The sequence below is a fragment of the Catellatospora methionotrophica genome (genome assembly GCF_011297335.1).
Classification (GTDB): Bacteria; Actinomycetota; Actinomycetes; order Mycobacteriales; family Micromonosporaceae; genus Catellatospora; species Catellatospora methionotrophica.
The window spans coordinates 115,344-171,650 of record NZ_JAAOTJ010000004.1 but is presented as its reverse complement, the minus strand read 5'-3'; the positions used below and the strand labels follow the sequence as shown (position 1 = coordinate 171,650).

General features: G+C 70.9%; 58 protein-coding genes (2 of these 58 running past the window's edge). 35 read left to right on the top strand and 23 right to left on the bottom strand.

Annotation, left to right across the window (positions count from 1 at the left end; genetic code table 11):
* Window positions 1–250 carry the end of an acyl-CoA dehydrogenase family protein gene (locus tag HAV40_RS13420; protein ID WP_166381296.1) on the top strand. The gene continues 962 nt to the left of window position 1, outside the view, so only the last 250 of its 1,212 coding nucleotides appear in the window; the start codon falls outside the window, past its left edge; it ends in the stop codon at window positions 248–250.
* Between the two features lie 149 nt (window positions 251–399).
* On the top strand, window positions 400–1,965 hold the full coding sequence (locus HAV40_RS13415) for an AMP-binding protein (RefSeq protein WP_166381295.1): 1,566 nt from the start codon (window positions 400–402) through the stop codon (window positions 1,963–1,965).
* A 63-nt stretch (window positions 1,966–2,028) separates the two neighbouring features.
* Here HAV40_RS13415 and purD read toward each other — a convergent pair whose 3' ends face one another.
* Together purD and HAV40_RS13405 are read right to left on the bottom strand one after the other, a co-directional pair.
* On the bottom strand, window positions 2,029–3,276 hold the full coding sequence (gene purD / locus HAV40_RS13410; RefSeq protein WP_166381294.1) for a phosphoribosylamine--glycine ligase: 1,248 nt from the start codon (window positions 3,274–3,276) through the stop codon (window positions 2,029–2,031).
* A gap of 84 nt (window positions 3,277–3,360) precedes the next feature.
* Window positions 3,361–4,662 (bottom strand): adenylosuccinate synthase, encoded by a 1,302-nt coding sequence (locus tag HAV40_RS13405; protein WP_166381293.1) that lies wholly within the window; start codon window positions 4,660–4,662, stop codon window positions 3,361–3,363.
* 125 nt (window positions 4,663–4,787) lie between these two features.
* Between HAV40_RS13405 and HAV40_RS13400 the strand changes: the two genes are divergently transcribed.
* Together HAV40_RS13400 and HAV40_RS38415 are read left to right on the top strand one after the other, a co-directional pair.
* Complete coding sequence (locus HAV40_RS13400) at window positions 4,788–5,735, top strand: diacylglycerol kinase family protein (RefSeq protein ID WP_166381292.1); 948 nt, start codon at window positions 4,788–4,790, stop codon at window positions 5,733–5,735.
* A gap of 69 nt (window positions 5,736–5,804) precedes the next feature.
* A complete protein-coding gene (locus tag HAV40_RS38415; protein ID WP_239086062.1) occupies window positions 5,805–7,577 on the top strand; it encodes a MinD/ParA family ATP-binding protein in 1,773 nt (590 codons plus the stop codon).
* A 41-nt stretch (window positions 7,578–7,618) separates the two neighbouring features.
* On the opposite strand, the gene HAV40_RS13390 is transcribed toward HAV40_RS38415, so the two are convergent.
* Window positions 7,619–8,026 carry a DUF3151 domain-containing protein gene (locus tag HAV40_RS13390; RefSeq protein WP_166381291.1) on the bottom strand — a complete coding sequence of 136 codons (408 nt, stop codon included), beginning with the start codon at window positions 8,024–8,026 and terminating at the stop codon, window positions 7,619–7,621.
* 75 nt (window positions 8,027–8,101) lie between these two features.
* Between HAV40_RS13390 and HAV40_RS13385 the strand changes: the two genes are divergently transcribed.
* Window positions 8,102–9,205, top strand: a complete 1,104-nt coding sequence (locus tag HAV40_RS13385; protein WP_166381290.1) for an LOG family protein — start codon at window positions 8,102–8,104, stop codon at window positions 9,203–9,205.
* A gap of 81 nt (window positions 9,206–9,286) precedes the next feature.
* On the opposite strand, the gene HAV40_RS13380 is transcribed toward HAV40_RS13385, so the two are convergent.
* From HAV40_RS13380 to HAV40_RS13370, 3 genes are all read right to left on the bottom strand, one after another.
* On the bottom strand, window positions 9,287–9,805 hold the full coding sequence (locus HAV40_RS13380) for a hypothetical protein (protein WP_166381289.1): 519 nt from the start codon (window positions 9,803–9,805) through the stop codon (window positions 9,287–9,289).
* A 202-nt stretch (window positions 9,806–10,007) separates the two neighbouring features.
* Window positions 10,008–11,030, bottom strand: coding sequence for a class II fructose-bisphosphate aldolase (fbaA, locus tag HAV40_RS13375; RefSeq protein WP_166381288.1), 1,023 nt, complete (start codon window positions 11,028–11,030; stop codon window positions 10,008–10,010).
* 150 nt (window positions 11,031–11,180) lie between these two features.
* Complete coding sequence (locus HAV40_RS13370; protein ID WP_166381287.1) at window positions 11,181–11,561, bottom strand: phage holin family protein; 381 nt, start codon at window positions 11,559–11,561, stop codon at window positions 11,181–11,183.
* Between the two features lie 68 nt (window positions 11,562–11,629).
* Here HAV40_RS13370 and HAV40_RS13365 point away from each other — a divergent pair, with 68 nt between their 5' ends.
* Window positions 11,630–11,842: a hypothetical protein gene (locus HAV40_RS13365; protein ID WP_166381286.1), complete on the top strand. Its 213-nt coding sequence runs from the start codon at window positions 11,630–11,632 to the stop codon at window positions 11,840–11,842.
* Here the strand turns inward: HAV40_RS13365 and HAV40_RS13360 are convergent.
* Both HAV40_RS13360 and HAV40_RS13355 read right to left on the bottom strand, forming a co-directional pair.
* Window positions 11,833–12,861: an LCP family protein gene (locus tag HAV40_RS13360; protein WP_166381285.1), complete on the bottom strand. Its 1,029-nt coding sequence runs from the start codon at window positions 12,859–12,861 to the stop codon at window positions 11,833–11,835. The genes HAV40_RS13365 and HAV40_RS13360 overlap by 10 nt on opposite strands.
* Entirely contained in the window at window positions 12,858–13,355 is a 498-nt protein-coding gene (locus tag HAV40_RS13355; protein ID WP_166381284.1) for a SigE family RNA polymerase sigma factor, read from the bottom strand. The genes HAV40_RS13360 and HAV40_RS13355 overlap by 4 nt, the downstream gene beginning before the upstream one ends.
* Before the next feature lie 66 nt (window positions 13,356–13,421).
* On the opposite strand from HAV40_RS13355, the gene HAV40_RS13350 reads away from it, so the two are divergent.
* Window positions 13,422–14,180 carry a DedA family protein gene (locus HAV40_RS13350; protein WP_239086068.1) on the top strand — a complete coding sequence of 253 codons (759 nt, stop codon included), beginning with the start codon at window positions 13,422–13,424 and terminating at the stop codon, window positions 14,178–14,180.
* 102 nt (window positions 14,181–14,282) lie between these two features.
* Here HAV40_RS13350 and HAV40_RS13345 read toward each other — a convergent pair whose 3' ends face one another.
* From HAV40_RS13345 to HAV40_RS13310, 8 genes are all read right to left on the bottom strand, one after another.
* Window positions 14,283–16,007, bottom strand: a complete 1,725-nt coding sequence (locus tag HAV40_RS13345) for a VWA domain-containing protein (protein WP_166381283.1) — start codon at window positions 16,005–16,007, stop codon at window positions 14,283–14,285.
* 254 nt (window positions 16,008–16,261) lie between these two features.
* Window positions 16,262–16,657, bottom strand: coding sequence for an ArsR/SmtB family transcription factor (locus tag HAV40_RS13340; RefSeq protein WP_166381282.1), 396 nt, complete (start codon window positions 16,655–16,657; stop codon window positions 16,262–16,264).
* Window positions 16,658–16,697: 40 nt separating this feature from the next.
* Window positions 16,698–17,228: an orotate phosphoribosyltransferase gene (gene pyrE / locus HAV40_RS13335; protein ID WP_166381281.1), complete on the bottom strand. Its 531-nt coding sequence runs from the start codon at window positions 17,226–17,228 to the stop codon at window positions 16,698–16,700.
* A gap of 67 nt (window positions 17,229–17,295) precedes the next feature.
* Window positions 17,296–18,174: an SDR family NAD(P)-dependent oxidoreductase gene (locus HAV40_RS13330; protein WP_166381280.1), complete on the bottom strand. Its 879-nt coding sequence runs from the start codon at window positions 18,172–18,174 to the stop codon at window positions 17,296–17,298.
* A gap of 9 nt (window positions 18,175–18,183) precedes the next feature.
* Entirely contained in the window at window positions 18,184–18,843 is a 660-nt protein-coding gene (locus HAV40_RS13325; RefSeq protein ID WP_166381279.1) for a hypothetical protein, read from the bottom strand.
* 138 nt (window positions 18,844–18,981) lie between these two features.
* Window positions 18,982–19,617 carry a hypothetical protein gene (locus tag HAV40_RS13320; RefSeq protein WP_166381278.1) on the bottom strand — a complete coding sequence of 212 codons (636 nt, stop codon included), beginning with the start codon at window positions 19,615–19,617 and terminating at the stop codon, window positions 18,982–18,984.
* Between the two features lie 120 nt (window positions 19,618–19,737).
* Window positions 19,738–22,317 carry an ATP-dependent chaperone ClpB gene (gene clpB / locus HAV40_RS13315; RefSeq protein ID WP_166381277.1) on the bottom strand — a complete coding sequence of 860 codons (2,580 nt, stop codon included), beginning with the start codon at window positions 22,315–22,317 and terminating at the stop codon, window positions 19,738–19,740.
* Between the two features lie 88 nt (window positions 22,318–22,405).
* A complete protein-coding gene (locus tag HAV40_RS13310) occupies window positions 22,406–23,545 on the bottom strand; it encodes a beta propeller repeat protein (RefSeq protein WP_166381276.1) in 1,140 nt (379 codons plus the stop codon).
* Between the two features lie 269 nt (window positions 23,546–23,814).
* Here HAV40_RS13310 and HAV40_RS13305 point away from each other — a divergent pair, with 269 nt between their 5' ends.
* Window positions 23,815–24,246, top strand: a complete 432-nt coding sequence (locus HAV40_RS13305) for a hypothetical protein (protein WP_166381275.1) — start codon at window positions 23,815–23,817, stop codon at window positions 24,244–24,246.
* Between the two features lie 56 nt (window positions 24,247–24,302).
* Here the strand turns inward: HAV40_RS13305 and HAV40_RS13300 are convergent, their stop codons facing one another.
* The 5 genes from HAV40_RS13300 to dnaK form a co-directional block, all read right to left on the bottom strand.
* Entirely contained in the window at window positions 24,303–24,551 is a 249-nt protein-coding gene (locus HAV40_RS13300) for an antitoxin (RefSeq protein WP_166381274.1), read from the bottom strand.
* Window positions 24,552–24,626: 75 nt separating this feature from the next.
* Window positions 24,627–25,034, bottom strand: a complete 408-nt coding sequence (locus HAV40_RS13295) for a heat shock protein transcriptional repressor HspR (RefSeq protein WP_166381273.1) — start codon at window positions 25,032–25,034, stop codon at window positions 24,627–24,629.
* A 6-nt stretch (window positions 25,035–25,040) separates the two neighbouring features.
* Complete coding sequence (gene dnaJ / locus HAV40_RS13290) at window positions 25,041–26,198, bottom strand: molecular chaperone DnaJ (protein ID WP_166381272.1); 1,158 nt, start codon at window positions 26,196–26,198, stop codon at window positions 25,041–25,043.
* Between the two features lie 80 nt (window positions 26,199–26,278).
* Entirely contained in the window at window positions 26,279–27,109 is an 831-nt protein-coding gene (gene grpE / locus HAV40_RS13285; protein WP_239086071.1) for a nucleotide exchange factor GrpE, read from the bottom strand.
* Window positions 27,106–28,947 carry a molecular chaperone DnaK gene (gene dnaK, locus HAV40_RS13280; protein WP_166381271.1) on the bottom strand — a complete coding sequence of 614 codons (1,842 nt, stop codon included), beginning with the start codon at window positions 28,945–28,947 and terminating at the stop codon, window positions 27,106–27,108. Before dnaK ends, grpE begins: the two co-directional genes overlap by 4 nt.
* 162 nt (window positions 28,948–29,109) lie before the next feature.
* On the opposite strand from dnaK, the gene HAV40_RS13275 reads away from it, so the two are divergent.
* Both HAV40_RS13275 and HAV40_RS13270 read left to right on the top strand, forming a co-directional pair.
* A complete protein-coding gene (locus HAV40_RS13275; RefSeq protein WP_166381270.1) occupies window positions 29,110–29,733 on the top strand; it encodes a GTPase domain-containing protein in 624 nt (207 codons plus the stop codon).
* Between the two features lie 78 nt (window positions 29,734–29,811).
* Window positions 29,812–31,110 (top strand): P-loop NTPase family protein, encoded by a 1,299-nt coding sequence (locus tag HAV40_RS13270; protein ID WP_166381269.1) that lies wholly within the window; start codon window positions 29,812–29,814, stop codon window positions 31,108–31,110.
* 176 nt (window positions 31,111–31,286) lie between these two features.
* Here the strand turns inward: HAV40_RS13270 and HAV40_RS13265 are convergent, their stop codons facing one another.
* Window positions 31,287–32,489 carry a hypothetical protein gene (locus tag HAV40_RS13265; protein ID WP_166381268.1) on the bottom strand — a complete coding sequence of 401 codons (1,203 nt, stop codon included), beginning with the start codon at window positions 32,487–32,489 and terminating at the stop codon, window positions 31,287–31,289.
* A gap of 313 nt (window positions 32,490–32,802) precedes the next feature.
* Here HAV40_RS13265 and pdhA point away from each other — a divergent pair, with 313 nt between their 5' ends.
* The 22 genes from pdhA to HAV40_RS13155 all read left to right on the top strand — a co-directional run bounded on the left by pdhA (window position 32,803) and on the right by HAV40_RS13155 (window position 53,526).
* Window positions 32,803–33,945, top strand: coding sequence for a pyruvate dehydrogenase (acetyl-transferring) E1 component subunit alpha (gene pdhA, locus HAV40_RS13260; RefSeq protein WP_166381267.1), 1,143 nt, complete (start codon window positions 32,803–32,805; stop codon window positions 33,943–33,945).
* On the top strand, window positions 33,942–34,931 hold the full coding sequence (locus tag HAV40_RS13255; protein ID WP_166381483.1) for an alpha-ketoacid dehydrogenase subunit beta: 990 nt from the start codon (window positions 33,942–33,944) through the stop codon (window positions 34,929–34,931). The genes pdhA and HAV40_RS13255 overlap by 4 nt, the downstream gene beginning before the upstream one ends.
* Before the next feature lie 12 nt (window positions 34,932–34,943).
* A complete protein-coding gene (locus HAV40_RS13250) occupies window positions 34,944–36,380 on the top strand; it encodes a dihydrolipoamide acetyltransferase family protein (protein ID WP_166381266.1) in 1,437 nt (478 codons plus the stop codon).
* Window positions 36,381–36,505: 125 nt separating this feature from the next.
* Window positions 36,506–37,006 (top strand): flavin reductase family protein, encoded by a 501-nt coding sequence (locus tag HAV40_RS13245; RefSeq protein ID WP_239086072.1) that lies wholly within the window; start codon window positions 36,506–36,508, stop codon window positions 37,004–37,006.
* A 443-nt stretch (window positions 37,007–37,449) separates the two neighbouring features.
* Window positions 37,450–38,589, top strand: coding sequence for an LCP family protein (locus HAV40_RS13240; RefSeq protein ID WP_239086094.1), 1,140 nt, complete (start codon window positions 37,450–37,452; stop codon window positions 38,587–38,589).
* 162 nt (window positions 38,590–38,751) lie between these two features.
* Window positions 38,752–39,963 (top strand): LCP family protein, encoded by a 1,212-nt coding sequence (locus HAV40_RS13235; protein ID WP_239086074.1) that lies wholly within the window; start codon window positions 38,752–38,754, stop codon window positions 39,961–39,963.
* A gap of 50 nt (window positions 39,964–40,013) precedes the next feature.
* Window positions 40,014–41,243 (top strand): LCP family protein, encoded by a 1,230-nt coding sequence (locus tag HAV40_RS13230; RefSeq protein WP_166381264.1) that lies wholly within the window; start codon window positions 40,014–40,016, stop codon window positions 41,241–41,243.
* Window positions 41,244–41,319: 76 nt separating this feature from the next.
* Complete coding sequence (locus HAV40_RS13225; protein ID WP_166381263.1) at window positions 41,320–42,516, top strand: LCP family protein; 1,197 nt, start codon at window positions 41,320–41,322, stop codon at window positions 42,514–42,516.
* 102 nt (window positions 42,517–42,618) lie between these two features.
* Window positions 42,619–42,957, top strand: coding sequence for a rhodanese-like domain-containing protein (locus HAV40_RS13220; protein ID WP_166381262.1), 339 nt, complete (start codon window positions 42,619–42,621; stop codon window positions 42,955–42,957).
* A 28-nt stretch (window positions 42,958–42,985) separates the two neighbouring features.
* On the top strand, window positions 42,986–43,759 hold the full coding sequence (locus tag HAV40_RS13215) for a glycerophosphodiester phosphodiesterase (RefSeq protein WP_239086076.1): 774 nt from the start codon (window positions 42,986–42,988) through the stop codon (window positions 43,757–43,759).
* A 60-nt stretch (window positions 43,760–43,819) separates the two neighbouring features.
* Window positions 43,820–45,040 (top strand): sensor histidine kinase, encoded by a 1,221-nt coding sequence (locus tag HAV40_RS13210; protein ID WP_239086078.1) that lies wholly within the window; start codon window positions 43,820–43,822, stop codon window positions 45,038–45,040.
* Window positions 45,041–45,048: 8 nt separating this feature from the next.
* Complete coding sequence (locus HAV40_RS13205) at window positions 45,049–45,453, top strand: ATP-binding protein (protein ID WP_308441010.1); 405 nt, start codon at window positions 45,049–45,051, stop codon at window positions 45,451–45,453.
* A gap of 33 nt (window positions 45,454–45,486) precedes the next feature.
* Window positions 45,487–46,365, top strand: a complete 879-nt coding sequence (locus HAV40_RS13200) for a DUF5926 family protein (RefSeq protein ID WP_166381260.1) — start codon at window positions 45,487–45,489, stop codon at window positions 46,363–46,365.
* Between the two features lie 283 nt (window positions 46,366–46,648).
* The gene (locus HAV40_RS13195) at window positions 46,649–47,377 is read left to right on the top strand and encodes an NERD domain-containing protein (protein WP_239086079.1); all 729 of its coding nucleotides are present in this window, start codon (window positions 46,649–46,651) and stop codon (window positions 47,375–47,377) included.
* Between the two features lie 11 nt (window positions 47,378–47,388).
* A complete protein-coding gene (locus tag HAV40_RS13190) occupies window positions 47,389–47,817 on the top strand; it encodes a transcriptional regulator (RefSeq protein WP_166381259.1) in 429 nt (142 codons plus the stop codon).
* 37 nt (window positions 47,818–47,854) lie between these two features.
* Window positions 47,855–48,370, top strand: a complete 516-nt coding sequence (locus HAV40_RS13185) for a hypothetical protein (protein WP_239086081.1) — start codon at window positions 47,855–47,857, stop codon at window positions 48,368–48,370.
* A 42-nt stretch (window positions 48,371–48,412) separates the two neighbouring features.
* On the top strand, window positions 48,413–49,369 hold the full coding sequence (gene pheA / locus HAV40_RS13180; RefSeq protein ID WP_166381258.1) for a prephenate dehydratase: 957 nt from the start codon (window positions 48,413–48,415) through the stop codon (window positions 49,367–49,369).
* A 2-nt stretch (window positions 49,370–49,371) separates the two neighbouring features.
* Entirely contained in the window at window positions 49,372–49,725 is a 354-nt protein-coding gene (locus HAV40_RS13175; RefSeq protein ID WP_166381257.1) for a metallopeptidase family protein, read from the top strand.
* A 101-nt stretch (window positions 49,726–49,826) separates the two neighbouring features.
* Window positions 49,827–50,555: an AIM24 family protein gene (locus HAV40_RS13170; RefSeq protein ID WP_166381256.1), complete on the top strand. Its 729-nt coding sequence runs from the start codon at window positions 49,827–49,829 to the stop codon at window positions 50,553–50,555.
* A 79-nt stretch (window positions 50,556–50,634) separates the two neighbouring features.
* Entirely contained in the window at window positions 50,635–51,306 is a 672-nt protein-coding gene (locus tag HAV40_RS13165; RefSeq protein ID WP_166381255.1) for a hypothetical protein, read from the top strand.
* A 37-nt stretch (window positions 51,307–51,343) separates the two neighbouring features.
* The gene (serS, locus tag HAV40_RS13160; protein ID WP_166381254.1) at window positions 51,344–52,615 is read left to right on the top strand and encodes a serine--tRNA ligase; all 1,272 of its coding nucleotides are present in this window, start codon (window positions 51,344–51,346) and stop codon (window positions 52,613–52,615) included.
* Window positions 52,616–52,701: 86 nt separating this feature from the next.
* The gene (locus tag HAV40_RS13155; RefSeq protein ID WP_166381476.1) at window positions 52,702–53,526 is read left to right on the top strand and encodes an HAD family hydrolase; all 825 of its coding nucleotides are present in this window, start codon (window positions 52,702–52,704) and stop codon (window positions 53,524–53,526) included.
* A gap of 164 nt (window positions 53,527–53,690) precedes the next feature.
* Here the strand turns inward: HAV40_RS13155 and HAV40_RS13150 are convergent, their stop codons facing one another.
* A complete protein-coding gene (locus HAV40_RS13150) occupies window positions 53,691–54,251 on the bottom strand; it encodes a bacterial proteasome activator family protein (RefSeq protein WP_166381253.1) in 561 nt (186 codons plus the stop codon).
* Window positions 54,252–54,414: 163 nt separating this feature from the next.
* On the opposite strand from HAV40_RS13150, the gene HAV40_RS13145 reads away from it, so the two are divergent.
* The 3 genes in view from HAV40_RS13145 to HAV40_RS13135 are tightly spaced (at most 45 nt apart) and all read left to right on the top strand, a layout consistent with a single transcriptional unit that may run on beyond the window.
* Complete coding sequence (locus HAV40_RS13145) at window positions 54,415–55,611, top strand: ABC transporter substrate-binding protein (RefSeq protein WP_166381252.1); 1,197 nt, start codon at window positions 54,415–54,417, stop codon at window positions 55,609–55,611.
* The gene (locus HAV40_RS13140; RefSeq protein WP_166381251.1) at window positions 55,611–56,042 is read left to right on the top strand and encodes an Lrp/AsnC family transcriptional regulator; all 432 of its coding nucleotides are present in this window, start codon (window positions 55,611–55,613) and stop codon (window positions 56,040–56,042) included. Before HAV40_RS13145 ends, HAV40_RS13140 begins: the two co-directional genes overlap by 1 nt.
* A 45-nt stretch (window positions 56,043–56,087) precedes the next feature.
* Window positions 56,088–56,307, top strand: the beginning of a protein-coding gene (locus HAV40_RS13135; RefSeq protein WP_239086083.1) for a beta-propeller domain-containing protein. 1,595 nt of this gene lie beyond the right edge of the window; the window shows 220 of its 1,815 coding nt (coding positions 1–220); it begins with the start codon at window positions 56,088–56,090; the stop codon falls past the right edge of the window.

Below are 56,307 nucleotides of genomic sequence, written 5' to 3'. Positions count from 1 at the left end.
GGCCTGGATGGGCCGCAACAACCGGCCCTTCACCGCGGGCGAGGGCTCGATGTCCAAACTCAAGGCCGGCGAGGTAGCAGTCTCCGTAACCGAAAAAGCCGTCCAAATCCTCGGCGGTGCCGGCTACCTCCGCGAACACCCCGTAGAGCGCTGGTACCGCGACGCCAAGATCTACACCATCTTCGAAGGCACCAGCGAAATCCAGCGCCTGGTGATAGCCCGCGCCATAACCGGCGCCTCCCTCCGGTAACGGCGGACGGCCCCGGCCTCCGGGGGGCCGAACAGAAGCCGGAAGACATAGACGGCGGTCCGTATCACACGGGCCGCCGTCTTCTTTTTCTAGTTACCGGTCAGTAATATGCGGGTAACCCTGGCGATCGAACGAGAGGCTTCACCGTCGTGGACCTGCTCTTCATTGTCCGTACCCTGGCCCGCCGCGGGCTGCTCAGTCCCGGCAACCCGACCCGCGTCGCCGACCAGCTCAACACCCTGCGCCGGTGGGGTTTCACGCTCGCCGGAGAGCTGCGCGCCGCCGAGGCGCGCGACCCGCACCGCACCGCCGTCGTCGACGAGCAGCGTGGGGCGATCACCTACCGCCAGCTCCTGCACCGCGCCCAACGGCTGGCCGTCGCGCTCGGCGGCACCCGGGGTGTCGCGCCCGGCGTACGGGTCGGGCTGATGTGCCGCAACCACGTCGGCCTGATCGAGGCCATGGTCGCCTGCTCGCTGCTCGGCGCGGACGCCGTGCTGGTCAACACCGCGCTGTCCGCACCGCAGCTCACCGCCGTCGCCGAGCAGCAGCAACTGCGCCTGCTCCTGCACGACCGCGAGTTCGCGCCGATCGCCGCCGCCGCGCCGTGCGAGCGGCTCGACGAGTCCCGGATCGACGCGCTGATCACCGAGACCCCGCCGCAGGGCCGCTGGTCCGACGTCAGCCGCGCGGGCCGCACCATCGTGCTCACCTCCGGCACCACCGGCGCGCCCAAGGGCGCGCGGCGGCCCACCCCACCGGGCTTCGGCCCGCTGGTCTCCATCATCGACCGCATCCCGCTGAAGGTCGGCGAGCGCATCCTGATCTCCGCACCCCTGTTCCACACCTGGGGGTACGCCGCGCTGCAACTGTCCCTGGCCATGCGCGCCACCGTGGTGCTCCAGCGCCGCTTCGACCCCGTCGCCACCGCGCACGCCGTCGACGTGCACGGCTGCACCGCCCTGTTCGCCGTGCCGGTGATGCTGCAACGGCTGGTCGAGGCCGGTGCGGTGCCCGCGACGCCGCCGCGGATCGTGGCCGTCAGCGGCTCGGCCCTGCCCGGCGGCCTGGCCGCCCGGTTCATGGACACCTGGGGCGACAGCCTCTACAACCTGTACGGCTCCACCGAGGCGTCCTGGGCGTCCATCGCCACCCCCGCCGACCTGCGCCTGGACCCCGGCACCGCGGGCCGCCCGCCGCACGGCACCCGGATCGCGATCCTCGACCCGACCGGCCTGCCCGTGCCGCGCGGCCGGATCGGCGAGATCCACGTCGGCAACGAGATGCTGTTCGAGGGATACACCCGGGGTCCCGGGGTTCCGCCGCCGCCCGGTGACCGCCCCGACGGCATGCTGGCCACCGGCGACCTGGGCCACCTGGACGCCGAGGGCCTGCTGTACGTCGACGGTCGGGCCGACGACATGGTCGTCTCCGGCGGCGAGAACGTCTTCCCGCGACCCGTCGAGGAACTGCTCACCCAGCTACCGCAGGTGCGCGAGGCGGCCGTGATCGGTGTCCCCGACCCCGAGTACGGCCAGCGCCTGGCCGCCTACCTGGTCCTGCACCCCGGCCAGCACCTCGACTCGACCGAGGTCCGCGAGTACGTCCGCCACTACCTGGCCCGCTTCAGCGTCCCGCGCGACGTGCACTTCGTCCCCGAGCTGCCGCGCACCGCCACCGGCAAGGTCATCCCCCGCCTGCTGCGCATGATGTGAAGGAAGGGCACCTGCCCAACGCTCCGCGTCGCAGCAGGTGCCCTTCCCCACGTCTTCGCAGTGTCAGCGCCAGGGGGAGACGACGCGGCCCTCCTCGGCCGCCAGCGCGATGTCGGTGCGGTACTGGCCGCCCGGCAGGTCCACGTGCGACAGCAGCTCGTACGCCGCCGCGCGGGCCGCGTGCAGGTCGTGCCCCGTCGCCGTCGCGCACAGCACCCGGCCGCCCGCCGAGCGCAGCACCCCGTCGGCGTCGCGCCTGGTGCCCGCGTGGATCAGCCCGTCCGCGCCCGTGATCTCGTCACCGGTGCGCGCGCTCGCCGGATACCCGGCGCTGGCCAGCACCACGGTCACCGAGAAGGCGTCCTTCCACTGCAGCTCGGGGTGGCCCGCCAGCTCGCCGGTGGCCGCCGCGTACAGCAGGCCGCCCAGCGGGGTGTCGAGCAGGGCCAGCACGGACTGCGTCTCCGGGTCGCCGAAGCGCGCGTTGAACTCGATCACCTTCGGGCCGCCCACGGTGATCGCCAGACCGATGTAGAGCAGGCCGGAGAACGGCGTGCCCGCTTCGCGCATCTGCTGCAGCGTCGGGTGCGCCACGGTCGCCATCACGTGCTCGACCAGGTTCGGCGGGGTCCACGGCAGCGGCGCGTACGCGCCCATGCCGCCGGTGTTCGGGCCCTCGTCGCCGTCGAAGATGCGCTTGAAGTCCTGCGCGGGCAGCAGCGGCACCGCGGACACCCCGTCGGTCACCACGAACAGCGACACCTCGGGCCCGTCGAGGTACTCCTCGATCACGACCCGCCCGCACTCGGCGGCGTGCGCCAGCGCGGCAGCCCGGTCGTCGGTGACGACGACACCCTTACCCGCCGCCAGCCCGTCGTTCTTCACCACGTACGGCGCACCGAACGTGTCCAACGCCCGCGCCGCCTCCGCAGGGGTGGAGCAGGTGAAGGCACGCGCCGTCGGCACCTTCGCGGCGGTCATGACCTGCTTGGCGAAGTCCTTCGACCCCTCCAGGCGAGCGGCGCTGCCGGACGGGCCGAAACACGGGATGCCCTTGGCCCGCACCGCGTCGGCCACCCCGGCGACCAGCGGCGCCTCCGGCCCGACGACGACCAGGTCTGCTTCGACCTCCACCGCGAGCCCCGCCACCGCGTCGGGCGACAGGATGTCCACATCCCGCTGCTCCGTCGCCGCTTCCGCGATCCCCGGGCTGCCCGGGGCAGCGATGACAGCCGTCACCGCCGGGTCCCGCATGAGGCCGAGCACCAGGGCGTGTTCCCGCCCGCCACCACCGATCACCAGTACCCGCACACCCTCAGCCTACCGTCCGGGTTGATCATGAAAATGTGGCACGGCCCCGTGCTCGGGCCGTGCCACATTTCAGGATCGATCCGGTCAGCCGGCGACGGCGGCCAGCATGTCGTGGCGGACGACGTTCTCTTCCCGCCCCGGCCCCACGCCGATCATGGAGATGCGGGTGCCGCAGAGCTCTTCGAGGCGTTCGATGTAGCGCTGGGCGTTGTGCGGGAGTTCGGCGAAGTCGCGGGCCTTGGAGATGTCCTCGAACCAGCCGGGAAGGTACTCGTAGACGGGCTTCGCGTGGTGGAAGGCGGTCTGCGTCATCGGCATCTCGTCGAAGTGCTCACCGTCGACCTCGTAGCCTACGCAGACAGGGACCTGGTCCAGGCCGGACAGGATGTCGAGCTTGGTGACGACGAGGTCGGTGATGCCGTTGACGCGGACGGCGTAGCGGGCGATCACGGCGTCGAACCAGCCGCAGCGGCGCGGGCGGCCGGTGGTCGTGCCGTACTCACCGCCGGTCTTGCGCAGGTGCTCGCCCATGTCGTCGTGCAACTCGGTCGGGAACGGGCCCGCGCCGACGCGTGTGGTGTACGCCTTGATGACGCCGATCACGGAACTGATCCGGGTCGGGGCGATGCCCGCGCCGACGCACGCGCCGCCCGCGGTCGGGTTCGACGAGGTGACGAACGGGTACGTGCCGTGGTCGAGGTCGAGCAGGGTGGCCTGCGCGCCCTCCATGAACACGGTCTTGCCCTCTTCGAGCGCCTTGTTCAGGATCAGGCGGGTGTCGGCGATGAACGGCTTGAGCCGCTCCGCGTAGGTGAGGTACTCCTCGACCACCGCGTCGACGTCGAAGCCCTTGCGGTTGTAGACCTTGAACAGGATCTGGTTCTTCTCCCGCAGCACCAGCTCCAGCTTCTGCCGGAGGATGCCCGGGTCGAGCAGGTCCTGCACCCGGATGCCCATGCGGGCGACCTTGTCGCCGTAGGCGGGGCCGATGCCGCGGCCCGTGGTGCCGATGCGGGCGGTGCCCAGGTAACGCTCGACGACCCGGTCCAGTGCCCGGTGGTGGGGCATGACCAGGTGCGCGTCGGCGGAGATCAGCAGGCGGGACACGTCCACGCCGCGCTCGGCGAGACCGTCGATCTCGGCCAGCAGCACCTTCGGATCGATCACGACACCGTTGCCGAGGACGATCTCCGCGTTGGGGTGCAGCGCGCCGCTCGGCATCAGGTGGAGGGCGAACTTCTGGCCGTCCGGAGTGACCACGGTATGGCCGGCGTTGTTGCCCCCGGAGAAGCGGACGACGTAGTCCACTCGTGATCCGAGCAGGTCGGTAACCTTGCCTTTGCCCTCGTCGCCCCACTGGGCACCGAGAAGCACGATCGCTGGCATCTTTCCTTCGCCTCCTAGGCGAGCCGCGGGCCGCCCACGGCTGTGGTGACCCCGGGGTGCCAGGCTAACAGCTTGATCGGGCGCGCATGCCCGGGCAAGGCCGGAACCCCGAGAGGACGACCACCGTGTATGACGTGGTGCTGCTGAGCATGGCTGAGCCGGATGGCGGCTGCTGTGGCTCCGACAGCTGCGGCGACGGTCACAGCGACGCGCCGCGGCCCCGTGTGCCGGTGCTGCACTGCGCGGACGCGCTGCGGGCCGCCGGGGCCCGGGTCGAGACCGTGGTGGCCTGCGCCGACAGCGAGATCGACCAGGTGCTCGCGCGGCTCGACGGCCCGCCCCGCGAGGACGGCCTGACCTGGCCGGATGCGGACGGCAAGACCCGCCTGGTGATCGCGGTCACCGACGACGGCCAGCTGCGCCACGTGCTGCGCCGGCTGGTACGCCGGTATGCCCCGGCTCCGTCGAAGCGCCCCGCCGAGCTGCCTGCGGGGCGTACCGTGCCGGATCTGCCCGCCCTGGCGGTGCTGCCGATCGACGCGGCCGCGACGGACCTCGCCGCGCAGCTGGGGCTGCCCCGGGAACCGGCCGCGGTGGCCGCGGCGGTGCTCGGCGACCGGGCCCGGCGGCTGGACCTGCTGCGCCACGACGGCGGCTCGGTGACCCTCGACGGGGTGCTGCTGGCCGGGTCGACCGAGGGCGGCCAGCCCGTGCAGTGGGCGGGCCGGGTGGAGGTCGACGACGCGGTGCTGACCGACGGCGCGGAGCCGCTGCTCGCGGTCGCGGTCGCCAACGGCTCCGGGGCCACCCTGCTGGACGGGCTGCCCCTGCTCACGAACGCCGACCCGGCCGACGGCGTGATCGATGTCGCGGTGGCGGTGCCGGTGCGGCACAAGCCCCTGTTCGGTACGCCCCGGCTGCGGATCGAGGTGCGCCGGGCACGCGGCCGGGCCGTGTCGGTGACCCCCCGCGATGCCGAGGTTCCGTTCGCCGACGACGGGGTATCGGGCGAGCTGACCCGCAAGCGCTCCTGGTGGGTGGAGCCCTCAGCGTGGGCCGTCTATACCGGCTGACGGGACCTCCTGCGGGGTGTGCGCACTGACTAGGCTGCAGGGGCAGACGGCACTGGGGAGTGATGCGCGATGACGGAGTGGGAGTGGCCGCCGGACGAGATCAGCGGCCCCGCTGAGGACAGCAAGCCGATCGTGCGTGGCCAGGGTGCCCGCGCGTCGGCCGCGGTGCCGCGCCCGGCCGACCCGACGTCGGGCCCGCCCATGGCGGGGGTGCCGATGGCCGTGCCCGCCCCGCAGGCGGGCATCCCGATCCCTGCACCGCAGCCGGTGGCCGGGCCCGCCGACCCGACCCGGACCATGCAGGTGCCACTGCCGCCCCTGCCGCAGCGCGAGCGCCCCGCGGTGCCGCTGCCGCCGACCGCGGTGCCGGTGCAGCCGCACAGCGCCCCGATCCCGCTGCCCCCGCAGCAGGCGGCCCCGCCGCTGCCCCCACCGCCGGTCCCGGCCCCGCCGACGGCGCAGGCATCGCCGCAGTCCGGCCCGCCCGTGCCCGCGCCGCCGACCGACACCCGCGTGCCGACGCCGACCCCGGCCGCCGAGGCCCGCGCCGCAGCCCCCGTCGAGGCCCGCGCGACCGTGCCGGTCCCGCCCGCCACCACGCCGTTCCCGCCCGCCGAGGCGCGGGCGGCGGTGCCGTTCCCGCCCGTTGAGGCCCGCGCGGCGGTGCCACTGCCGCCCCGTGAGCCGGGTGCGGACACGCCGGGTGTGGACTCCGGGGCCCGGCCCGCGTCCGCTGCGGTGCCGCCGCGTCCGCCCGTCACGGCGGTGCCTCCGCCGCAGACCGCGCCGGGCGTATGGCCCGTGTCGGCGCAGCCCGGTCCGCACATCCCGCCGCTGCCCACCACGCCCGCTCCCACGCCGCCGCAGTTCGGCGGCCCGCAGCAGCCCGGCCCCGGTGGTGGTGAGGTCTACCTGCCGACGGCCGAGGAGTTCGCGCGGCGGCGGGCGACCCGGCCCGCCGATCCGGTGGCGCACATGGGCATCCAGGCGGCGCTGCGCAAGTCCACGTTCGGCCTGCTCAACCTGAGCCCGGGACAGCGCGAGCAGGAGATCCGCCGCGCGACCGACCTGGTCCGGCGCAACTTCGGCGGGCTGCGGCAGATCACCGTGGTCAACCCGAAGGGCGGCGCGGGCAAGACCGTGGCCGTGCTGCTGCTGGCGATGACCTTCGGCCGCAAGCGCGGCGGGTACGTGCTGGCCTGGGACAACAACGAGACCCAGGGCACCCTGGGCATGCGTTCCCAGCAGGACTTCCACTCGCGTACGGTGCGCGACCTGATGCGTGACCTGCACCAGTTCCAGGGTTCGCAGAGCCGGGTCGGCGACCTGTCGCAGTACGTGCGCTCGCAGGGCGACGGCATGTTCGAAGTGCTCGCCTCAGACGAGTCCGCGACGGCGGGCGAGATGCTCACCGCGCACGCCTTCGCCGAGATCCGCGAGGTGGTCAGCCGCTTCTACAAGCTGATCATGGTGGACACCGGCAACAACGTACGGGCCGAGAACTGGCAGGCCGCCATCGACGCGACCGACCAGCTCGTGGTCACCATGTCGGCCCGCAACGACTCGGCGGAGACCGCCGCCCGGATGCTCGACCACCTGGAACAGACCGGCCGCAGCCGCCTGGTCCGGCAGGCCGTCACCATCGTCTCGCTCCCGCCGAGCCGCCGCGAGCTCGACATCCCCGCCATCGAACGGCACTTCGCCGCGCGCACCCGCGCCGTGCTCATCGCGCCGTACGAACGCATGCTCGACTCCGGTGAGCCGATCGACTACGGACGGCTCACCGAGGAGTCCCAGGACGCCTGGCTGCGGATCGCCGCGTCCGTCGCGGAAGGGCTGTAGCCAGCCGGGGGCGGGCCGACCGGCCCGCCCCCGGTCACGTACTACGAGTTCAGGGCGTCGAACGCGGCCGGGTCGCAGTCGCGCAGGAACTGGGCGCAGCGCGCCGCCTCGTCGGCCTCGCCGATCTCCGCGGCGGCCACCGACAGCGCGTGCAGGCAGCGCAGGAAGCCCTGGTTCGGCTCGTGCTTCCACGGGACGGGGCCGTGGCCCTTCCACCCCGCGCGGCGCAGCTGGTCCAGGCCACGGTGGTATCCGGTGCGGGCGAACGCGTACGCCGGAACGGGCTGCCCCGCGGTGAGCGCGAGCTGCGCCAGCGCCGCCCACGCGGCGCTGTACGTCGGGTAGGCCGCGGCGACGGAGGTCGGGTCCTCGGCGGCGGCCAGCGCGGCGGCGGCCGCCTCGTCGTCGGTCAGCAGCGTGGCAGGAGGTTCGGGCATCAGGTTCTGCATACGGACATTCAACCCGGTGGGGCTGCCGATGTCCCCGCGCTGCGCTGAGGGTTTCGTCACGGGCATACTCGCCTGATGTCTGCTGCTACCCCGCTGGAGATCGAGTCCCTGGAAGAGCTGGCCGAACGGCTGGCCGAGAAGAGCCTGGCCGGGCTCACCGTGCAGGGGCTGACGATCGCCGCCGACCTCTCCCGGGTCAAGGTGAAGGACGCGGTCTTCATCGGCTGCACGTTCCCGAGCCTGGCCGCCGAGGCGGCGCTGGTGCGCCGGGGCGCGCACGTGGTGCCGGTGGCCGACTGGGTTCCGTACCCGACGCACCCGTCGCGCCTGTACACCGCCGCCGACCTGACCGCCGGCTTCGCCGAGGGCGGCTTCGCGGGCATGTACGACAGCGTGGTGTACCGGCACTTCGTCGCCGAGGGCGGCCCGAACGCCGGGGTCCGGGAGGCGCTGGCGCAGCGGCTGCACGACCACGGCATCGACAACGCCCTGCACGACGCCCTGGCCGCGATCTCGCCCCGGCGGCGCATCGGCATCATGGGCGGCCACGCGGAAGCCCGCGGCAGCAGCGCGTACCGGATGGCGGCGGCGATCGGGCGCGGGCTGGCCGACCGGGGGCGGCTGGTGATCACCGGTGGCGGACCCGGTGTGATGGAGGCCGCGAATCTGGGCTCCTACCTGGCGTCCTACCCCGTGGCAGTGCTGGACGAGGCGATCGGGCGGCTGGCCGCGGAGCCGGACTTCCACGCGCACGACCCGTACACCACGGTCGCCCTGCACCTGCTGGCCGAGTTCCCGACCGCGAACCTGTGGGCGGGCGGCCTGTCCGTGCCGACCTGGCTCTACGGCCACGAACCGGCGAACGTGTTCGCGGGGCAGATCGCGAAGTACTTCTCGAACGCGATCCGCGAGGACGTGATCCTGAAGGCGGCGCGGGGCGGCATCGTGTTCGCGCCGGGGCGGGCGGGCACCGTGCAGGAGGTCTTCCAGGCCGCGACCAAGACCTACTACGCGACCGACGGCGAGAGCGGCCCGTTCGTCTTCCTGGGCCGTGACTTCTGGACCGAGACCCTGCCGGTGACCGAGCTGCTGCGCACCCTGCTCGGCGGCGCGGCCCTGTCCGGCCTGGTCCACGTCACCGACGACGTCGACGAGGCCCTGGCCATCCTCTGCCCCTGACCAGCCCCGCCGCTACGCGACCGGACCGAGCCTATGCATCCCAGCCGCTACGCGACCGGACAGAGCTAATGCATCCGGCCGCTACGCGACCGGGATGCGGCGCCAGAAGCCGACGGGGAGGTTGACCTCGGGTTCGCCGGTGAGGCCGTTCTCGTCCATGGCGTTGAACAGGGCGATGCGCAGGTCGCCGAAGAAGAACTCCAGCGCGTGCAGCACGTGCGGGCGCCAGGCGGTGGGGCTGATCCGTTCGATGATGTTGACGCGGGTCAGCGGGCGGCCGCGCGCGGCGAGGATGGCGGGGTGGGTGTCGGCCCACCAGTCCAGGCGCAGGCCGGGCCAGTCGAGCTGGGCCTGCAGGTCGATGGTGTCCCAGCTGACCGCGCACTCGTCGAACTTGCGGTGCGTGATCTCCAGATTGGCGTCGGGGAAGCCGAACACCACGGGGCCACCGGTGAACCAGGCCTCGGAGTCGAGGTCCCACACCAGCCACGAGCCGACCAGCGGCTGTCCGATGATCCGGGCGAAGCGGTTGCGGGTCGCCGCAGCCAGCGCACCGGCGTCGTGGTGCCAGACCGGGTCGTACCCGTCGATGCCCAGCACGTGCGGACCTCCTGCCCTGAGACGCGGATTCGGACGATCGTACCGATTCCCGTCGGCTTAGGCGGGGACGCGGGACGACACGCGCGCAACAAACACGCCGTGATCGCGAAATGCGGTCACGATCTGAGGTCTAACCGCAGATCATGACCGCATTCAGCGATCTTGCCAACAATCCGCGGACCGAGCGGCCCGCGTGGCGGATTTACTTGAGGCGCGTGCCGGTGGAGCGGAGGTCCTGGCAGGCCTGGGCGACACGGGCGGCCATACCGGCCTCGGCGGCCTTGCCCCACGCGCGCGGGTCGTACTGCTTCTTGTTGCCGACCTCGCCGTCGACCTTCAGCACGCCCTCGTAGTTGCGCAGCATGTGGTCGGCCACCGGGCGGGTGAACGCGTACTGGGTGTCGGTGTCGACGTTCATCTTGACCACGCCGAAGTCGAGCGAGTCGCGGATCTCCGACAGCAGCGAGCCCGAACCACCGTGGAAGACCAGGTCGAACGGCTTGTCCTTGCCGTACTTCGCGCCGACCTGCTCCTGGATCTCCTTGAGGATCTCCGGGCGGAGCTTGACGTTGCCCGGCTTGTAGACGCCGTGCACGTTGCCGAAGGTCAGGGCGGTCATGTAGCGGCCCTTCTCGCCCAGGCCCAGCGCGGCGGCCGTGGCCAGCGCGTCGCCGACGGTCGAGTACAGCTTCTCGTCGATCGCGCCGACGACACCGTCCTCCTCGCCGCCCACGACGCCGACCTCGATCTCGAGGACGATCTTCGCGGCGTGGGTGAGGGCCAGCAGCTCCTCGGCGATCTGCAGGTTCTCGTCCAGCGGCACGGCCGAGCCGTCCCACATGTGCGACTGGAACAGCGGCTCCTCGCCCCGCGCGACGCGCTCGGCGGAGATCGCCAGCAGCGGGCGGACGAAACCGTCCAGCTTGTTCTTCGGGCAGTGGTCGGTGTGCAGCGCGACGTTCACCGAGTACTTCTTGGCGACCTCGTGCGCGAACGCCGCGAAGGCGACCGAACCGCTGACCATGTCCTTGATGGTCGGACCGGACAGGTACTCGGCGCCGCCGGTCGAGACCTGGATGATCCCGTCGCTCTCGGCCTCCGCGAAGCCCTGCAGCGCGGCATGCAGCGTCTGCGAGGAGGAGACGTTGATCGCGGGGTAGGCGAACGCGCCGGCCTTGGCGCGGTCGAGCATCTCGGCGTAGACCTCAGGGGATGCGATAGGCATCTGTGAACGCTCCTAGCGTGCGTGCAGTGACGCGGATGGCCGCGGCGGTGCGCGTCGCCGCGCCCGATGGCTGCGGGAAGACCGCGATGTCCTCGTTACAGGAGTATTGCCTACGTCACTTGACCTGGAAAATCGGCCCCTCCCGCACGCTCAGCCCTCGTCGCCGTCCGGCACCAGCAGGCTGAGTGCCCAGCTCACGATGCCCATGACGATGGCGCCCCAGAACGCGGGCCAGAACCCGTCGATCTCGAACGGCAGCTTGAACACGGTCGCCAGCCAGTCCACGAGCAGGAACAGGCCCGCGTTGACGAACAGCGCGAACAGCCCCAGCGTCAGCACGTAGAAGACGCAGCCGAGCAGATGTATGACGGGCTTCAGGATCGCGTTGACCAGGCCGAAGATCAGCGCGACCACGATGAGGGTCAGGATGCTGCGGGTGGTGGTGGCCGCGGTGATCTCGATGCCCGAGACGACCAGTGTGGTGACCCAGAGCGCTACCGCGTTGATCACCCAGCGGATCAGAAAGCCCATACGGCCATCTTCTACGCCGAAACCCACATCTGCTGGCGAATATCGCAGGCGAGTCATACGGTGAAACGATGACCGAGAACGTGGCAGGGAACACGTACGACGTGCCCGAAGCCGACGCGCTCGAGCAGTCGACCCCGGCGGATCCCCTGGCGGACGCCGAGACCAACGCCCTGCCCGAGGAGCCGCTCGGAGGGCCGGACGAGCCGGTGCCGCCGGCCTCCGAGTGGGACAGGATCGAGCAGAACGTGGTGGTCGTGCCCGCCGACGAGGACTACTCCTGAAGCACCCAGGCCGGGTGGGCCTGCGCGAACGCGCTCATGGTGTCGTCGCGCAGCGCCCGGAACAGCCCAGGCGCGACGGCCGGATCGAGTTGTTCGTAGAAGACCCCGTCGATCTTCGTGACATAGAAGGTCGGCTGGCTGATGCCGACGATGTCGGCAGCCTCCACCCGGTCCAGCCGCATCGCCAGGCCGAGCAGGCTCAGGTCGCCGGTGTGCAAGGTGATCCCCGGAGTGCGGGCCAGCTGGCTCACCACCCAGAAGTCGCTCAGCAGCGACCGGTCTCCGGCCTTCTTGGCCAGACCGAGCAGCACCCGCTGGCCGACCCGGTCCCGGTCGTAGCCCCCGTGGAGCAGAATCTTGCGCTGCCGCATCAGGTCCTGCACCTGGTCTCCGGTGTAGTCCCGGCAGCCCGCCGGAAAGAGCGCGCCGGTGTGCTGCGACCGCATCGGCTCCGGCAGGCACACCGGCAGGCCGCCCAGGGTGTCGGTGACGGAGCGCAGCGCGGAGAACTCCACCTCCGCCACGGCGTCGGCACGTATCCCGGTGAGCCGCTGCACGGCATCGCGGGCGGCCTCGACGCCGCCGCGGCTGTACACACCATTGATCTTCGTGGTGCCCACCCCGGGCATGTCCGTGGCCAGGTCCCGCTCGATGGAAACCAGGTAGGCCTGGCTGCCGTCGGCGGGCAGGTGGACCAGCATGATCGTGTCGGTCCGGGCGTTACGCACCGAGCCGCTCCCGTCGAGGCCGAGCAGCAGCAGATTCAGCGGCCCCGACGGCGCGGCCGTCGTGCTCGCCCCGACGCCGAGCGGCAGCGGCACCTCGAGCCCGCCCCGCCACAGCTGGACCGGCAGGGCCAGCGCGAGCGCCACGGCCACCGCGGCGGCCCCGGTCCGGGTCACCGTGCGGCGGCGGCGTCGCCGGGCGGCCAGGCCGTCGATGGCCCGGCGCAGCGGGTCCAGCGGGGGCGCCTGCGCCTCGTGGCGGGCGAACGCCTCGCGCAGCTCGTCTTCGATCATCGAACTCCTCCCAGGCTCAACCGCTCCGCCGACTCCCGCAACCGGGTCAGCGCCTTCGAGATGTAACCGCGGGCCGTGCCGACCGTGCAGCCGAGCATCTCGGCGATCTCCACGTCGGGCAGGTCCTCGTAGTAGCGCAGCACCAGCGCCGCCCGCTGCTGGCGCGGCAGCGTGGCCAGCACGGACCAGATCTGGTCCCGGTCCGCGGTGCGCTGCGCGTGATCGACGGGTACGGCGACCGCCTGGTCGGCGTCGGGCCGCAGGAACACCCGGCGCAGCCATGATCCGCGCCGCCAGTCCGTGTACTGGTTGATCATCATGCGCTTGACGTAGCGCTCCGGCACGTCCGCGCGGGCCACCCTGCGCCAGTTGAGCTGGACGCGGACCATCGTCTCCTGGACGAGATCCTGGGCCGTGTGCTGGTCACCGGTGAGCATCACCGCATAGCGCGCGAGCGCGCCCAGTCGCGAGTTGACGAATTCCTCGTACGTCACAGCCACCTCCTCGACTCACAGGACGTGTCCGGGTGTCGGGAACATTGCCCGGTACTGTTGTGCGGCGTGACCGTAGTCGACACTCTCCAGGCCCTGGCCGCGCCCCCGCTGGCCGCCGCCGACTTCAATCCCCTGAATCCGACGGACTGGTTGAACCTGTTCGGCCCGGCCGCGTTGTTCGGCGTCTGCTTCATCCTGTTCGCCGAGACCGGCCTGATGGTCGGCTTCTTCCTGCCCGGCGACTCGCTGCTGTTCATCGCGGGTGTGTTCGCCTCCGGATTCCTGGAGTCGAAGGGCGTTCAGCTGCCGATCGGCTGGCTGCTGCTGCTCGGCCCGATCTGTGCCATCGTCGGTGCGCAGCTCGGGCACTGGCTGGGCGCGAAGTACGGCCCCAAGATGTTCAGCAAGCCTGACTCCCGTCTGTTCAAGCAGGAGTACGTGCGCAAGGCCGAGCACTACTTCGCGAAGTTCGGTCCGCGCCGCGCCATCGTGCTGGCCCGGTTCATCCCGATCGTGCGTACGTTCATGAACCCGGTCGCGGGCGTGCTCGGCATGCCGGCCAAGCAGTTCTTCATCTGGAACGTGATCGGCGCGATCCTGTGGGTCGACGGCTTCCTGCTGGCCGGCTACCTGCTCGCCGAGCAGATCATCAAGGCCATCGGCGGCCCCGAGCACATCGACAAGTACATCCTGCCGATGGTGTTCCTCATCGTGTTCCTGTCGCTCATCCCGGTGTTCATCGAGATGATCCGCGAGCGCCAGGCCAAGAAGCGCGCCCTCCACGGCGACGAGACCGTCGTCATGAGCAAGGTCGACATCGGCTGAGCCCGCACTCGCGAGCATGATCGCTGTTTGCGGTCAGAACCTGGGGTCCGGCCACAGGTTCTGACCGCAAACAGTGATCTTTGCGCCAGGACGGTCCGAGGCTCAGGCGAGCAGCGCCTTGAGGAAGATGGCTTCCATCTGGCTCGGGTCGGTGACCTGGAACGCGGCGCCGCCGGTGGTGTCGGCGATGGCCTGCAGGTCGGCCAGCCTGACGTCCGGGCCGAGGCCCAGCAGCACCACCCGGACGGGCTTGGTCACGTCGGCCAGTTTCTCCAGCTCACGCTGCATCGCCCGGAGCTGCATGCCCGAGCTGTCCCGGCCGTCGGTGAAGACCACCAGCGTGTTGCTCCGGCTCGGGTCGTATCCCTTGAGCAGTTCCCGGAAGCCGTCGATGATCGAGGCGTAGAGCGGGCAGACGTCGGTCGGCGAGGGCGCGGCGCGCTGCACGGCCGTGTTCAGCTTGCTGCGCTGCGACCTGGTCAGCTCACCGAGCGGCACCAGCGGCTGGTGGCCCTTGCCCGCGAAGCCCCACAGGCCGACCTCGCTGTCGTCGGTGAACAGCTTCAGGCCCTTCTCGGCGGCGCTGCGCAGCACCTGCATCCGCACGGCCGTGTTGCCGCCGCCGGTCATCGTGCGGCCCATCGACGAGGTCGCGTCGACCAGCGCGATCACCCGGGACGGGGTCTTGGCGGCGACCCAGACCGTCATCGCGCCACGGACCTTGTTCATGTCGCTGAGCGGCTGCACGAAGACGTTGTTGGAGGTGACACCGTGGCCGGTGGGGAAGCCCGTGGAGGCCTCGCCCTCCGGCGAGCGCAGCCCCTTCTCGGCGAAGACCGACTTGTAGTCGCCGCTGCGCAGCGCCTGCGAGAACAGGGCGGCCGCGGCGGCCAGCGGGCGCGGCTGGCGGGCGCGCACGGCGTACGGGAAGTCGAGCGTCGGCACCTCCGCCAGGTTGATCGCGGCCATCGGGGCCTTGGGAGTTGCCGCGTTGTAGGCGATCACGGCCTGCTCGCTGACGGGCGCGCCGGTCATGCCCGCGGCGTACGCCTTCCACAGCGCCCCGGTGTCGGCGACCGGGCCGCCGATGCCGCGGTACACGGCGACGAGCGTGGGCAGGTCGGCCTCGGAGGCGACGACGGCGTCGGACAGCATCATCGCGCCGACCATGCCCGCCGTGTCGCGCCGCGGCTCGACCACGCCGAGCTTGAGCGCGGGCGTCTTGCTGAACAGCAGGCTCTTGAGCATCGCCGCGTCGATGCCCGCGCCGAACTTCTCCGGCAGGTTGCGGGCCACGGTCTCCGGCACGGCGAGCACCACCGGGCTGGCCGCCACGGACGGGGCGGCGGCGTCGAACATGTCCCGGTCGAGCGCGCGCACCCGGCCCAGCCAGTACGACGAGTCGGGCACCCAGACCACGGGCAGGTCGGAGTCGGCCGGGGTGGGCGCGGCCTTGCCGGCCACGTCGACCACGCCGCCCGCCCAGGTCGCCAGGGAGTTGGCCAGCTCGTACGACGGCTTCTCGATGACCGCCACGCGGACGCAGTCCTCGCCGACCATCGGGCTGGTGGCGCTCCAGCGCGCGCCGATCTCGGTGAGCGCGGGCGCGACCGCCGGGTCGGCGGCCACGGTGAGGGTGATCCCGGCGCTGCCGCAGCCGTCGGCGTCCGCGCTGACCGAGCGGAGCACGACGGTGGCCAGGCCGCACACGGACAGGGCACTGATGATGATGACGGGAATCCGCACGGCGCGGCGACCGAACAGGCCGGTCCGGCGGGCGGGTGCCTCGGGGGCGTCCCAGCCTTGCCGAATGTGGCGTCCAGACATGGGTGACTCCCAGTGAAGGGGGCGGCGGCGCCTGGCCCTGCGGCGGGGGTTACCGAGGGCGGCTGCACGCCTGACTGGGCGACAGCTTAGATGCCTGTCAGCGTCCTGCCACCAGGTATGGAGAAAATTCACTCACGGTCGCCGGGTCATCCGATTGTGTGATCGTCATGGCCGTCCATGGTTACGAAAAGCGCCGTGGGGCGCACACTCGGCGACGAGTGTGCGCCCCACGGCGCTTCAGGGCCTTGCCAGGGTCAGCGAGTCTTCTTGGTCGCGCGCTTGCGCGGCGGCGTCAGCAGCTCGGCGACGGTGGCGATAGCGGACGGCACCAGGCTGTAGTAGGCCCACACGCCGCGCTTGTCGCGGTTGAGCAGACCCGCCTCGGTGAGGATGCGCAGGTGGTGGCTGACGGTCGGCTGGGAAAGACCCAGCGGAGCGGTCAGGTCACAAACGCACGCCTCGCCCTCGGGGGCAGACTGGATAAGGCTGAGCAGCCGGAGACGGGCCGGGTCGGCGAGCGCCTTCAGCACGCCCGCGAGGCGCTGCGCGTCGGCAGGCTCGATCGGCTCACCAGCGAGGGGCGAGATTTGAGGCAGCGGGGTTTCCACCAGAGCTGTTCCCACGTGATTTCTTCCTTCCAACAACAGCATCGATCCACCTACATATTAGCAGGTACGGATCGGAGTTCCGTTAGGCCGACAGGCCAAGGTCCGCCAACGTATAGGCGGCTCGGTACGACAGTCCGGCAGCACGCACCGTATCGCCCGCGCCTCGATCGACAATAACCGCAACACCGATGACCTCGGCACCCGCCTCCCGCAGTGCATCAATAGCGGCAAGAACACTACCGCCAGTAGTCGAGGTGTCCTCGACAGCGAGCACGCGGCGGCCGGCCACGTCGGGTCCTTCGATGCGACGCTGGAGGCCGTGCGCCTTGCCCTCCTTGCGCACCACGAACGCGTCCAGCGGGCGCGGCGAGGTGTGCAGCATGGCGGCGGCGACCGGATCGGCGCCGAGCGTGAGACCGCCGACGGCGTCGAAGTCCCAGTCTGCGGTCAGCTCGTTCAGCACACGCCCGACCAGGGGCGCAGCAGCGTGGTGCAGGGTGATCCGGCGGAGATCAACATAGTATTCCGCCTCCTGTCCGGAGGACAGGATCACCTTTCCCCGAACCACCGCGAGGTCAGTGATGAATTTACGCAGGTCGTCGCGGTCGGACATGGCAGGGACACTACCCGCCGATCCTGAGAGCTCGATCTAGGGGGGTGCGTTGACCTCCCCACACTTCTCAGCTGTCGGATTCGGTGTCGCGTCCGGTGCGCACCCGGGCCCCGCGCGCCAAGCGCCGCAACAGGCGTGTCGGGGTGTGCCGCATGAATCCGACGAGCACTTTGTATTTCCAGCTCGGCACACTCACCGTGCGGCCCCGCCGCAGGTCACGCAGGCTGTCGGAGACCACCTGGGGGGCCTGCAGCCACAGCCATCCGGGGGTCTTGGTCATGTTGATTCCGGCCCGGTCGTGGAACTCCGTACGGGTGAATCCGGGGCACAGCGCCATCACCCGCACCCCGCGGTGCGCCACCGAAAGAGCCACCGACTCGCTGAAGTTGGTGACCCACGCTTTACTCGCCGGGTACGTGCTACCAGGCATCGCCGCGCCGAATCCGGCCACCGATGAGACATTGATGACATCTCCCCGGCCACGCGCCGCCATCACCGGCAGCGCCGCGTGCGTCAGCCGCATGACCGCCTGAACGTTCACGGCCAGCAGATGCAACTCCTGATCCACAGTGGATTTCAGGAACGGCGTGTTGAGTGACAGCCCCGCGTTGTTCACCAGCAGATCCACCGGGTGGGCGGTGTCGCGCAGCCGCGCCTCCACCAGCTCGCAACCCGCCGTGGTGGCCAGATCCGCCGAGATGACACTCGCCTGCACGCCGTAGGTGCTGCTCAGTGCCTCGGAGAAGTCGGCCAGCCGACCCGCGTCCCGGGCCACCAGCACCACGTCCCAGCCGTCGGTGGCCAGGCGCACCGCGAACGCGCGCCCGATGCCCGCGGTCGCTCCGGTCACCAGGGCCGTACGCCGCTCACCCGCCGGTTGCGGGCTGGTCCCAGGGGCTGCGGCGGCGTCGGGCACGGCGGTGCCGGTGGGGGAGACAGTGGACATCGGTGCACCTCAGACGGTCGTCGGCGGGGGCACCGCGGGGGTGTCGGGGCCCGGCGGCAGCGGCCGCGTCCGGTTGAAGAAGAGGTTCGCAGCCGGGAGCGCGAGCAGCACCGCAGTGGCAATGTAGCCGAGAACCTGGCCGACCGAGGAGAGCCCGGTGAGCCCGGCCCACCATCCCGGGAAGGAGTCCACGAGGGCCTGCGCGCCACGGGTCACCGCCGGATCGCCGCCACCCTGCACGGTCACGTTGCCCGAGCCCAGGCTGGCCGCGCCGGAGATCCCACAGCACGCCAGCAGCACACCGAGACCGCACACGATCCAGGCCAGCACGCGGGCCACCCGGTTGCCCTGCCAGACACCCCAGGCCACGGCCAGCAGGATGATCGCGGCGAGCACCAGGATCAGGGCGCTGACCACGAGCGCGACCTTGAGGCTGTTCTCCAGGGTGGTCATGTCCGCTGGATTCACGCCCTCCAGCACGGCCCGCACCCGGAAGCGGTTGAGCACGCTGCTGATCGCGGCAAGGTGCAGGATCGCGTTGACCAGGTTCAGCAGGGCGAGCAGGGCGAGGATCGCGGCCGCCGCGGCGACCACCGCCGGTCGGCCGGACAGCGCTCGGGGCCCGGCCGGGGAGACCGGCTCCACCGGTGACGAGGTGGAAAACGACATTGCGTACCCCCGATGCGGCCGAAGACTGCTCCAGATCGGAAGTTACCCGCACGACCAGGGCTTATGTGCCTGATTGTGGATATCACCGACAGCACGCGGGGCCGGCGCGCGTCGCGCCGGCCCCGCGAGAACAGCAGGTCAGACCGTCGGGTACGCGGGTGGCGTCCACTCCGGCGCGGGCTTGCGGAAGAACGCGTTCGACGCCGGCAGCGCCAGCAGGATGATCGCGGCCAGCATCGACAGCAGCATGACCACGCTCAGCAGCAGGCCCACCGGGGTGGACCAGGACGGCATCGCCTCGGTCAGGCGCTCGGCCGCCCGTTCCTGGTCGATGCCCGCGCCGGAGCCCGAGGTGCCGAAGCTGCCCCCGGCCGACTGGGACAGCAGGCCGAAGCCGACGCAGCACAGGCCGAGGCCGGCGAACACCCAGGTGGTGATCCGGGCCCACTGCTTGCCGCGGCCCACGAACATGCCGAGCACGACGAAGAACGCGGCGAGCAGCACGTAGACGCCCGCCACGACATAGGTGGTGATCACCACGATGCTGGCGGTGGTGCTCGCGAGGTCGGCGGCCATGCCCGCCTCGCGGTAGATGTCCTCGACGAGGCCCTCGGGCAGGGACGAGAACGCGTAGACCGAGATCGCCGCACTGAGCACCAGCGCGACGGAGACGACGTAGAGCAGCAGGGCGGACACGGTGACCGCGCCCGGACGCGGGACGGAGCCCGGCGCGGCGGGCACGAGGTAACCGCTGGGAGGTGGCGTGTACGACATGCAGCACACCGTAATCGCCGACCGCCAGGCGCGCCTGCGACCTTTGATCGAGCGGCGCTCAGCCCTCAGGAGGAGACGCGGGGCGGTGCCGCGACCGGCCGCACCGCCCCGCACCGCCGGTCAGGCGAGTGTGAGCGCGTCCCCGTCCCGGTCGATGAGCACCGTGTCGCCGTCCCGGATCTCCCCGGCGAGCAGCGCCTTGGCCAGCTTGTCACCGATCGCCGACTGCACGAGCCGCCGCAGCGGCCGCGCGCCGTACACCGGGTCGTAGCCGTGGCTGGCCAGCCACTTACGGGCCACGTCGGAGACCTCCAGGGTGAGCCTGCGGTCGGCCAGCCGCCGCCGCAGCCGCCCCAGCTGGATGTCGACGATGTGGGTCAGCTCGTCCTGGGTGAGGGCGTGGAAGACCACGATGTCGTCGAGCCGGTTCAGGAACTCCGGCTTGAAGTGCGAGCGCACCATGGCCATCACCGCGTCGGAGCGCTGCTGCTCGTTCAGCGTCGGGTCGGTCAGTGCGTGCGAGCCGAGGTTCGAGGTGAGGATCAGGATCGCGTTGCGGAAGTCGACCGTGCGGCCCTGGCCGTCGGTCAGCCGGCCGTCGTCGAGCACCTGCAGCAGCACGTCGAACACGTCCGGGTGGGCCTTCTCCACCTCGTCGAGCAGCACCACCGAGTACGGGCGGCGGCGCACCGCCTCGGTGAGCTGGCCGCCCTCCTCGTACCCGACGTAGCCGGGCGGGGCGCCGACCAGCCGGGCCACCGAGTGCTTCTCGGCGTACTCGCTCATGTCGATGCGGACCATGGCCCGCTCGTCGTCGAACAGGAACTCGGCCAGCGCCTTGCCCAGCTCGGTCTTGCCGACGCCGGTCGGGCCGAGGAACAGGAACGAGCCGGTGGGCCGGTCCGGGTCGGCGACCCCGGTCCGCGCCCGGCGCACCGCGTCGGAGACCGCTCCGACGGCTTCGACCTGGCCGATGACGCGCGAGCCGAGCGACTGCTCCATGCGCAGCAGCTTCTCGGTCTCGCCCTCCATGAGGCGTCCGGCGGGGATGCCGGTCCACGCGGCGACGACCTCGGCGATGTCGTTCGCGCCGACCTCCTCCTTGAGCATCGCGCCGTTGGTCTGCAGGGCGGCCAGTTCGGCCTCGGCACGGGCCTGCTCGCGCTCCAGTGCCGGGATGCGGCCGTAGCGCAGCTCCGAGGCGCGGCCCAGGTCGAGGTCGCGCTCGGCCCGGTCGGCCTGGTCGCGCACCTCCTCCAGCTGCTCCTTGGCCGCCGAGATGGCCTGGATGTGCTGCTTCTCGTTGCGCCACCGGTCGGACAGCGCCGCCATGTGCTCGCGTTTGTCGGCCAGCTCGGCGCGCAGCTTGGTCAGCCGCTCCGCCGAGGCCGGGTCGGGCTCCTTGGCCAGCGCCATCTCCTCGATCTCCAGGCGGCGCACCTGGCGCTCGATCTCGTCGACCTCGACGGGCCGGGAGTCGATCTCCATGCGCAGCCGGGAGGCGGCCTCGTCCACCAGGTCGATGGCCTTGTCCGGCAGGAAGCGGTCGGCGATGTAGCGGTCGGACAGCCCCGCCGCGGCGACCAGCGCGCCGTCGGTGATACGCACCCCGTGGTGCACCTCGTAGCGCTCCTTGAGCCCGCGCAGGATGCCGATGGTGTCCTCGACGGTGGGCTCGCCGACGACCACCGGCTGGAAGCGCCGCTCCAGCGCCGGGTCCTTCTCGATGTTGTCGCGGTACTCGTCCAGCGTGGTCGCGCCGACCATGCGCAGCTCACCACGGGCCAGCATGGGCTTGAGCATGTTGCCCGCGTCCATCGAGCCCTCGCCCTTGCCCGCGCCGACGACCGTGTGCAGCTCGTCCAGGAACGTGATGACCTGGCCGTCGCTGCCCTTGATCTCCTCCAGCACGCTCTTGAGGCGCTCCTCGAACTGGCCGCGATACTGCGCCCCGGCGACCATCGCGCCCAGGTCGAGGCTGACCAGCTTCTTGTCCCGCAGCGACTCCGGCACGTCACCGGCCACGATGCGCTGGGCCAGGCCCTCGACGATCGCGGTCTTGCCGACGCCGGGCTCTCCGATCAGGACGGGATTGTTCTTGGTACGCCGGGAGAGCACCTGGATCACGCGGCGGATCTCGGCGTCGCGGCCGATGACCGGGTCGACCTTGCCGTCACGTGCCCGCGCGGTCAGGTCCACGCCGTACTTCTCCAGCGCCTGGTACTGCTGCTCGGGGTCGGGGCTGGTCACCCGGCGGTCACCGCCGCGGATCTGCGGGAACGCCGCGACCAGCGCCTCCTCGGTGGCACCGGCCTGCTTGAGCGCCTTGCCGACCGCGCCGCCGACCCGGGCCAGCCCGGCCAGCAGGTGCTCGGTCGACACGTACTCGTCGCCGATCGGTCGGGCGATCTGCTCGGCGGCGTTGATCGCGTTGACCAGTTCCCGGGACAGGCTCGGCTCGGCCACGCTCGATCCCCGGGCGGTGGGCAGCTGCTCGACGGCGCGCGCGGCGGCCCGGCGTACGTCCGCGGGGTTCGCGCCGACAGCGCGCAGCAGCCCGGCGGCGGTGGACCCGCCTGTGTCGAGCAGCGTCAGCAGCAGGTGCCACGTCTCGACCGTGGCGTGGCCCCGCTGCTGCGCTGTCGCCGCCGCTTCCGTGATGACCTCGCGGCTCTTGGTGGTCAGACGCTGCGTGTCCATACGCTCCCTCGGCTGGTGGTCTCCGAACCAGAGTTGAGCCTACTGCACTCAACTTGTCGGAGCCAGTCCGGAGGGACCCCGCTGCGGGCTAGCGCAGTGTGACCTTCACCCATGCGCGCTGCCAGCCGCGGCCGCTGCCCAGATAGAACTCGCCGTACTGATCCTGGCGGGCGAACAGCGTGCCGTCGGGCAGCTCGGTCACCCAGTCCAGACGCGGCGTGCCGGGGATCTCGACGTAGCGGTCGGCCAGATAGCCGACGGCGTCCGGACCGGCGACGGCCAGCAGCCCGGCCCCGGCCGGGGCGACCGTGTACTGCTGGTTGGGCTTCTCGCGCAGGCCCTCGATCGGCCGGGGCCGCCAGGCGCCGTCCACGAGCTGCCAGATCAGCGGCAGGCCGGTGGCCTTGAGCACCGAACCGCGCAGCAGCGACGTGCCGCCGCCGGCGGACATCATGTCCTGCTCGCCGACCAGCCAGGCGTCGCCGGTGGGGGAGACCCGCACGGACAGCATCCACAGCTTGCGGCCGGGCTGGTCCGGCACGGGCAGCCGCTGCCAGGTGCGCCCGCCGTCGACGCTGCGGGCGGTCTCCTTCCTCGGCTCCAGCGTGGTCAGCCAGATCGCGCCGTCCGGCGTGGCGACCGCGCCCGCACCCTGGTAGCCGTCGGGCAGCGGCACCGGCTCGCCGGTCTGCCAGTCGCGCAGCACCGGCTCGGTCGCGGTGTAGTCCACGCCGTACCGCACGCCGGTGGCGGCGTGGTAGTCGGCCGGGATGGTGCGGCTGAAGGCGAAGGTCAGGCCGCCGTCGCGGGACAGGTGGTAGCCGTCGGCCTGCTCGCCCCAGATCATCATCTGCTTCGGACCCACCACGTACAGCTGGATGCTCTTGTCCTCGGCCAGTGGCATCGGCCGGGCCTGCCAGGTCTTTCCCGCGTCCTCGGTGGCGAACAGGCGGCCCCGGCACGGCCCGCTGCCGCCGCAGTCGGTGAAGACGGCGTAGCCGTGGCGGGCGTCGGCGAACTCGACGAACGGGTGGTAGTCCGGGGGCACACCGACGTCGGCGGTGCGCTCGGTGACGGTGGCCCGAGCGGGCGGCGACGCGGTCGCGGAGGGGGCCGCCGCGCCGGACGGCCCGGCAGGCGTCTCGCCACGCGGTGTGCAGGCCGCGGCCAGCGCGAGCCCGAGCGTCAGGACGAGCAGCGGGCGCGCCCGGCCCGCGAACCTATTCACGCTGGTGGAAGTCATACCCGGTCGAGCCGCGAGCGGCCGGGTAGGTTCCCCGCGCCGCCGTGTCGTGATGGTCGATCCGCGCGCGCAAGGCCTCCCGCCGACGCTCAGCGGCCGTGCAGGGTTGGTCGCAATGCGTAACAGGTTGATGAAAGTACTTGCCGCGACCTTCCGCTGACCTGCGCGGGCGCGCTAGCGTGTCGCGGCAGCAGCGCCGCTGAATTTGGCCGCGTCTTCCACAATCCCGCGTCTTCACAGCGGAGGAGATAACGATGAGCGCTCCCCCGGCGGTGTTCCGAGGATTCGCCAACCCGGTCGACCCCACCCCCCACGAGTTGCGCACCTGGGCGTACGCGCCGGACTCCGTGCCGCTCACCGCCATGCCGCCGGACTGGGACCTGCTCGTCTCCGGTGACCGGCTCATCGCGACCCTGTTCGACCTGGCGATGGACACCAGTTGCCCCGCCCGCCGCTTCGCCATGCACTGCCTCTACATCTACGCCGCCGACGCGATCCGCACCGGCTTCAAGGCCCACCCTCGGCGCAAGCTGCGCAAGCTGGTCGAGGAGGCCGAGGAGGAGGGCGACGAGCAGATGGCGATCTGGGCCCACAACACCCGCGTGCTGCTGGCCCGGCCCGGCCTGTTCGACTACCACGAGTGGTGCGAGGGCGGCCTGGTCCGGCACTCGCGGAGACTGCAATAACTCGCAACACGGCTCCCCGCGGCACCTGACCGCGGGGAGCCGTGGCGCGATACGACTTATTTCTTGTTCATCTTGTCGATCGCGTCTTTGGACATGTCCTGGGCCTTGTCGACGTGACCCGCGTACTTGCCGCCGGTCTTGTCGTCGGCCATGTCGCCGCCTTTGTCGACCATGTCCTTGGCCTTGTCGGTCATGCCCGAGGTCTTGCCTTTGGCCTGGTCCGACATCTGCTTGGCCTTGTCCGAGGCCTGGTCCGCCTTGTCGTCGATGCCCAGGGCGTCCTTGGCCTTGTCCAACATGCCCATTTCATCCCCCTCTGAGACAGTCCGACAATTCGGACTTGTCCCTTATCGAGGATACCGGCCGGAGCTGAGCCCTACTCAGCCTTCGGCCGAACGGGGACGCCACACCACCAGCGCCGTCGACGTGCGCGTGCTCGGCAGCAGATCGGTGCGCGGGAACGCCGAGATGGTCTCCAGCTGCGCAAGCCGCCGCTCGGCGTACACGAGCTGCTGGTGCGCGTGCTCCAGCCGCTCGCGCAACTCCAGCACCATCCGCTCCAGGTCGATGATCCGCTTGACCCCGGCCAGGCTGACGCCCTCCTCCTGGCTCAGCCGCTGGATCTCGCGCAGCAGCTCGACATCGCGCAGGCTGTAGCGGCGTCCACCGCCCGCGGAGCGGCCCGGCTCGACCAGACCCATCCGGTCGTACTGCCGCAGCGTCTGCGGGTGCATGCCGGCCAGCTGCGCGGCCACCGAGATGAGCAGCACCTTCGCGTGTTCATCCACTGTGGATCACCTCCGTTCCAGGTGGTCCCGCCGCACCGGCGGGGCCAGCTCGGTGAAGCGCAGCAGCGCCTCCCGGGCCTCCTCGGAGAGCTGCTGCGGCACCACGATCTCCACGGTAACCAGCAGATCCCCGCTGTGGCCATCACGTTTGGGCACACCCTTGCCCCGCACCCGCAGCAGCCGCCCGCTGGGCGTGCCGGCGGGCACCTTGACCTTCATCATGCCGTCCAAAGTGGGCACCCGGACCTCCGCGCCCAGCACCGACTCGGCGTACGTGACCGGGACCGTCACGGTCAGGTCGTCGCCGTTGCGGCCGAACATCGCGTCCGGGCGCACGATCGCGCGGATGTAGAGGTCACCGGGGGCGCCCCCGCGCTCGCCCGGCTCGCCGCGCCCGGCCAGCCGGATGCGCTGGCCGTCGGAGACACCGGACGGGATGCGTACGGTCAGCGTGCGGGTCTTGGTCACCCCGCCGGAGCCGTGGCACTCCGGGCACTTGGAGTCCACCACCGTGCCCACGCCCTGGCAGTCGCGGCAGGCCTCGGAGAAGCCGAACGCGCCCTGGTTGCGGTTGACCACACCGGTGCCCTGGCAGTGCGGGCAGGCCCGCGGGCGGGTGCCCGGCTTGGCCCCGTCGCCGTGGCAGGTGTCGCAGACGCCCAGCGTGCGCAGCGTCAGCGGCTGGGTGGTGCCCTGCACCGCGTCGGCGAAGTCCAGGAAGATCTCGGCCTCGACGTCACGCCCACGGGCCGGGCCGCGCGGGGGAGCCCCGGTGCCCGCGCCGCCGGAGAAGATCGAGCCGAACAGGTCGGAGAAGCTCGCGCCGCCGAACCGCTGGTCCGGGCCTTGGCGTCCGCCGCCCTGGGCGAACAGGTCGTTCACGTCGAACTGCTGGCCGCCGCGGGCGCCGCGCCGGAACGCGCCGGCCTCGAACAGCGAGCGCATCTCGTCGTACTCACGCCGCCTGCCCTCGTCCGACAGCACGTCGTACGCCTCGGACACCGCCTTGAACCGTTCCTCGGCGGCGGCGTTGCCGGGATTGTGGTCAGGATGCAGCTCGCGAGCGAGCCTGCGGTACGCCTTCTTGATCTCGCTGGAAGTGGCGTCCTTGGCCACTCCGAGCACGGCGTAGAAGTCCTTCTCCAGCCAGTCTTTCGAGCTCATCCGTCCCCCTCCCCCTGTCAGGATCGAAGCTCCCTCCCCGCACCCGGAATCGGGGCGGGGAGAGAGCCCCGGTCATGGTGTCACTCTGGCGCGGCTACGGCCACCATCGCCGGGCGCAGCAGGCGCTCGCCCAGCAGGTAGCCCCGGCGCATCACGTCGATGCACGTCGGCTCGGTCACGTCGGCGGACGGCAGGTGCGCAACCGCCTCGTGCCGGTTCGGGTCGAAGGCGTCGCCCTTCTCGCCGAACGCGGTCAGGCCGAACTTCGCCGCGACCGCCGCGATCTGGTCGGCCACCGCGCCGAACGGCCCGGTCAGGTCGCCGTGCTCGCGCGCCCGGTCAAGGTCGTCCAGCACCGGCAGCAGTGCCGACAGCACCTGGCCGGTGGCGAGTTCGGCGGAGACCGTACGGTCGCGCTCCACCCGCTTGCGGTAGTTGGCGTACTCGGCGGTCACCCGCTGGAGGTCCGCGGTGCGCTCCCCCAGGGCTGAACGGAGCTGCGCTAGCTCCGCGCCCAGCTTCGCCGGGGCGGGCTGCTCCGCCGCGGGTGCGGCGGTGACGACGGGCTCGGCCTCGACGACCTCGCCCTCGACCGGCTCGGCTTCGGCCTGCTCGGCTTCGGCCGCCGCCTCAGGCTGCGGGGAGACCGGCACCTCGACGGTGTCCTGCTCCCCGATGACCTGGTCGGTGACGTCCGGGGTCGGGTTCTGCTCGGTGCTGCTTTCCGGGGCAGGGGTCTCCTGCGCCGGAGCGGGCTGCTCGGTGTCGGCCGCCGGGGCGGCCGGCGTCGCCGGCTGCTCGGACATGGTCGCTCCGCTCGGGCTGATCTTGCGCTTGTTCTTGATCACGATGCGCTCGCCGGCGGGAGGCTGCTCCTCCGCCGGCGAGGCACCCTGTGCTGCTCCGGTCACTTCTTGCCCTCGTCGTCGATGATCTCCGCATCCACGACGTCGTCATCGGCACGGCCGCCGGCCGCGTCCTGCTGCTGGCCCGCACCGGCCGCGGCCGGGTTGTCGCCCTGGTTGTACAGGGCCGAGCCGGCCGCCTGGGAGACCTGCGCGAGCTTCTCGTGCGCCGACTTGATCTTCTCCAGGTCGGTGCCCGCCAGCGCGCTGCGCAGCTCGCTCAGCGCCTCGTTGATGCTCTCCTTGGCGTCGGCGGGCAGCTTGTCGCCGCTCTCGGCCAGGAACTTCTCGGTCTGCCACTGCAGCGCCTCGGCCACGTTGCGGGTCTCGGCCTCCTCGCGGCGGCGGCGGTCCTCGTCGGCGTGCTCCTCGGCGTCGCGGCGCATGCGCTCGATGTCGTCCTTCGGCAGCGACGAGCCGCCGGTGATCGTCATCGACTGCTCCTTGCCGGTGCCGAGGTCCTTGGCCGACACGTGCACGATGCCGTTGGCGTCGATGTCGAAGGTGACCTCGATCTTCGGCACACCCCGCGGCGCGGGCGCGATGCCGGTCAGCTCGAAGGTGCCGAGCTTCTTGTTGTACGCCGCCATCTCGCGCTCGCCCTGGAAGACCTGGATGAGAACGGAGGGCTGGTTGTCGTCCGCGGTGGTGTAGACCTCGGAGCGCTTGGTCGGGATGGTGGTGTTGCGCTCCACCAGGCGGTGCATGATGCCGCCCTTGGTCTCGATGCCCAGGCTGAGCGGGGTCACGTCCAGCAGGAGGACGTCCTTGACCTCACCCTTGAGCACACCGGCCTGCAGCGCCGCGCCGACGGCGACGACCTCGTCCGGGTTGACGCCCTTGTTGGGCTCCTTGCCGGTGAGCTGCTTGACCAGGTCGGTCACCGCGGGCATGCGGGTGGAGCCGCCGACCAGGATGACGTGCTCGACGTCGGACAGCTTCACGCCCGCGTCCTTGATCGCCTGCTCGAACGGCGCCCTGCAGCGGTCCAGCAGGTCCTGGGTCATGCGCTGGAACTCGGCCCGGGTGAGCGTGACGTCCAGGTGCAGCGGGCCCTCGGCCCCGGCCGTGATGTACGGCAGGTTGATGCCGGTGGTGTTGGCCGCCGACAGCTCGATCTTGGCCTTCTCCGCGGCCTCCTTGAGGCGCTGCATGGCCATCTTGTCCGCGCCCAGGTCCACGCCGTACTGGCCACGGAAGGTCTTCACCAGGTGCTCGATGATGCGCTCGTCCCAGTCGTCGCCACCGAGGTGGTTGTCGCCGGAGGTCGACTTGACCTCGACGACGCCCTCGGCCAGCTCCAGCAGCGAGACGTCGAACGTGCCGCCGCCGAGGTCGAAGACCAGGACGGTCTGCTCCTTGGAGCCCTTGTCGAGCCCGTACGCCAGCGCGGCGGCGGTGGGCTCGTTGACGATGCGCAGCACGTTGAAGCCGGCGATCTCACCGGCCTCCTTCGTCGCGGTGCGCTGCGCGTCGTTGAAGTACGCCGGGACGGTGATCACGACGTCGGTGACGGTCTCGCCGAGGTAGGCCTCGGCGTCGCGCTTGAGCTTCTGCAGCACACGCGCGGAGATCTCCTGCGGCGTGTACTTCTTGCCGTCGATGTCGACGGTCCAGTTGGTGCCGACCTCACGCTTCACGGAACGGATGGTCCGGTCCGGGTTGGTGACGGCCTGGCGCTTGGCCACCTCGCCGACGAGCACCTCACCGTTCTTGGCGAACGCCACGATGGAGGGCGTCGTGCGGGAGCCCTCGGCGTTCGCGATGACGGTGGGTTCGCCACCCTCCAGCACGGCCATACAGGAGTTGGTCGTACCAAGGTCGATGCCGACCGCACGTGCCATTGTCGTGTTCCTCCAAGATCAAGGTTGCCGCAGATTCAAGTTGAGTCCGGACGGCTCAATACTGACATGAGACAGGGAAGTGTCAAGCGGAAGGTTGAGTCGATCACACTCAAGTTTGACGGTGTCCTAGTGAGTTGTCCCATTTCCGCTTACGCTTCCCCTGTGTATGACCAACGAGTAACCGACGAGGGCGCGGTGCGGACCGGCCCTCTGCTCGCGGTGGTCGGCGGGCCGACCGGAGCGGGCAAGTCCACGCTGGTGAACAGCCTGGTCCGGTCACCCGTCAGCGCCACCGGCATCCTGCGCCCCACCACCCGCAAGCCCGTGCTGACCTGCCACCCGCGCAGCGTCGCGGCGACCCACGTGGCCGGGCTGCACCCGATCGCCGCCCCCGCCCTGCCCTCGCACGTCGCCATCGTCGACGCGCCGGACCTCAACGCCATCGACCAGAAGAACCGGTCGGTCACCGACGCCGTGTTCGAACAGGCAGACCTCTGGATCTTCGTGACCACCGCGAGCCGTTACGCTGACGCCGAGGCGTGGCGGCACCTGAGGGCCGCGCAGCAACGCCGGGTCGACCTCGCGGTGATCCTCAACCGGCTGCCCACCGAGGCCGCGGACGAGATCCTGCCGCACCTGACCCAGCTGCTCGGCGAACCGGTGCCGCTGTTCGTGGTGGCCGAATCGGCGCTCGACCGGCAGGGCATGCTCTCGGACCGAGTGGTCACCCCGATCTGGGAGTTCCTCGACAAGACCGCGAGTGCGAAACTTGCCGAGTCAAGATGACACCGGACGGCCGCTCCCGCGGGCGACGAGGGTTCAGGTCGGCACCGCGTCGGCTGAGGAGAGCGTGAGGAGGGACCAGTGACCCACTCCACCCCCGGCAGTGAGTCCGTCACCACCAAGCTCGACATGGTCCAGCAGTTCGTCGACCTGGCGGGCGAGCACCTCGCCGGCGAGCCGGCGATGGAGAACGCGCGCACGGTGGCGGAGCGCTCCGCCGACCGGCTGCGGCTGGCCAGGGGGTTCACCACCATCGCGCTGGCCGGGACGACCGGCAGCGGCAAGTCGAGCATGTTCAACGCGTTCACCACGATCGACCGGTCGCCAGCGGGCATCCTGCGCCCGACCACCTCCGAGCCGTACGCCTGCGTCTGGGGCAGCCTCACCTACGCCGACGAGCTGCTGGACTGGCTCGGCGTGTCCTCCCGCCGCCGGTTCACCCGGGAGTCGGCGCTGGACGCCAACGACGAGGTCGGCCTGCGCGGCATGATCCTGCTCGACCTGCCCGACGTCGACTCCGTCGAGCCGCGCCACCGCGCCGAGGTCGACCGGCTGCTGCACCTCGTCGACGTGGTCATCTGGATCTGCGACCCGCAGAAGTACGGCGACCAGCTCGTGCACGAGGGCTACCTGCGCCAGCTCGCCAGCTCGCGGGAAGGCCTGATCGTCGCGCTCAACCAGACCGACCGGCTGCAGCCCGCGCAGCTGCCCAAGGTCGGCGCCGACCTGCGCCAGCTGCTCGACGACGGCGGCCTGTCGAAGGTCCCGCTCGTGCCGACGTCGGCCACCGGCGAGGTCCCGGCCCTGCCCGCGGCCAAGCGCGGCCCGATCAAGCCGAAGCCCGGCCCGTTCATCGCCGAGCGCTCCCCGCGCGGCCACTCCGGCGTCTCCGCGCTGCGCTCCCTGCTCGAACCGATGATCCTGCGCGGCACACTCGCCGAGGAGTCCGTCGACCGCGACCTCACCGCGAGCATCGCCGACCTGTCCAAGCTGGTCGGCGGCCCGGTCAGCCCGCCGTCGATCAACCCGCTGGTACGCGGGCTGTCCTCGGCCGGCACCGACGCGGCCCGCATCCAGCAGACCATCCAGGCGTACGCCGCCAGCGCCTCCGTCGGCCTGCCCGGCCCCTGGGCCAGCGCCGTCGAGCAGGCCGCCCGGTCCCGCCTGAACGAACTGCCCGCCGCCCTGGGCCAGGCGGTCGCGTTCGCCGACGCCCAGCGCCCGCGCCGGATGTGGCTGCCCGGCGGCAAGAAGCGCGCCGACCAGAAGACCGAGGTCGTGCTCCGCGCCGAGATCGACAAGGTCGCCCTGCGCTACATCGTCGAGCCGGTCCGCCGCGCCCTCGCCGCCTACGAACGCTCCCGCACGACCCTGTCCTGAGTCTCTCCATCGGGGAGGTCTGTGGTCGCTGAGCGACTACAGACCTCCCCGATCTTTGCCGCCGCGAACGCTAAGCCGCACTTTCCCGCAAATCGCGGTGATCTCGCGGCGAGCCGTCAGCAAGATCTGTTTTTGTGGACGCCGGCGGTGGCTGTGGCAACGTCCACAAGAACGGATCAGCCTCGTCGATGCCCTCGGCCAGCCTTGATCTTGGCTGCCCGCTTTTTAGCGGCGGCCTTTTTGCTGTGACCATCTACCTTGCCGTGAGCTGCGGCGTTGCTGTGACCGTCGGATTTGCTGTGGCTGGCGCCCTTGTTCCGGATCCCGATCTTGCTGCGGCCGGTCAGCTTGCCGTGACCTGCGGTCTTAAGACGTCCAGACTTGCCGTGAACTGCGGCCTTGCCGTCCGCGGCGGGCTGGTGTGCGGCGGGTTGCCGCGAGGTCGGGTCCGCGGTGGCACGGGTTTTCAGTGAGCCTCGGGCGGCGGCCAGCGGAAGGCGGCTGGTGGCGGGTCGGCGCACCGCCGGACCGGCGGGTCGCACGGGCGCGGTCTGCACCGAGCCAGGACGCCAGCGCGGACCAGGCCGCTCACACGGTTCGCCGCCCGACCCGCCCGGCCAGCCGGAACCTCCCGAACCGCCCCCTGGCCAGCCCGGCCGGCCCGGGGTGGTCGGCCCGTCGGGAGTGCCCGGCCAGCCGTGGCCGCCCGGTCGTCCCGGCCCGTGCGAACCCGGCGGGCGGCCGGGATGGTCGTGTCCGCCAGGGGAACCCGGACCACCGGGGTGCGACGGCCCCGGCCACCACGGTCCGCCAGGAACAGGAGGAATGCCTGGTGGCCGGGGGTTGCCGGGCGTGGACGGGGCGGATGGGCCGCCCGCGGGCGGCTGCGGGCGGGCCGGGACCGGCCTGGCCGGGCGCCAGATCGGCCGGATCGGCAGCGTGACGGCCGGGCGGCGGCGTTCGAGGACGGGGACCGCGACGTCGTCGGGGCGGTCGTCGTCGTCCTCGGTGTGCGCACCGGGCGCTCCGGCGGGCTGGGCCAGGCCGGGGTCGGTCTGCGGGGCGGGCCGCAGCGGGCGCTCGGGCAGCCGGAACGGGGCCTGGGCGCGGTGGTCGCCGGGGATGACGAACGGCTCGACCGGTCCGGCCAGGCGCGCGCCGAAGTCGGGGTCGACGCCCTCGACACCGGCCCGCAGCACGATCCAGCTGGGGATGGCGGTGATTCCGACCAGCAGCGTGACCAGCAGGCCGTAACGGCGGGGCGGGACGCGGCGCGGCGAGGCCGGAGGCGGCGTCCAGAACGCCGCCGGGACCGCGGGGGGCGGGGGCGGCGAGGGCGGGGAACCGAACAGGGTTTCCAGGAAGTTGTCGTCGGGCATAGGAGTACTCCTAGGGCGCGGGGGAATTCGCCCAGAATGCCCCAACCAGATCCATGATCCGGGTATTTGGGCGATTCTTGGGTGCCCTTTTTTCGGCCCTCGGTTGCCAATATCACCTGCCCGGCCTGTGACTAGGGCCACCGATACGGCAGTATGGGGGCCAGGCGGCAGCGTGGCCGTGGTCACCGCGTACCCCGGTCTCACCTTCTGCCGCAGCCAGGCGTCTTTCGCCCCACGAGGGACACGACGTGGCGCCACCGATGCGCGGCAGACACACCCCGTCGCCGACGCACCACTGACAGGGAGAACACGGATGACCAAAGTCGAGCGCGCGGCCTCCCGCCGCGGCGGCAAGCGCTCGGGACCCCCCGAGCCGGAGTTCGTACAGCTTCTTACCCCTGAGGGCGAGCGAGTCTCACACCCCGACTACTCCGTCGACTTCACCGATGACGAGCTGCGCGGGCTGTACCGCGACCTGGTCACGGTGCGCAAGCTCGACGCCGAGGCGACCGCCCTGCAGCGACAGGGCGAGCTGGGCATCTGGGCCAGCCTGCTGGGTCAGGAGGCGGCGCAGGTCGGTTCCGGCCGGGCGCTGCGCAAGCAGGACATGGCCTTCCCGACATACCGGGAGCACGGCGTCCTGTACTGCCGCAACATCGACCCGATCATGCCGCTGGGCCTGTTCCGCGGCGTGGACCAGGGCGGCTGGGACCCGGTGGCGCACCGGTTCAACATGTACACGATCGTCATCGGCGCGCAGACGCTGCACGCGACCGGCTACGCCATGGGCATCGTCAAGGACGGCAAGGTCGGCGACGACGACGAGACCAGCGAGGCCGTCATCGCCTACTTCGGCGACGGCGCGACCAGCCAGGGCGACGTCAACGAGGCGTTCATCTTCGGCAGCGTGTACAACGCGCCGATCGTGTTCTTCTGCCAGAACAACCAGTACGCGATCTCCGAGCCGCTGGAGCGCCAGACCCGCATCCCGCTGTACCAGCGCGCGGCCGGTTTCGGCTTCCCCGGCATCCGGGTCGACGGCAACGACGTGCTGGCGACGTACGCGGTGACCCGCGCGGCGCTGGACAACGCCCGCCACGGGCAGGGCCCGACGCTGGTCGAGGCGTACACCTACCGGATGGGCGCGCACACCACCTCCGACGACCCGACCCGCTACCGGGTGGCCAGCGAGGTCGAGGCGTGGCAGGCCAAGGACCCGATCGTGCGGATGCGCAAGCTGCTGGAGAAGCAGGGCATTGCCGACGAGGCGTTCTTCGCCGCGGTCGACGAGCAGGCCAAGGTCGAGGCGGTGGCGCTGCGCGAGCGGGTGCTGTCGATGCCCGACCCGGACCCGGCGACCATGTTCGACCACGTCTACCCCACCGGCTCGCCGCTGATCGACAAGCAGCGCGCCGAGTTCGCGACCTACCACGCCTCGTTCGAGGGGAGCCACTGATCATGGAGACGCTTACCCTCGGCAAGTCGCTCAACCTGGGCCTGCGCCGCGCGATGGAGGACGACCCCAAGGTCCTCATCATGGGCGAGGACGTCGGCAAGCTCGGCGGCGTGTTCCGCATCACCGACGGCCTGCAGAAGGACTTCGGCGACGAGCGCGTCATCGACACCCCGCTGGCCGAGGCCGGCATCGTCGGCACCGCGATCGGCCTGGCGCTGCGCGGTTACCGCCCGGTCGTCGAGATCCAGTTCGACGGCTTCGTGTACCCGGCGTACGACCAGATCGTGTGCCAGGTGGCGAAGTTCCACTACCGGTCGCGGGGCAAGGTCAGCCTGCCCATGGTCATCCGGATCCCGTTCGGCGGCGGCATCGGCGCGGTGGAGCACCACTCCGAGTCGCCCGAGGCGTACTTCTCGCACACGGCCGGTCTCAAGGTCGTGGCGTGCAGCAACCCGTCCGACGCGTACTGGATGATCCAGCAGGCCATCGCCAGCGACGACCCGATCATCTTCTTCGAGCCCAAGCGGCGCTACTGGGAGAAGGGCGAGGTCGACACGGCCGCGCCGCTGTCCTCCGCGTACCCGCTGCACAGCTCGCGCGTGCTGCGCTCCGGCGGCGACGCGACGCTGCTGGCGTACGGCCCGATGGTGCGCACCTGCCTGGACGCCGCGACCGCGGCGGCCGAGGACGGGCGCAACCTGGAGGTCATCGACCTGCGCTCGCTGTCCCCGCTGGACATGGCCCCGGTGTTCGAGTCGGTCCGCAAGACCGGCCGCGCCGTCGTCGTGCACGAGGCACCGGGCAACATCGGCCTGGGCGCCGAGGTCGCCGCGCGGATCTCCGAGGAGTGCTTCTACTCCCTGGAGGCCCCGGTGCTGCGGGTGACCGGCTACGACATCCCCTACCCGGCCTCCCGGGTGGAGGAGGAGTTCCTGCCCGACCTGGACCGCGTGCTCGAGGCCGTCGACCGCTCCTTCGGGTTCTGAGGGGGCTGACCTATGGCGATCAACCAGTTTCCCCTGCCCGACCTCGGTGAAGGACTGACCGAGGGCGAGATCCTCAAGTGGCTCGTCGCCGAGGGCGACGTCATCGAGCTGAACCAGCCCATCGTCGAGGTGGAGACCGCCAAGGCGGCGGTCGAGATCCCGGCGAAGTGGGCCGGCACCGTCGTCAAGATCTACGTGCCCGAGGGCACCGTGGTCGAGGTCGGCTCCCCGATCATCGCGATCGACACCGGCGGCCCGTCCGCGCCGGTCGCCGACGACATGTCCCAGGGTGCCGCCGCGCAGGCCGAGAAGGCCGCGGCGGAGCCCACCGGAGGCCTGATCGGCGAGACCACGGCGTCCGGCCGCACCGCGGTGCTGGTCGGCTACGGCCCTCGGGTCACCGCCGCGAAGCGCCGCGCCCGCAAGAGCGACGCACCTGCCCCCGTGGCCTCGGCTCCGGCCGCGCACGCCCCGGCGGCGCAGGTCGTGGCTCCGGCCGCCCCGGCTCGCCCGGCCGTCACCCCTCCGGTCGCCCCGGCCGCCGTCGCTCCGCCGACGGGTGCCAACGGGCACGGCGTGCTGGCCAAGCCGCCGGTCCGGATGCTCGCCCGCACGCTGGGCGTCGACCTGTCCGGGCTGACCGGGACCGGGCCGCAGGGCTCGATCACCCGGGACGACGTGCAGGCCGCGCTGACTGCCCCGGCCGCCGCCGCGCCGCGTGCGCAGGTGGTCATGGTCCCCGGCGAGCGCGAGACCCGGGTGCCCATCAAGGGTGTACGCAAGCTGACCGCCGCCAACATGGTCGCCTCGGCCTTCACGGCTCCGCACGTCACCGAGTTCCTGACGGTCGACATGACGCGGTCGATGAAGGCGCTGGAGCGGCTGAAGGCCAACCGCGAGTGGCGTGACGTACGCGTCTCGCCGCTGCTGCTGGTCGCCAAGGCCGTGCTGCTCGCGGCCCAGCGCCACCCGATGGTCAACTCGTCGTGGGACGAGGCGGCGCAGGAGATCGTGGTCAAGAACTACGTGAACCTGGGCATCGCCGCGGCCACCGAGCGCGGCCTCATCGTGCCGAACATCGCCGACGCGGGACGCCTGTCCCTGCGGGAGCTGGCCGACGCGATGACCGACCTGGTGGCGACGGCGAAGTCGGGCAAGACGCCGCCGTCGGCGATGTCCGGCGGCACGTTCACGATCACCAACGTGGGCGTGTTCGGCGTGGACACCGGCACCCCGATCCTGCCGCCGGGCGAGGCCGCGATCCTGGCCTTCGGCGCGGTGCGGGAGACCCCGTGGGCGCACAAGGGCAAGGTCAAGCTCCGCCAGGTGACCACCCTCGGCCTGTCCTTCGACCACCGCATCATCGACGGCGAGCTGGGCTCGAAGTTCCTGCGGGACATCGGCGCCTTCCTGGCCGACCCCGAGGCGATGTTCCTCGCCTGGACCTGATCGGTACGGGCGGTCCCGTCTGAGCTGCGCCATTAGTAGCACCAGCAGGACCGCCCGTTCGGAAGGGCACCTTCCACAACGCGGAGCGATGTGAAGGTGCCCTTCCTTATGGGAGGAGCAGCGGCGTGATTCATGACACTGATCCGTTCGCGACTCCGGAGTCGGCGCGCAGCGATGTGCGGCGGCTACGGGGGCGGTTCGGCATGACGGTGTGCCTGTGGACCGCGCCCGGCCCGGCGGGGCTGACGGTGTCGTCGACGCTGGTGGTCGACGGGGAGCCGGGACGGCTGCTGGGCGTCGTCGACGACGAGTCGGAGCTGTGGCCGGCCATCGAGCGGGCGGGCGTGTTCGCGGTGACGCCGCTGGGGGAGCCGCACCGGCAGCTGGCCGACCGGTTCGCCGGGCTGATGCCCGCGCCGGGCGGCCTGTTCAAGCAGGAACCGTGGACGCAGACGCCGTACGGGCCGATTCCGGCGGGCACGACGACGTGGGCGGGCTGCCGGCTCGACGGCCACCGGCCGTTCGGCTGGGGGCTGCTGGTCGAGGCGAGCCTGATGGAGATCACGCTCGGTGACGCGGCATCTCCGCTGCTGCACCACCGTGGCAGGTACACGACACTGTCGTGATCAAGGCCGTTCCTGAGGCAACCGGCGTGTGACCTGCCGCGCCACGATCATCGCGTACCCGGAGGTTGTCGCGGCCGCCTCGTAGGCTGGTTCTCATGTCCCAGCAGACGCCTGACGAACCCGAGGCCACCCCCCAGGCTGGGGACGCCGGAGCCGGGGATGCGTCCTCGACTCCGCAGGCCACGCCCGCACAGCGCCCGACCGGCCGGGCGTCGGTCGGCCGCGCGTCGGTGACGCCGCCCCCGGGCAACTTCACCGACCTGCCCACCGGCCCGTACCCGTCGGTGCGCGGCTCGTCGGGCGGCGACAAGAGTGCGGGCACCTACCGCAGCACCGCATCCGGCAGCGCGGCATCGGGCGCGGCGGCGTCCGGCGGCTCGTCGTCGGAGGACAAGGCGTCAGGCCGCGGATCGGCGCCGAAGGCCACGACCGGGCGCGCCTCCGTGCCGTCCGGACCGTCGTCGGGTGCGGCCCGGACGTCGTCGTCCTCGTCGCGCGGGCGGGGCGCGAGCTCGGCGCGGGTGCCGGTGGCCGGTTCCGGCAACACGTACGGCGCCTCGAAGAAGAAGGCCCAGCCCAAGTGGGGCCGGATCGCGCTGGTCGCCCTGATCGCGCTGGCCCTGTGCGGTGGCCTGGGCCTGGGCGGTGCGTGGCTCTACGCCAAGAGCGTCGAGGGCGACCTGTCGCGCACCGACCCGTTCTCGGCGCTGACCGGCGGGCGGCCGCCCAAGACGGTCAACGGCAGCCAGAACATCCTGCTGGTGGGCAGCGACTCGCGAGACCCGGACGCGGCCACCGACAAGGGCGGCGAGTGGCGCACCGACACCATGATCGTCATGCACATCCCGTCCTCCCAGGACCGGGCGTACCTGATCTCGCTGCCTCGTGACCTGCACGTCTACATTCCGAAGGACGCCGCCGCGGCCGACTGCGGCACTCGCAAGGCGAAGCTGAACGCGGCGTACGCGTTCGGTGGCATGCCGTTGCTGGTGAAGACGGTCGAGTGCTACACCTCGGTGCGGATGGACCACGTGATGCTGATCGACTTCGGCGGCTTCACCGAGGTGGTCGACGCGCTGGGCGGCGTGGACATGAAGATCGAGAAGACCATCACCTCGATCCACAAGCCGAAGCGCACCTTCACCAAGGGCACCATGCACCTCAACGGCGCGGAGGCCCTGGACTACGCCCGGCAGCGCAAGCAGTTCCCGGACGGCGACTTCGCCCGCATGCGCCACCAGCAGCAGCTGCTCAAGGCACTGCTGGACAAGGCCGTCAGCGGCGGCATCGTGACCAGCCCCGGCAAGCTGAACGACTTCCTCGGCGCGGTCACCAGCGCGGTCACCGTCGACCAGGACTTCAAGCTGATCGACATGGCGATCCAGTTCCGCGGCATCCGCAGCGACGACCTGATCTTCCTGACGAACCCGCACAAGGGCAGCCAGATGGTCGGCGGGGAGAGTGTGGTCGTCTCGGACAAGGAGAAGGCGGTCGCGCTCTACGACGCGGTCGGCAAGGACACCATGAAGCAGTGGTACGAGACCAACGTCAGCCCGCCTCCGTCGCCCTCTGTCAATAATTAGCAATGAAAATTTATCACAAATAGGCCTAAATCCATCTGATTTGGTCTATGCAGCCTCGCGGTTCCGTAGACCGAGCCATTACAGTGGCTCGGTCTACGGCTAACCAGACCCCCGGGGGGACGCGTGGCGAACAAGCAGCGGCGAGGCGGTTCGAAGAACGCCGTGCCCAGCCAGCGAAGCCGCCGACAGCCCGCAGACCCCTACGCGGACGCCTACGACGAGCCCGCCGGCAAGAAGGCCGGACACTCGCTGAGCAAGGGCAAGTCCAAGGGCAAGAAGAAGACCAAGCGCGCCGCCCCCCTCTGGGCGAAGCTGACGCTGACCTTCGGCGCCCTGCTGATGATGGTGGCCGGTGGCGCGATCGTCGGCATCAGGTCCTTCGAGGGCAACCTGACGGAGAACGTCTCGGTCGTCGACGTCCTCGGTGACGCGGGCAAGACCGACGCGGGCCCGGAGGGCAACGACCTCACGGGCGCGATCGACATGCTGCTGCTCGGCATCGACGTGCGCGCCACCCAGGAGAAGAACAACGCCCGCGCGGACACCGTGCTGCTGCTGCACATCCCGGCCACGCACGACCAGGCGTACCTGATGTCGATCCCGCGTGACACGCAGGTCAGCATCCCGGCCAACCCCAAGACCAAGTACAGCGGCGGCAGCGACAAGATCAATGCGGCCTTCTACTTCGGCGCGCAGAACGGCGGTGGCTGGGCCGGTGGACTGGGCCTGACCGCGAAGACGGTCACCAAGCTGACCGGCATCACCTTCGACGGCGCGGCAGTCATCGACTTCGGCGGCTTCAAGAAGATCATCGACGCCCTCGGCTCGGTGAACGTCTGCGTCGAGGAAGACTCCGAGTCGCTGCACTACTACCACGTCAACGGCAAGATCACTTACGTCAACGAGCACACCGCCGCAGGCCGTGGCTACAAGCCGTACGTGCACAAGAAGGGCTGCCGGGAGAAGCCGGGCTGGGAGGCCCTGGACTACTCGCGCATTCGCAAATCGCTCGACGACGGCGACTACGGCCGCCAGCGCCACCAGCAGCAGCTGATCAAGGCGATGGCGAAGAAGGCCGGTTCGAGTGGTGTGCTCACCGACCTCAACAAGATCAACGCTCTGATGAAGGCCGTGGGCGAGTCCATGATCCTGGACACGCACGGCGTGCCGCTGATCGACTTCATGTTCTCCCTGAAGGATCTGGCCGGTGCGGATCTCGTGCTGCTGAAGACGAACGCGGGCTGGTACAACAGCTCCGGCAGCGGCGGCGAGGCACTCAGCTCCAGCACGATGCAGATGTTCCAGGCCGCCAAGAACGACAAGCTCGGACAGTTCACGCTGCTCAACCCCGAGTTCGTCAACAGAGAGAAGTGACCGCGCCACGTAACGGCGACCAACACCACGCACCGGACCTGGGGAGTCACGTGGCGACACCGACGCTGAACAAGAACGAGCAACGGGGCTCGGTGCCGCGACAACGCGCTCGCAAGGGCAACGACGCGGACCAGCCCTCCGCCGGGACGGGCAGAGGAAAGAAGAAGCGCGGCACCCCGCTGTCGGCCAAGCTGGCGATCACCTTCGGCGCGCTGCTGATGATGATCTCCGGTGGGGCGATCATCGGGGTCAAGACGATCGTCGGCAACATCGAGGGCAACATCCAGGTCTCGGAGAGCGGCGACCTGGTCGACCCGGAGACCTCCGCAGCACCCGCCGCACCGGCCGGTAAGGCGTTCGAGGGCGCGTTCAACATCCTGCTGCTGGGCATCGACACCCGCGCCGGCCAGGACGCGACGAACGCCCGCTCCGACACCATCCTCATCCTGCACGTGTCGCAGAACCACGATCAGGCCTACCTGATGTCGGTGCCGCGCGACGTGAACATCCCCGGCTCCCAGCAGAAGATCAACGGCGCTTTCACGAACGGCCTGGGCAGCAACGGCGACTGGAAGGGCGGCCTCAAGTCGGCGGCCAAGTCGATCAGCAAACTGGCCGGTGGGATGACGTTCCAGGCGGCGGCGGTCATCGACTTCGGCGGCTTCAAGACTTTCATCGACGCGCTCGGCACGGTGCCGATGTGCGTGGAGGCACCGACCAAGTCGATCCACAACTACATGGTCAAGGGAAAGCCGAAGTACATCGGCGGCATCGCCGACGAGCACGAGGCGGACAGCTACGCGCGCCGCAGCGGTAACCCGCGCTTCCTGCACAAGCCCGGCTGCCGGGAGATGGCGGGCTGGGAGGCCCTGGACTACGCACGGCAGCGATACCTGCCGGACGGGTCCGGTGACTACGGCCGCCAGCGCCACCAGCAGCAGCTGATCAAGGCGATGGCGAAGAAGGCCGGGTCCGCCGGGGTGCTCACCGACTTCGGCAAGGTCAATGAGCTGATCAGCGCTGTGGGCAAGTCCATGCTGCTCAGCCTGCCGAAAGGGATGGGCGTCACCGACTTCCTCTTCACCATGAAGGACATGGCCGGCGCGGACCTGGTGCTGCTCAAGACCAACGCGGGCACGTACAAGAGCATCATCGTCAATGGGAAGTACCAGGGCGAGGGCCTTGGCGAGGACACCAAGGACATGTTCCGGGCCGCAAAGAACGACAAACTGGGCAACTTCGTACTTCTGCATCCAGAGGTCGTCAACAACGAGAAGTAATTTCGGATTCAACGCCTCCGGGAGTGAGCGGTCCATACGCTGAGAGTGAGGATTTCTCGCTCCCGGGGAGGCGGGCATGGCCAGCTCCGCGTGGCGTTCCGGTGACGGCGGTGGGAAACCCGACCGGGACACCGGCGTCGGCTGGCCCTCCGCCTCGGTGGCACCGCCCGGACACGCGTCGCCACGATCCGGACTCGGCTGGCCCGACAGCGGGCGGGCACACAGCCACCGTGCCGCCCGTACGCCCCGGCCCGAACCGCACCGCCGCCGGCGCTGGCCGCACGCGCTGATCGCCGTCCTGGTGGGCCTCGTGCTGCTGGCCGGCGGAGGCCTGGTCGCCGGGCAGGCGCTGGTACACCGCTACGAGTCCAGCGTCAGCCGTGACGTGCTGCTCGACCCCAGCGCCCGCGACGACGGCGACGCGTACGTCGGCTGGCGCAAGCTCAGCGGCCCGCTGAACTACCTGCTCATCGGCTCCGACCTGCGCACCTCGAACCCCGGCGGGGGCCAGCGCTCGGACACCATCCTCGTCGTGCAGGTCGACCGCGAGCTCAACCACGCCTACGTCATCTCGATCCCGCGTGACCTGCGCGTGGAGATACCCGCCGCAAACGGCAGCCCGTTCGGCGGCGGGCGTCAGCGCATCAACGCGGCGTTCGAGGCCGGTGGGGGCGGCAGCGGCGGGGTGCAACTGCTCTCGGCGACCCTCACCCAGCTCACCGGGATGCGGTTCGACGGTGCCGCGGTGGTCGACTTCGGCGGGTTCACCCAGGTCATCAACAGCCTCGGCGGGGTGAACATGTGCGTCGACACCGAGGTGCGCTCGATCCACACCAAGCGCCTGTTCACCGTCGGCTGCCGCCAGATGAACGGCGAGGAGGCGCTGGACTACTCGCGCCAGCGCTACGGCCTGCCCGGTGGCGACTTCGACCGGCAACGCCACCAGCAGCAGCTGGTGAAGGCGATCCTGAGCAAGGCGCTGGACAGCGGGGTCACCCGCAACCCGGTCAAGCTGGACCAGTTCATCCGGGGCATCGGGCAGTCGCTCACCCTCGACACGGGCCAGGCCACGCTGACCGACCTGATCGTGGCGCTGCACAACATCCGGCCCGACTCGCTCACCGGCATCCGGGTGCCGTCGTACGCGCAGAGCATCGGCGGGGTCTCGTACGTGCTGCTGCAGGACGGCGCCGAGGACCTGTTCCGCGCCATGCGCGATGCCGACCTGGCCACCTGGGTGCAGCAGCATCCCGAATGGGTCAACCCCATCTGAGCCCGCTCCGCGGCGTTGATCGGTCGTCCAGCCTCCGCTGCGCTCCGGCCGGACACCGAGCGGCCGGATCGACGGCTCCTGGTGACCTTTACACTTGCAGGCGTGTTCGCTGCGCAGATCCCCACCGCCACCGTCGCCGAGGTGCCCGCCGACGCGTTCCTGCTCGACGTCCGCGAGGACGACGAATGGGCCGCGGGCCACGCCCCCGACGCCGTCCACCTGCCGATGATGCAGATCCCGGCCCGCATGGCCGAGGTGCCGACCGATCGCGAGGTCTTCGTGCTCTGCCGGGTCGGCGGCCGCTCCGGACAGGTCGTGTCGTACCTGCGCCAGCAGGGCTGGGACAACGTCACCAACGTCGACGGCGGCATGATGGGCTGGGCCGCCGCCGGCCGCCCGGTCGTCGCCGTCGCCGAGGGCCTGCCGCCGCAGATCATCTAGTCGTGAGCGAGCGCAACGAGGAGAAGGCGTGAGTCGCACCCCCGACCGGTCCCCACTGGTGTTCGCCCATCGGGGTGCGTCGGCCGCGCTGCCCGAGCACACGCTCGCCGCGTACGCCCGCGCGCTGCGCGAGGGGGCGGACGGCGTCGAGTGCGACGTGCGGCTCACCCGTGACGGGCACCTGGTGTGCGTACACGACCGGCGGCTCGACCGGGTCAGCGACGGGCGCGGGCCGGTGGCCGCGTACACGCTGGCCCAGCTGCGCTCGTTCGACTTCGGGTCGTGGCACGCCAGCGGGGAGCCCGCCGGGGTGCTGACCCTGGAAGAGCTGCTAGACACCGCGCGCCAGGCCGGTCGGCCGGTGCGCATGCTCATCGAGACCAAGCATCCCAACCGGTACGGCAAGGCGGTGGAGTACCGGCTGCGCGCCGTGCTGAACCGGCACGGCCTGACCAGCGCGGTCAAAGACGCGCCGGTGCGGGTGACGGTGATGTCGTTCTCGCCGCTGGCGGTGCGCCGTTCCCGCGAGCTGCTCCCGTCATTGCCTACGGTGCAGCTGATGGACCTGCTGCCGCCGGGCCTGCGGATCCGGCGGCTGCCGTTCGGCACCCGCATCGCCGGGCCGGGCCTGGAACTGGTGCGCCGACGGCCGGACCTGGTGCGCCGGTTGAAGGCCGGCGGCCACCAGGTCTACGTGTGGACCGTCAACGCCACCGACGATGTGGACCTGCTGCTCAAGCTGGGTGTCGACGGCATCATCACGGACCGTCCGGGCGAGGTGCTGGCACACCTCGGTCGTTGAATCATCACTGATCGGCCACAACTCTGGCGCGCCGCTGCTCGGGCAGGCAGGATCCTGCGTGTGGAGGTGGCCTACCGCGAGCTGACGCTGGGTATCGCCGCGCTCTTCAACGACCCGGTCACCGGTCGCGGCGGCCTGCCCGCCCTGGACCGCCTGATGCACCTCGGCCAGTACGCGCTGGGCGTGCCGGGCATGGCCGTCGCCGAGCTGCACAGCACCGGCGCGGGCCGGGTCATCGCCGCGACCGGCACCGCCGACTGGGCGTTGGGCCGCCCGGTTCAGCCGGAGGTCGTGGCCGCGGTTCTGCGGCCGGGCCCGGCGACCTACCGGGTGGAGCTGGGCGCCGTCGACGACGAGGCCTCCGACCAGATCACGTCGCTGGGCAGCCGGTGGATCCTGCTGCACCGGATCGATCTCGACGGCCGCACGCCCGCGCTGCTCGGCGCGTTCATGCCCGACGAGCGGCCCGCCGATCCCGACCAGCTCGCGGTGATGGCGCTGCTCGGCGCGACCGTGGGCCGCCTCTACAGCGAGCGCGCCGGGCTGCCGGTGCAGCACGCCGGTGACGACCTGGCCGACCGCGAGCTGTTCATCGCCGTGACGAGCCACGAGCTGCGCACGCCGGTCACGGTCATCAAGGGGTACGCCGACACGCTGCGCGACCACTGGGGCCAGCTCGACGACAAGGCCCGGCGCGAGGCGGCCCGGGTGATCGGCCAGCGCAGTGACGAGCTGGCCCGTTTGGTCGACCGGTTGCTGGCGGCGAGCACCGACACGGCGGTCGGCACGCTGTCGCCGGGCCCCTTCGACCTCGTCGAAGCGCTTCGCCACGCGGCCGCGAACCTGCCCGCCGACCTGCGCCGCCGGTTCCGGCTGGAGCTGCCGGAGCGGCTGCCGCTGGCGTACGGGGACCGGGCCACCATCCCGAACGTGCTGACCGAGCTGGCGACCAACGCCGACAAGTACTCGGCCCGCGAGCAGGCCGTGGTGCTGACCGCCGGCCACGACCGGCGCACGGTGTACTTCCAGGTACTCGATCGGGGGATAGGGATCGCCCCTGAACAGGTTCACCAGGTGTTCGAGCGGTTCTGGCAGGCGGACAGCGGGGACGGACGGCGGTACGGTGGTGCCGGTCTGGGTCTTTATCTCGTCCGAAAGACTATTGAACGACAAAACGGATGGGTGTCCTTACGTCCCCGGGATGGGGGAGGTACGGTCGCAGAGGTACGGCTGCCGCGAGGTGACGTGAAGAGGGATGCGCGCGCATCCGGGGAGGCATGATCGTGTCGATGGCTGTCGCTGAGCGAGCCTGGTGCGTGGTGGTCCCCCACCACGCCCGCGGCGCACAGCAGGCGCGACACCGCCTCGCCGCCGCCCTCGCCGGAGCCGTCACGCCGAACCTGCTCGCCGATGTCGTCTCGGTCGCCGCGGAGCTGGTCGGCAACGCCGTGCGGCACGCCGAGCCGCTGCCGGGCGGGGTGGTCCGGCTCGCCTGGCGGCTGCGTACCGTCGAAGCCAAGCAGGTCATCGAGGTCCGTGTCACCGACGGCGGGGCGCAGCAACTGCCCCGGCCGCGCACGGCGGGCGCCGAGGACCCGGACGGCCGTGGCCTGACCATCGTCGATGCGCTCGCCGTCCGGTGGGGTGTCGAGCGGGACGGTCTGGGTCAGAGCGTCTGGGCGGAACTAAGCTGACCGGTGATCCGACGCCGAGCTTAGGAACGGTCGATGAGTAAGAAGAACCGCCTCGAAAAGAAGCAGCAGCCCAAGCAGCCGAAGGTGCGTGACGTCTTCGTGGCCCGCCCGTTCGACGGGCTGGCCGCCGAGACCGAGCTGGTGGCGCTGCGCGAGCTGGTGCCCGCGGCGACCGCCCCGCTCACCCTGGCCCCGGAGTACGTCGAGAAGTACGGCGACCGGCAGGTCGTCCTGGCCACCATCCTGCCGATGGCGTGGCCCGCGCTGACCAAGACCGACGGCCGGATCCTGCTCGGCCTGCAGCGGCACGAGCGCTCCGGTGACGTGAACCGCGACCTGGCCGTGGCGCTGCTGTGCGCGCTGGAGGGCGAGCCCGGCGCGCCGGTGAACGTGCCCCCGCTGCCCGGCGAGGGCCCGCGCCTGGCGGATCTGCTGGTCAACGCGCCGCTGGACGTCACGGTGTACGACGGCTTCGACTTCTGGCTCGACGCCGACCAGGAGCGCGACGCCGAGGTCTCGGCGTCGCTGGACGCCGCCAACGCCTCGGTGTACCCGACCGTGCGGATGGCCGCCGCACCGTCGGCGTACTGGTGCCGGGTTCCGGAGAAGTCGCACGTGCGCTGGGTCCTGCCCGACAGCGAGGACGTGGCGCTCAACGCGCTGGCCCGGCTGAGCGCGGCGGGGGAGCTGAAGCTCACCGAGCAGACCAAGTTCGCCGGGATGTTCCGGGCGCACGGGCTGCTCGTGCCGGTGTGGGACCTGCCGTCGGCCCCGGAGGCCGGGGACTGGGAGGAGCCGCTGGCCGCGGTCGCGACGCGGTACGCCGCGGCGAAGGCCGTCGACGCCCCGCTCACGCAGGACGAGCGCCGGGCGCGGCAGGGCCTGCTCGGCCGCCAGCTCACCCTGCGCTGACCTGCTCTTTCACGTACGTTTCGGTCCGCCCGTGCTGCTCCGGTGGCACGGGCGGCGCCGTGTCCCACGATGTGCCCACCGAGCCTCCGTCCGGCACGTGAAGATCTCGTGGGTGCTGAGATGGCAGACCTGCCGGATGAGCCCCAGGGAATGAAGCTGAATCGGACATTCATCTATTCATTCGTGCTGAGTGCCAGATTTGCCCCCTGACACATCGATAAAACAACACGTACGGTAAGGGACACCTAACTCAATGCGTGTCTGTTCCACCCGGAGGCACACCATGACCGTCTACCCCGATCGTGCGCCCTTCCCGCGCCCGACCTTCGGACGCTCCCCGAGCCTGCCGGTGCCGTCAGGACCAGACACCGCCCCGCCGCCCGGGTCCCCCATCGACTGGGCCCGCCGCCGCCGCGCCGTGCGGCGCATGTCCGCCGCCGAGAACCGCGCGGTGCACCGCCTCGGCCGGGACTGGCACGTCATTGAGTGGCCGCACGACCTGCTCACCAGTCAGACGCCGACCGCCGAGAAGTCGGCCAAGACCCCGCCGTCCAGCGCGGGCTTCCTGGCCATCGGCCCCGGTGGCATCTTCAGCGTCAGCCTCGCGCAGCACGGACGCAGCCGCGTGCTCATCGCCGGGGACGTGGTGCAGATCAGCGGCCGCCGGCCGCCGTACATCTCGCAGGCCCGGCGCGACGCCAAGCGGGCCGCGAAGGCGATCTCCGCCGCGGTCGGCCAGGACATCAAGGTGTTCGCGGTGCTCGCCTTCGTCGGCAGTGGACCGATCAGCGTCAACGGCCTGCCCAAGGAATGCATCGTCACCTCGTACCGCGAGCTCGACAGGGTGCTCGACTCCACCGGCCGCCGGATCACCGGCACGACCGCCGAGAAGCTGTCGCAGGTGGCCCGCAACCCCGCGATCTGGGTCAATCAGCCGCACGCCGCGGGCAGCGGTTACACCTGGCATCCGGAGGGCGCCGCCCCCGGTGACAAGGGCACTGCGCGCGGGTAACGTGAGCAGCGATGACCCACATCGAGCTCTCCCTCTCCCCGTTGGAGCCGATCGCCGTCGACCCGCTGCACAGCTGGTCGGTCCCGGTCTCCTCGGCCGAGGAGTCGTGTTTGGTCATCGACGCGAGCGGTGTCATCGTCGCCGCCTCGACCGCCTGGATCCGGCTGCTCTCGGTGGAGCGCCCCAGTGAGCTGGCCGGTCACCACGTACGCGACGTGCTGTGCCTGATCGACTTCACCGCCGCCGGCAACGAGCTGGGTGAAGCAGAGCGCGAGCAGATCCCCCCACTGCTCGCGCTCACCTCCAAGCGCCCGGCGCGCGGGCTGCTGCGGGTGCGCGGCGCGCAGGGTGCGCCCAGCCGCACCCTCGACGCCGTCTCCACGCCGCTGTGGCAGAGCGGCCAGGTCGTCGGTTCGCTCAGTTTCTTTGCAGCGGTATGACCGCCGGTATGGCCGACGCGCGCTAGTCTCGTTGCCCATGCCCCTGCGTCGAACCCGTCCGTCCTACCCGGCCTCACTGCTCACCATCGCGTGCCTGGCCGGAGTGGCTCTGCTCAGCGGCTGTGGGGTGCCGCCCGAGCTGCAGCCGAAGCCCGGCGGCACCGTGCCGCAGCCGTCCGTGTCACCCAGCGCGGTGACCCTGCCGCCCAGCTTCAGCCTGCCGCCGTCAGCCCCGCCGAGCAGCCCCGGCCCGTTCCCCGAACTGACCGTCACCGACTGCCAGGGCCGCCCCAGCGGCGATCAGATCATCGCGGCGGTGCGCCGCAAGTCCTCGGTGCTGCCCAACTCCGGCACGGTCACCGTGACCAGGCCCCCCGTCTGCGCGGGCACCTGGCAGTACAGCGTGCTCACCGTGTCCGGCCGGGAGCCGCTGCAGGTCGTGACCAAGGGTGCGCCCGCCTCGCTCGACCTGGTCACCGCGGGCACCGACATCTGCACCGTGGAGGTCCGCAACCTCGCCCCGCCCGGCCTGCGCATCGCCGCCGGCTGCTGACCGCGGCCACGCGTGCGGCGCTCACCGCACTAGGCTGATCTCATGCCTGGAGTTCCGCCTACGCGTTTCGTCTATCTCGGCCCGGAGAGCACCTTCGCCGAGCAGGCGCTGCTTACCGTCCCGGCGGCGGTGCGGGGGATCCGCACCCCGGCGCGCAGCGTGCCCGAGGCGCTGGAAGCCGTACGTGCAGGGGACGCCGACGCGGCGCTCGTGCCGTGGGAGAACTCGATCGGCGGCGCGGTCGGGGTGACCCTGGACGAACTGGTCGACGGCGACCCACTGGTGATCACGCGGGAGGTGGTGATCCCGGTGGAGTTCGTGCTCGCCGCGCGGGCCACCACCACGCTGGCCGACGTGCGCTCGATCGCGGCGCACCCGCAGGCGTCGACCCAGTGCCGCGGCTGGCTGCGGGCGTACGCGCAGGACGCGACGGTGATCGACGTGCTGTCCAACGGAGCGGCCGCGGCCGCCGCTGCCGCAGGTGAGGTCGACGCCGCGATCTGCGCGCCGATCGCCATCCAGCGGTTCGGCCTGACCCGGCTCGCCGACAAGATCGCCGACCATCCGGACGCCGCGACGCGGTTCGTGCTGCTGGCGCGGCCGGGCACGCCGCCGGAGCCGACCGGCAACGACCTCACCTCGCTGGCCGTGTGGATCTCCCACGACCGAGTCGGCGCGCTGCTCGCGGTCCTCACCGAACTGGCCGTACGCGGGGTGAACCTGACCCGGATCGAGTCCCGCCCGACCGGCGAGCGGCTCGGCCGGTACGTCTTCTTCCTCGACTGCACCGGGCACGTCGCCGAGGCGCGGGTCGGCGAGGCGCTGCAGGGCCTGCGCCGCATCTGCGCCGGGGTGCGCTTCCTCGGCTCGTACCCCCGGGCGGGCCTGCCCGGCGGAACGCCCGAGCGGCCGGTGCCGCCACCGGCGGGACTGTCCGACCCCGACTACACCGACGCGGCGGCCTGGCTGGGCCGGCTACGCCGGGGCGAGCTGTCCTGACGATGCCGGTCGAGATGAGCCGGGAACGCTTCGAGGAGCTGGTCGCCGACGCTCTCGACGAGGTCCCGCAGGAGCTGCTCAACCTGATGCGCAACGTCGTCATCCTGGTGGAGGACGAGTCGCCGCCCGGCGAGCCCGAACTGCTCGGCCTGTACGAGGGGCACGCGCTCACCGACCGGGGCTGGGACTACGCGGGAGTGCTGCCCGACCGGATCACCATCTACCGCAACCCGATCCTGCGCATCTGCGACACCGACGACGACGTCGTCGAGGAGGTCGCGGTCACCGTGGTACACGAGATCGCCCACCACTTCGGCATCGACGACCACCGCCTGCACGACCTCGGCTGGGGCTGAGCCGCAGGCCGAAGCCTGTCGTGAAGCCGACGTGCATTCTTGTGCAGGTCAACTACGCTCGGTGCGTTTCTCCACCCCCGTTTTTCATGGAGGCTGACGACATGCAGAGCGCACTCTTCGCTGCCGAGAACCTCGAGAAGGAGTCCACGACTCCTGGTCTGACGCTGCAGAACTCGAAGATGCTGAAGATCGAGCTGAACGGCGAGGTCATGGCGCGCACCGGCGCGATGGTTGCCTACCAGGGCCAGGTGCAGTTCCAGGCGCTAGGTTCCGGTGGCGCGGCCAAGTGGCTCAAGAGCAAGATCACCGGTGAGGGCGTACCGCTGATGAAGCTGTCCGGCCGTGGTGACGTGTTCCTGGCCGACCGTGCTGCGGATGTGCACCTGATCGACCTGGGCCCCGGCGACGCCCTCAGCGTCAACGGCACCAACGTGCTGGCCTTCGAGTCGACGCTGAACTACGACATCAAGATGGTCCAGGGTATGGGCATGTTCTCCTCGGCAGGCCTGTTCAACTGCGTCTTCTCGGGCCAGGGCCGGATCGCCATCACCACCAAGGGCACCCCGGTCGTGCTGACCGTCGACGCCCCCACCTACGCCGACCCCCAGGCGGCGATCTGCTGGTCGGCCAACCTGCAGACCGGCTACCACCGCGCCGAGCAGCTCGGCATCGGCACCCTGCTGGGCCGCAGCACGGGTGAGGCGTTCACGATGAGCTTCCAGGGCCAGGGCTTCGTCGTGGTGCAGCCGTCCGAGGAGCCCCCGGCGGGCATCGCGGGCGGCCAGCAGCAGCAACAGGGCGGAGTGCTGGGCGGTCTGCTCGGCAACTGACCGGCCGCACCGTTCTGACAGCGGGTCCCTCCCTCGTGGAGGGGCCCGTTTTCTCAACTTCGCGTGGCATGATGCGCCCATGTCCGAGGAACTCGATGTGGTGGAGTTCGGCCCGGCCCCGGCTGCGGTGACCCGCGACCGGCCCGGCTGGCGCGCGATGGCGACAGGCTCCCGGCTGACCACGGGTCTCGTCGTGCTCGGCGGCGCGGCGGCCATCGCATCGCTGGTCGGCGAGTGGCAGATCATCGACACCACCCGCTCCGGCGACGAATATTTCGCCAGCATCCCTCAGGTGACCAGCTCGGTCTGGTCGACCACCGGCGGCACGCCTTACCTGGCCGGGCTCATGCTGCTCGGCGCGTCGATCGCGGTGGCGCTGGGCGGTCCGGCCGTGGCCCGTGCGGTCGCACGGATGGCCGCACTCGGCACCTCGGCCGTGCTCGCGGTGGTGCTGGCGGCCGCGGCGAGCGTGCTGAGTTCGACCAGTGAGCTGCCGCGGGTCTTCGGCGGGTTCATGAACCAGGAGCTGCTGTCGCGCTTCACCTCCAGCCCCGGGCGCGGCATGTGGGCGGGGCTCGTGGCGGTCGCGCTGCTGGGCCTGGCCATGCTGTCGGCGCTGCGCAGCGAACCGGAGCCGCCCGGCGGGCGGCACGCGGCCGCACACGCCGACTCCGAAGACGACGACGACCACGAGCCGGGCGACATCGAATTGACCGTCACCACCGCCGCGCCGTTCTTACGGCAATACTGACGCGAAGCTCCGAACGCGGGCCGGTACGCTTTTCGACGTGATTGATCTGCGTCTGCTCCGCGAGGACCCCGAGACCGTACGAGCCAGCCAGCGCCTGCGCGGCGACTCCGTCGACAGCGTCGACGACCTGCTGCGCGCCGACGAGGCGAGGCGGTCCGCGGTGGCGTCCTTCGAGGCGCTGCGCGGCGAGCAGAAACAGCTCGGCAAGCTGATGCCGAAGGCGGCCGGCGACGAGAAGGCCGCGCTGCTGGCCCGCACCAAGGACCTCGCCGCCGAGGTGAAGGCTGCCGAGGCCGCGGTCAACGAGGCCGACCAGGCGCTGCGGGCCGCGCAGTTCGCGATCGCGAACGTGGTGCAGGACGGCGCGCCCGGCGGCGGCGAGGACGACTACGTCGTGCTGCGCGAGGTCGGCGAGCGCCCGGTCTTCGACGCCCCGCGTGACCACCTGGCCATCGGCGAGCTGCTCGGGGCGATCGACACCGAGCGCGGCGCGAAGGTGTCGGGCGCCCGCTTCTACTACATGACCGGGGTGGGCGCGCTGCTGCAGCTCGGCCTGCTGCAGATGGGACTGTGGCAGTCGGTCGAGGCCGGGTTCACGCCGATGATCCCGCCGGTGCTGGTCAAGCCGGAGTCGATGGAGGGCACCGGTTTCCTGGGCTCGCACGCCGCCGAGGTCTACCACCTGCCTGCCGACGACCTGTACCTGGTCGGCACGAGCGAGGTGCCGCTCGCGGCGTACCACAAGGACGAGATCCTGAACCTGGCCACCGGGCCGCAGCGCTACGCCGGGTGGTCGAGCTGCTTCCGCCGGGAGGCGGGCTCGTACGGCAAGGACACCCGCGGCATCATCCGGGTGCACCAGTTCGACAAGGTCGAGATGTTCTCGTACTGCGACCCGGCCGATGCCGCCGAGGAGCACCTGCGCCTGCTGGCGTGGGAGGAGGAGATGCTCGGCAAGCTGGAGCTGGCCTACCGGGTGATCGACGTGGCCGCGGGCGACCTCGGCTCGTCGGCGGCGCGCAAGTACGACTGCGAGGCCTGGCTGCCGACCCAGAACCGGTACATGGAGGTCACCTCGACCTCCAACTGCACCACGTTCCAGGCCCGCCGCCTGAACACCCGCTTCCGCGACGCCGACGGCCGGACCCAGACCGCGGCGACGCTCAACGGCACGCTGGCCACGACCCGCATGCTCGTGGCGCTCCTGGAGCAGCACCAGCAGCCGGACGGCTCGGTGCGGGTGCCCAAGGCGCTGCAGCCCTTCGTGGGCGGCCGCGACGTGCTGGAGCCCGTCAAGGCAGGGGCCTGAACGGCGTGCCCGACCACGGGGGTTCGGGGCACGTCGAAGTGCCGGAACAGGACGCGGCCGACCGCACGCAGTCGCCCGGTGACGAGCTGCGACCGCAGAGGCTGCCGAAGCTGGTCGCCACCGACCTGGACGGCACCGTCGTCCGGTCGGACGAGACCGTCAGCGGTTTCACCCATGCCGTCTTCGACCGGGTACGCGCGGCCGGGGTGCCCATCGTGGGCGCCACCGGCCGCGGTCCCCGGCTGGAGGAGCTGAGTCGGATCGACCTGCCGCACGCGGACCTGCTGGTGCTCGGCGGTGGCGGGCGGGTGCTGGACCTGCGCGACCCGTCCGCACCGCGGGTGCTGCGCGACGCGCGGCTGCCCGGTCCGGTGGTGGCGGGGCTGGTCGAGGCGCTGGAGAACCGGCTCGGCCGGGTGAAGCTGCTGGTCGAGGTGCTGGACGCGCAGCGCGCGCCGCTGTGGGGCGACGAGGTCGACGACTGGCCGTACCCGGACGACCTGAAGTTCCGGCCGCGCGAGGAGTCGCTCTGCTACGACGTCATCAAGGCGTTCGTGAAGACCGACGACACGGACTCGGACACGCTGCTGCGTACCGCACGGGGTCTGGTCTCGCCGGAGGTCGCCGCGTTCACGCACTCGGGGCTGGGCTGGGTGGAGATCACCCCGCCCGGGGTCGACAAGGCCACCGGCCTGGCCGTGGTCGCCGCCGAACTGGGCATCGACGCGGCCGACGTGCTGGTCTTCGGGGACATGCCCAACGACATCCCGATGTTCGAGTGGGCCGGCCACCGCGTCGCCGTGGCCAACGCCCACCCCGAGATCCTGGCCCTCGCCGACGAGGTGACCCTCTCCAACGACCGCGACGGCGTAGCCGTCTACCTCGACGACCTCCTCAAACGCACCACCTGACCCACCCCGGCCAGCCCCATCCCGCCCGGCCTCCGCCCCCCGGCCCCACCCCTTGCCGCAACTCTTAAAGAGTCGCGCCTCTCCATCTCACGGAAGGCGCGAGTCTTTAAGAGTTGCGACCGGAGGGCTGGCGGCCCGGGGTGGGTCGGGTGGGGCTGGTGGGGTTAGAGGTATTGGCCGGTGCTGGTGGATTTGGTGGGGTCGGGGTGGGTGCCGGGGGGTAGGGCCGGCATGTTGCGCATGTGCTCCAGCTGCATGCGGGCGGCCATCTGCTGGGCCACCAGGGCGGCCTGGATGCCGTGGAAGAGGCCTTCCAGCCAGCCGACGAGCTGGGCGTGCGCGATGCGCAGCTCCGACTCCGACGGCGTGGCGCCCTCGGTGAAGTCGACGGAGATCCGCTCCAGCTCGTCGCGGAGCTCGGGGGACAGTCCGTCCTCCAGCTCGACGATCGAGCGGCGGTGGATCTCCACCAGGCGCTGGCGGCCCGCCTCGTCCAGGGGTGCCGCGCGCACCTCTTCGAGCAGCTGTTTGATCATGCTACCGATCCGCATGACCTTGGCGGGTTGCTCGATGAGACGGCCCGGGTCCTCCTCACCCCCGATGGCACCGTCATGATTGACCTCGACCGTGCCGATGGGCTGCCCGTCCGGACCGACGACCACGACACTCTTCTCCTCGGGATGCTGCTGACTCACCACGACCTCCTCAGCGTCGAACCCACCCATCCTAGATCCCGAGACGCGGGCCTATGTTGATCATTGACGGGAGTGCCGGGACACGGTAGAACGCCACAGTGGGTCATAAGACCGCGCGCCCACATCTTTGGCGTCACCCCCACGGCCGTGCCACCGGTACGCGCGTCCGGCCGAAGTCACCCTGGAGGACACATTGGACGGCCTTGACCGTCGCAAGCTGCTCGGTCTGCTGACCGGCGCTGGCGTTGCGGGCGTGACCGGCGGCCTCGCGGGCTGCTCCAGCCCCGGCACGAGCAGCGAGCGCAGCGGCGTCAGCATCGGTCTGCTCGTCCCGGCCACCGGAGCGAACAAGGAGGTCGGCGCCGACCTCGAACTGGGTTTCAAGCTCTACCTGGACCTGCACGACGGCAAGCTCGGCGGCCGCGCGGTGCGCATCGAGATGGCCGACGAGGGCGAGACCACCAAGAGCGGCGCGGCGGCACTGGAAGACCTGTACAAGGCCCAGGTGCTCGCCGTGGTCGGCGTGGCCAACCCGGACCTGCTGCCCGCGATCCGCGACCGGGTCGAAGAGGCCAAGGTGCCGCTGCTGGCCGCGCACGCCTCGCCCGCCGAGATGCCCAGCGCCCCGTACATCTGGCGCACGTCATACCTCACCGACGAGCCGGCCCTGGCCATCGCGCACTACCTGCGGCGGCGGCTCGGCAACGGCAGCGGCAAGGTCAGCCTCATCACGGTGCCCGGCACCGCGGGCGCGGAGCTGATGCTCGGCTTCACCAGCGTGTACGGCAACGGCGCGCAGGAGCCCATCACGGTGAAGTCCGGCATCAAGCCGGCCACCGCCGACTACGCGTCGTACGCGGGGCAGATCGCGGACAAGAACCCGCGGGCGATCTTCTGCAACCTGCCCAGCTCGCACATCACCAAGTTCATGGCCGCGCTCAAGCAGGCCGGGCTGACCCCCGGCAGCGACGTCGAGCTGTACGCCCCCGGCTCGATCGCCGAGGGCAAGGCACTCGACGAGCTCGGCGAGGGCGCGCGCGGGCTGTTCACCGCGATGCACTACTCCGCCGACCTGAACAACCTGGCCAACCACACGTTCTCGTCGTTGTTCCAGGCCAAGTTCCAGCGCTCTCCCACGGCGTTCGCGGTCGCCGCGTACGACGCCGCCGCGGTGCTCGACCAGGCGCTGACGCTCGCCGGCGACGGCACGCTCAGCGCCCCGAAGGTCAACACCCTGCTGTCGAGCGTCGGCCAGGTGATCAGCCCCCGCGGCAACTGGCAGTTCAACCAGCAGCGCTCCCCGCAGCAGAAGTGGTATCTGCGCAAGGTGGAGAAGGACGGCCCCATCCTGTCGAACGTGCTGATCAGCGACCTCGCTACCCTCGGGTAGTGCAGTTGGACGACGTTGACCAGCGAATAATCGCCGCGCTCTTGAGCGACGCGCGCACCACGTACGCCGAGATCGGCATGGTGGTGTCGCTGTCAGCACCAGCTGTCAAGCGACGCGTTGACCGGCTGCGCTCCGGTGGGGTGATCAAGGGCTTCACCGCCGTCGTGGATCCGGCGGCGGTGGGTGGCGGCACGGAGGCCTTCGTCGAGCTGTTCTGCACCGGGCGCACCACGCCCGCGCAGATCACGATGGCCACCCGCCGCCACCCCGAGGTGGTCGGGGCGTACACCGTCTCCGGCGAGGCCGACGCGCTGGTGCACCTGCGCGCGGCCGACATCTCGCACCTGGAGCAGGCCCTGGAGCGGCTGCGGGCCGAGCCGTTCATCACCAGCACCCGCAGCATGATCGTCCTGTCCCGCCTGGTCGACTGACGGCGCCGGGGAGCCGGGAACATGATCCGCGCGTCGAACACGGTCATGAGACGAAGCGTGCTCTGCCTGCTCACCACGTTGTCCCTGGCCGGCTGCACGGCCGCCGGCGGGGGCGCGATCGCGGACCGCCCCGCCCCAGGACCCGCGCCGCTGCTGCGCCTGGTGTCGTACGACTCCTGCGACGGCCTGCTGGAGTCGGTCCGCGAAGCCGCCAAGCGCGCAGTGACCCCGTGGGGCCTGCCCGGCGGCGCGCAGGCTTTCCTCG

Bases quoted from the DNA above. Each gene is read 5' to 3' on its own strand.
- HAV40_RS13405 (WP_166381293.1), bottom strand. From the start codon at position 4,662: ATGCCAGCGATCGTGCTTCTCGGTGCCCAGTGGGGCGACGAGGGCAAA.
- HAV40_RS38415 (WP_239086062.1), top strand. From the start codon at position 5,805: ATGACGGAGTGGGAGTGGCCGCCGGACGAGATCAGCGGCCCCGCTGAG.
- HAV40_RS13390 (WP_166381291.1), bottom strand. From the start codon at position 8,026: ATGCAGAACCTGATGCCCGAACCTCCTGCCACGCTGCTGACCGACGAC.
- HAV40_RS13385 (WP_166381290.1), top strand. From the start codon at position 8,102: ATGTCTGCTGCTACCCCGCTGGAGATCGAGTCCCTGGAAGAGCTGGCC.
- fbaA (WP_166381288.1), bottom strand. From the start codon at position 11,030: ATGCCTATCGCATCCCCTGAGGTCTACGCCGAGATGCTCGACCGCGCC.
- HAV40_RS13370 (WP_166381287.1), bottom strand. From the start codon at position 11,561: ATGGGCTTTCTGATCCGCTGGGTGATCAACGCGGTAGCGCTCTGGGTC.
- HAV40_RS13365 (WP_166381286.1), top strand. From the start codon at position 11,630: ATGACCGAGAACGTGGCAGGGAACACGTACGACGTGCCCGAAGCCGAC.
- HAV40_RS13360 (WP_166381285.1), bottom strand. From the start codon at position 12,861: ATGATCGAAGACGAGCTGCGCGAGGCGTTCGCCCGCCACGAGGCGCAG.
- HAV40_RS13345 (WP_166381283.1), bottom strand. From the start codon at position 16,007: ATGTCTGGACGCCACATTCGGCAAGGCTGGGACGCCCCCGAGGCACCC.
- HAV40_RS13340 (WP_166381282.1), bottom strand. From the start codon at position 16,657: ATGCTGTTGTTGGAAGGAAGAAATCACGTGGGAACAGCTCTGGTGGAA.
- pyrE (WP_166381281.1), bottom strand. From the start codon at position 17,228: ATGTCCGACCGCGACGACCTGCGTAAATTCATCACTGACCTCGCGGTG.
- HAV40_RS13330 (WP_166381280.1), bottom strand. From the start codon at position 18,174: ATGTCCACTGTCTCCCCCACCGGCACCGCCGTGCCCGACGCCGCCGCA.
- HAV40_RS13325 (WP_166381279.1), bottom strand. From the start codon at position 18,843: ATGTCGTTTTCCACCTCGTCACCGGTGGAGCCGGTCTCCCCGGCCGGG.
- HAV40_RS13320 (WP_166381278.1), bottom strand. From the start codon at position 19,617: ATGTCGTACACGCCACCTCCCAGCGGTTACCTCGTGCCCGCCGCGCCG.
- clpB (WP_166381277.1), bottom strand. From the start codon at position 22,317: ATGGACACGCAGCGTCTGACCACCAAGAGCCGCGAGGTCATCACGGAA.
- HAV40_RS13305 (WP_166381275.1), top strand. From the start codon at position 23,815: ATGAGCGCTCCCCCGGCGGTGTTCCGAGGATTCGCCAACCCGGTCGAC.
- HAV40_RS13300 (WP_166381274.1), bottom strand. From the start codon at position 24,551: ATGGGCATGTTGGACAAGGCCAAGGACGCCCTGGGCATCGACGACAAG.
- dnaJ (WP_166381272.1), bottom strand. From the start codon at position 26,198: ATGAGCTCGAAAGACTGGCTGGAGAAGGACTTCTACGCCGTGCTCGGA.
- dnaK (WP_166381271.1), bottom strand. From the start codon at position 28,947: ATGGCACGTGCGGTCGGCATCGACCTTGGTACGACCAACTCCTGTATG.
- HAV40_RS13265 (WP_166381268.1), bottom strand. From the start codon at position 32,489: ATGCCCGACGACAACTTCCTGGAAACCCTGTTCGGTTCCCCGCCCTCG.
- pdhA (WP_166381267.1), top strand. From the start codon at position 32,803: ATGACCAAAGTCGAGCGCGCGGCCTCCCGCCGCGGCGGCAAGCGCTCG.
- HAV40_RS13250 (WP_166381266.1), top strand. From the start codon at position 34,944: ATGGCGATCAACCAGTTTCCCCTGCCCGACCTCGGTGAAGGACTGACC.
- HAV40_RS13225 (WP_166381263.1), top strand. From the start codon at position 41,320: ATGGCCAGCTCCGCGTGGCGTTCCGGTGACGGCGGTGGGAAACCCGAC.
- HAV40_RS13205 (WP_308441010.1), top strand. From the start codon at position 45,049: ATGGCTGTCGCTGAGCGAGCCTGGTGCGTGGTGGTCCCCCACCACGCC.
- HAV40_RS13200 (WP_166381260.1), top strand. From the start codon at position 45,487: ATGAGTAAGAAGAACCGCCTCGAAAAGAAGCAGCAGCCCAAGCAGCCG.
- HAV40_RS13195 (WP_239086079.1), top strand. From the start codon at position 46,649: ATGACCGTCTACCCCGATCGTGCGCCCTTCCCGCGCCCGACCTTCGGA.
- HAV40_RS13190 (WP_166381259.1), top strand. From the start codon at position 47,389: ATGACCCACATCGAGCTCTCCCTCTCCCCGTTGGAGCCGATCGCCGTC.
- HAV40_RS13185 (WP_239086081.1), top strand. From the start codon at position 47,855: ATGCCCCTGCGTCGAACCCGTCCGTCCTACCCGGCCTCACTGCTCACC.
- pheA (WP_166381258.1), top strand. From the start codon at position 48,413: ATGCCTGGAGTTCCGCCTACGCGTTTCGTCTATCTCGGCCCGGAGAGC.
- HAV40_RS13175 (WP_166381257.1), top strand. From the start codon at position 49,372: ATGCCGGTCGAGATGAGCCGGGAACGCTTCGAGGAGCTGGTCGCCGAC.
- HAV40_RS13170 (WP_166381256.1), top strand. From the start codon at position 49,827: ATGCAGAGCGCACTCTTCGCTGCCGAGAACCTCGAGAAGGAGTCCACG.
- HAV40_RS13165 (WP_166381255.1), top strand. From the start codon at position 50,635: ATGTCCGAGGAACTCGATGTGGTGGAGTTCGGCCCGGCCCCGGCTGCG.
- HAV40_RS13150 (WP_166381253.1), bottom strand. From the start codon at position 54,251: ATGGGTGGGTTCGACGCTGAGGAGGTCGTGGTGAGTCAGCAGCATCCC.